Raw genomic sequence first — 57,671 nt, forward strand, 5'->3', positions numbered from 1 at the left:
CCGACACCGGGGTAGGCATGGATGAGGAAACACAGGCACGCGTATTTCTCCCTTATGAACAAGGGGCATACGGTATAAGCGACGGCAGAGGGATCGGACTTGGTCTTAGCATCTGCAAGCAGTTGGTCGAATTGCACGGCGGCACATTTACCGTACGCTCCGAACTTGGCAAAGGTTCTGTATTCCGTTTCGATCTGCCTTTAGCCGACGAGGCGGTTGTTCCTTCGTCGCAACCTCTCCGCCAGGCAGCGGATGGAGCGGAAGACTGGCCGACCGGATCGATCATGCCAGGCACCGCAGTCGGCGAACTGGCCGCCGCCGCCGTCGCTGAACTAGCCTTGCCGCTTCTGTACGACGGCAAGGTGAATATTATGGCCGTTGACGACGACCCCGTCAATCTGAAAGTGCTCACCGGCATTCTGTCGACGGAGCCGTACAATATCACAACCGCTCATTCCGCACGCGAAGCGTTGGAACTGCTCAACACCGGCGGGCAATGGGATCTGCTCATTGCCGACGTCATGATGCCGCATATGTCCGGTTATGAGTTGACACAAAAAGTGCGGGAGCGCTACTCCGTTTTCGAGCTTCCGGTCGTGTTGTTGACCGCGCGCAGCCAGCCCGTCGACATTTACGCCGGATTTTTGGCGGGTGCGAACGACTATGTGACCAAGCCTGTAGACGCGATGGAGCTGCGCTACCGAATCAGGGCATTAGTGACGTTGAAGCAATCAATCAATGAACGATTGCGTCTGGAAGCGGCCTATTTGCAGGCGCAAATCCATCCTCACTTTCTGTTAAACACGCTGAATTCGATTATGGCGTTAAGCGACATTGACACGGAGAAGATGCGCAAGCTGGGAGATGCGTTTGCGTCGTATTTGCGGATCAGCTTTCATTTTCTCAATACGGGGGAATTGGTCGAGCTTGCCCATGAATTAAAGCTTGTCGAAGCCTATTTGTATATTGAGAAGGAACGGTTCGGGGACAGGATTTCCGTCATATGGGAAGTAGGACCCGACATCCGCTTGCTGCTCCCTCCGCTATCCATACAACCGCTCATAGAGAATGCCGTCAAACACGGCCTTCTGAGTCGTAACAGCGGCGGCACGATTCATATTCGGATAGCGCGGCAACACAATTCCACGCTTATTGAAGTGAAAGATAACGGCAAAGGCATGGAACAAGAATCGGTTCGGCAACTGTTAAGCCCAACGAGGAAGGACAAGGGCGGAATCGGTCTGTCCAACACGAACCGGCGCTTGACCCAACTGTACGGCCGTGGCTTGTCGATCGCAAGCAAGCCCAATGAAGGAACGACCGTATCGTTCGTCATTCCGGACAGCTGAACTACGCAGGGTGCTCGTCAGCAAATGACTTAAGGGGCCAGCGCGGCTTTTTCCGCCTTCTGGCCCCTCTTCTTTCACAATAAACATGAAAACATCTCGCCCCAGAAAATTATATCATTTGAATAGAACTCATATAATTTTGGGAATATGGCCTATAAGTTTCTACCGGATAACCGTTATTTATCCGACTATGAGTGAGCGGGAAGGGACAATGCAACGCGATTTCTCGTTATGCATGTGCTAATCAGGATAGGATTTGAGTTTGAAACGGCTCAAGCAGAGGCTTATTTTTTTATTTTTTGACCGAGGAGCGAAGGACAACAATGAAGGTATTGGAAGAACGCATGCAAGCTGCCGGTGGTACTCGGCTGTACGTTTATGACTGTGGGACCGATCATTTCGATCGGGCTGGCTTCCAATTTGGTGACCGTATATGGGGCCATCATAATATCCGGGATATTCGTCATGCTGGCCGCGCCTCTATACGGCAAGATTTTGCGCTTCTTTCCTAAAGTCGTTACTGGCTCTGTCGTTACGATTATCGGCTTGTCGCTAATTCCGGTTGCCATGACCAATGTGGGCGGCGGCGATACAACTGTTCCGGAATTCGGATCTTCAACCAATTTGCTGCTGGCGCTTACCACGTTCGTTGTTATTTTGCTGATTAATCGGGTGGCCAAAGGCTTCATGCGGTCGATTTCCGTACTCATTGGCCTTGTTGTCGGCACAGTTATCGGCTACTTCATGGGTGTTGTGGATTTCTCCCGTGTAGGCGAGGCTTCCTGGTTTAATATCGTACAGCCCTTCTACTTCGGTACGCCGCAAATCAGTCTGGTTGCGGTCGTTACGATGATTCTAGTCAACATCGTCAGTATGGTGAAGTCTACAGGGGAAGGTTTGATTTTTGTCTTATTATAGCTCACGACTTTTCAAATGATTCCACAATTTTCCCCTGCTAATTCAAACTGCTTCTCCTTTCTCCTAATTACGGAACCAATGTCACTCCGATTTTAGGCGTGCCAGATTCGCGGCATCGGCATCGATTCCTTGCCGAGCTCGGCCCAGATGTACTTCATGAGCAGGCTCATCTTCAATTCCCGATGGGCAGGATCGTCCCACAAATTGCGAAGCTCCCGCGGATCTTCCTGCAAATCGAACATTTCACCGTATGTTCGGTTGAAGTATACGGTTATTTTATAGCGGCGGTCTACGTACGTTTTCTGATGAATGGTCGTCGCTTCGTGCCGGAATTCGCAGATCGCGTGGTCCCTGGCCGAATCGGAGGTTCCCCGCCAGACGTTGCTCTGGTCCACGCCGGTCATGGCGTGAGGAACGGGAAGTCCGCATAGCGATAACAAGGTGGGAGCCAGATCGACCAATGATTGAAGCGCGTCGGATGTTTTGCCGGCAGGCACCTGACCCGGATAGCGAACGATAAACGGCAGCCTGATCAGGTCTTCGTAATGGAAGCCGCCTTTGGCCTGAAGGCCGTGCTGCCCGAAGAAATGCCCATGGTCCGTCGTGAAGACGACGATCGTGTTTTCCGCCAGCCCCAGCTCGTCGAGCTTGTCCAGGATTTTCCCGATATACCGGTCCATCATGCTGATCATGCCGTAATAGGTGGCGACTAGCTTTTTCCTATCGTATTCCGTGAGCTTGAATTTCTCGCCATACTCATAGTAGAGATGGGAGCGGTAACCGTGAATGCCGTATCCGCTTTCGATCAGGTTGGAGAAGTCAGGGTCTTCCTCCTGCGTCTTGCCGAAATGCGGAGGATTGGCATCGTGCTCTCCCGGCACGAGCGACGGAACGGTCAACGCGTTCGGATCGTACATCGTGTCCCACGGTTCGGGAACGAGGTACTCGGGATGCGGGTCGAAGAAGCTGGCCCACAAGAAGAAAGGGGCATCATCGGCTCGATAGCTTTCCAGAAGGACGTTCGCACGTTCCGCTATCCAGGCATTATAATGGTACTGTTCGGGGATCGGCCATTTATAAGTAACGGACGGATCCATTGTACCGGTCGGAGGGAGGAAGTAATTCCGCCAATCGGCGCAGCCTTTCTCCTCCAGCCATAACGCATAATGCTGGCCGACGTGCGCTTCATTCGTATGATTGCGCGCAAGCTCGATGTGATCGAAGCCGTAGAACGGCTGGTTGTAACGTCGCCAGAAGTCCAAATCCTGCAGGATCGGGTAAGCTTCCAAGGAAGGATACTCTTCAGTCGAATGCAGAGGTTGAAAATGGGCTTTTCCGATCAACGCTGTCCGATAACCGGCTTTTCCGAAATCCTCTCCGACGCAATGACGGTCTTCCGCCAGCTTCGTTCCGAGTGTCCAAGCGCCATGCTGGCTCGGGTACATTCCGGTGACGATGGACGCGCGGCTGGGCGTGCATGTCGGATTCGGGCAATACGCCCGTCTGAAAGCGGTTCCCTCGCGGGCTAAACGGTCGAGATTCGGCGTCCGGATCTCCTGATTAAAGGCGCCGATCGTATTCCAGTGCTGCTGGTCGCTCGTAATCAGCAAAATATTCGGTTTGTTTTTCATCGCGATACCGCCTCCTGCTTCGCATTGTACGGAAACCTCTATCGAAGGAGAATAGCCGGGTGTTCGTTTTATTTATCATTTTGTCAGGCGTATTGCCGATTTCGCTTGGCAAGGAAGGGGCCGACATGAGAGACTACGGCAATGAAATTGCGGAATTTTTGTATTACACGCCCGGAAAATGGGATAAATCGTCCGGTTTCTGGCCCGTCAGAGCGGGGAGAACGATCACCAAGACCGGCTACAGGGCAGGGCCTAAGAAAATCGAAAGCTATAGTATGCATTTCGTTAGAGCGGGCACGGTTATTCTGGAATATGGCGAACGGCGGGCGACGTTAGTTCCGGGCGATATTTTCTGCATTTTTCCTATGCGCACTTACGTTTATCAACCGGCAGACGGCAAGGAAGAGCTTCGGATGAGCTGGCTGGCGATTGACGGGCTGGAAGCGGAACGTATGCTGGGTGTGGCCGGCCTGACACCGGAAGAGCCATATGTTAGCGGCGGAAAAGAAGGAAAGGTGCGGGGTACGCTGGACAGGATTATGAGTCTGATGCGCAATTGTCCCCAGGTCGGCGTCTCGACGTCGCTCAGCATGCAAAGTCTGTTGTACCGGCTTTTCGCTCGGTTGGCTGAAGAGAAAGCGGAAACCCGGGGGCCGGACGACATTGCCTGGATCAAGCGCAGCAGGGACTATATCGACCTTCACGCGACGGAAGGTATCACCGTTCGTCAGGCGGCCGAAGTCGCAGGCGTTAACCGAACGTACTTCTCCTCCGTCTTCGCGGAGCAAACCGGAATGACGCCCAAAATGTACATCGACAAGGTACGGATGGACAAGGCGAAACGCAGGCTTGCGGATACGCGGGATTCCGTCACCGAAATCGCCTACTCCCTCGGCTACTCTTCTTTGTTCGCCTTTACGAGAGCATTTAAAAGCCGGTTTTCCCTGACGCCCACGGAGTATCGCGCCGCCGCGCGGGGGACAGTCGCGGAAGGAGCGCCGACACGGGAGGGGGCTGTAACAACCCGGCTTTAATTCCGTTGGGCACAGCAAAAAGAGAACCTTGCAGGGGCCTTGCAGGGTTCCCTTTTTGCTGCTTTCTGGTTGAAAGCGTATTACTCGCTCTTAGGAGAAACGATAATTTTAATTTGGCTTTTCTCTTTGATGAGCGTTTCGAAGCCTTCTTCCACAATATCCTTAAGGGCAATACGTTTGGTCACAAGCTTCTCTGCCGGGAAGAAGCCGCGCTCCATCAAACTGATGACAGCAGGGAACACATCGCGGTAACCGATAATGCCGGCAATATTGCGCTCCTTCAGCACAACCTGATTAGGATGGATGCTGGCTTCCCGTTCAAAAATGCTGACAATCATAATTTGTCCGCCAATTTTCGTTGAGGCGATTGCCTGATTAAGTACGACTGGCACGCCAGTAACTTCGTAACAGACATCTGCTCCGCCATTAGTGAGGCGGGTAATTTCCGCGACGACATCGGTGTCGGCCGGGTTCAGGCCGATGGCTCCGAGTTCGATCGCTTTGTTGCGGCGCTCTGCCGAGAGCTCGACGGCATAGATTTCCGCGGCGCCGGATGCTTTCAAAGCTTCAATCAGCAGCAGTCCGATTGGGCCTGTACCAAATACAACTGCACGGTCGCCTACCTTCAATTGGCTGGAACGCACGGCATGCAGGACGACAGCCGACGGTTCAACCAGTGCGCCCTGTTCATAAGAGATGCTGTCCGGAATTTTGTGAACCATATGCTCATCTGCAGCTACATACTCCGAGAATCCGCCGCCGCCGGCAAGGCCAAGGAAGCCCATTTTGTCGCAGAGATTGTATTTGCCTTGCTTGCATGCCGCACATGTTCCGCAGGAATAGATAGGCTCGACAACGACACGATCGCCAACCTGGAATCGTGTAACTGCTTCGCCGATCTCAACAATTTGTCCGGAAAATTCATGGCCCATGACGATTGGCGCTTTTTCATTCGTTAGCGGATGGGGCGTTCCTTCCGGAATAAAGATAGGGCCGGCTGCATACTCATGCAGATCGCTGCCGCAAATGCCGCATGCTTCGATTCGGATTTTGACCTGCCCTTTGCCAGGCGTTGGTTCCGCAATCGTTTCCACACGCAAATCCTTCTGCCCATGCCATCTTAATGCTTGCATATTAGTCATCTCCCTGTAGGAATTAAGAAATAATAATTGATTGTTCCTATGAAAAATAGGAAACGTTTCCGGTAACTATCATGTCATAGTTTGATCCGCCTGTCAAACATCGAGCAACTGCTTTAACGGGCTTATGTACTGTGAAAAGTAGCCGTTGCGCTCGTTTAACAACGTTTTGCGCGGCATTCCGTTATATTGCGTACAGGCTATGCTATAATAAAGAGTATCAACAGTAAAAAACGGTTAAATAGGAAACGATTCCGATTTGCGAAGGGAATGTTCTCATATGGGCAATAATAAAAAAGTAACGATTGAGGATGTGGCGAAAAAAGCGGGTGTTGGCATTGCTACGGTTTCCAGGGCGCTCAACAATAGCGAGGGCATCAGCGCCAGGACGAAGGCCAAAATATTGCAGGTTATTGAGGAGATGGGGTTTGTTCCGAATACTTCTGCCCAAAGCCTTAAAATACGCCAAACGCGCCAGATTGCGCTGGCCGTTCCGGATATTCGCAACGCGATTATTCCTGATATCGCTTGGTCGGTCGAGCAGGCAGCCAAGCAGCATGGATACAGGGTGGTGCAAATCAATACGCTCGGCAATGCGATGCTTGAGCTGGAAACGCTGCGGGAGCTGAAGAAGCTGCATGTGGACGGACTGGTTATTATGCCGCTCGCGTACCCCAAGCAGCTGGAACATATGATTAATCAGGCCGGCATTCCGGTTTCCGTCATTAATTACGGGAAAAAGATGAGTGCGGATGTAAAAGCAGATATCGTCGGAATGGCGCGGCAGGAAGGCAGGCTGGTGATGGAGCATCTGCTGCAGATCGGGCGGACAAGAATTGCATATGCGGGAGCGCCCAAAGATAAAATTGAGGAGCGTTATTTCGCGTATGAGCAATCGCTTGAGCATGTGGACCCGTCTCTTGTCTATTTCGGTGAAGATTTCTCATTTGAGACGGGACGGCAGGCTGCGAACTATTTCTTTAGCTTGAAAAATATGCCGGATGCGATCTATGCGGTCAATGACATGGTGGCTATCGGCATCGTAAACCGGTTGAAGGAGCTTGGTGTACGCGTGCCTGAGGATGTCGCGATTGTCGGGATTGACAATAATCTGTGGGCCACGGTGACGACACCGCAAATTTCCTCTGTCTCTATTATGGGCAGCGAAGTAGGGCGGCTGGCCGCCGAGCTGCTGCTCAAGCGCATCCAGTATCCGGGTACGACAACCGGTTATGAACGCGTGGAATTTGAGCCCCGGCTCATCGTCAGAGAGTCGAGTGTGAAGATGAATCTCTATTCCAATCATTAAGCCAGCCGCCGCGCGGCTAAAAAATAAAGAGAGCGGCTTTTGGGCCGCTCTCTGGTATTCTTTCTACGCATCTCGGCGATTATACGCGGACCTACGATCCGTTATTTTGCCTGAAAACAGTCCAAATCGAGGAGTCGCGGACACACGATCCGTTATTTGCCGATTTAGCCTGGTTTTTGCGGCGATTTGCGGCCAATAACGGATCTACGGTCCGCGAGCCAGCCGTTTTTGCTGTTTTGTTCACAGATAACGGAACCACGGTCCGCTACGGCCCAGTTCGACCGCATAGGTTAGTGCCCATCGCCGCCTGTGAAACTGTCCACTGCATCTTTAAGCAGCAGGTACGTTTCGCCGTCCGTCAATTTCTCCCGATCCTTGATCAGCTCCAGCGTAGCAGAGGTGAGGACGTGCTGGTCAACAAGCGTATTGACGGCATTGTCCCGATCGGCACTTATACCGAGCGAGCAGGCGATCGTGAGCGCTGCTTGATCCAGGCTAAGCGGCGTCTTTGCCGGTTCGGTGATGCCGGTCAAGGCCGTTGACGGATTGCCCGGCAACTGCGCGGCATACCGCCTTCCCGTCAATATCATGATGTTTGCCATGCGCTGTGCGTTGGAGGCATTATCCAGTGTGAAGGCGGAATTTCCGTACCCTCCGTTGGCAATTCCCAAGGATACGGCTGTGCGCAGTCCCGGATAAGTTTTATGTTTCATGTAAGACTCCGGCTTCAATTCATAAGGAGCCAACTCCATACCTTGCTTATTTAACCGCTCCTGCAGCTTGGCGATCAATGGCTTGGACTCAGCCAGCTGCCGGAAGGTCAGGCCTTGCTCGGCTGCCAATACCGCGGCTGCTCCGGCCGCTTGTCCAGCGGCCATCCCGACCGGAATGACGCGTGCGCTGCCGTGAGCCAGCGTATCGAAGCTGGCCGAACGGCCGACAACGAGCAAGCCGTCGATGTCTTTCGGTACGATGGCGCGGAAAGGCACAGCATATTTCTCCGGGTGTACGGCGATATTGCCGGAATCGTGAGGCGATGTCCGCTGGAGATCTGAAGAATACGAGCCGAATGCGATGCGGTCCCATTGATCGCGGTTTTCCAGCAGATCAATGACGCTGAGACGATAAAGCCCGATCAAATGCCGCGTCTCGCGAACATACAGCTCGGGGGCGATGTCATCCAGCTCCACTTGGGCGAATTCATCGTATTGCTTCAAATAATCGACTACATGCGGTACTTCGCGGCGGGCGATAGCAAGCCCTTCCTGGCGGGAGGCTTCATCCAGCCCGTCGACGCCAAAAATTTGCAGCGCATTGACTAGCGCGGTTCCATCCCGCTGGCGGCCAAGATTGAGGCCCCGCATCTTGGTACGCTCAGGATCGACCGGCTTGTACCCCTGCATCTCCTGGTCATAGCCCCAGGCCGTCCAATTGTTAAATCCGCTGACAGCATTGTTATCAGAGGCGTCCACCCGTTTAATAATTTTCTCCCACACGCTGTCGTTGACATTGCGCAGACGAAATACCGCCGTTACGGCCATCCGGGAATTCGGGTCGCCCAAATCTTCGCGGCCGATCGTAAACGCCGCTCCAGCCGCCGCGGCGAAATCTGCGTCTTGTGTCGCATCAATTACAGCATGGGCCTGTATATTTTGCGTCTCGCCATCCGGGAGCGTTACTTTGATGCCTGTTACGGCAACCGTCCCGTCGCCGGCAGATTTTATCGGCTCGACTGTCTTTACAGACATTTGCAGATCGATATTAGGCTCGGCCTGCACCAGCTTGTAGAAAGCGTTAGCCGCTGTCGTCACGTCAAAGGAGTGGCCTTCAGTTTGCTCATACCATTCTTTAAAGATGCCTTTGTTTAAATAGGCGCCCTTTCCTTTGCCGTGGTTTTTGACGGTCTTGTCCCAGTTCATATCGATACTGTTCAGCCAGCCTTCCGTCATCAGTCCGCCTAGCACTGTGCGCCCGGGGCGGGGTTCGATCAGCAATGTTTTCGCCCCGTTCCGGGAAGCGGATACCGCAGCGGCAATCCCTTCTGGGTCTGTCCCGACCACAATTACGTCATACTGATCTTGAATTCCGTTGACCGATAATACCGTAAGCTGTTCTTGCTTCTTCATGCCGTCGGTTCTGACCCATTCCTTCTCCGGCCATAACCAGGCTATGGCTCCTCCCGCACATATGACTACGAAAAAAGCCGCTAACCCGACAAATATTTTATTTTTCTTCAGCATGTTTTTCTCCTTCATATCCAATCCACTATGTATTTGTAAGGTTCTATCTATAAATAAGCAAAAAATACGCATTTTACCACATAACAAGTTACTCATCTAATAATAAGAAATTATTGGCTGAGATTCAACGTACAAAAGAAAGAAAAAAACCAGACCGCCGGGATAGTCCCGTACAGTCTGGCCCTTCAGCTGTTTTAATTCATGGCGAACATCGGCGCCAGCAGCGGATACAGCTGTTTGTATTTCTGGAATTGCTTGTCATAATATTCGGCAAGACTGGCATCTGGCTTGAAGCTCTCGACTTTCTGAGCGGCTTTTAGCTTGGCGCATAATGCCGCGTAATCGCTCCCCCAGCCAAGCGTGGAAAATCCGAGAATGGCCGCTCCAATAGAAGGGAGAAATTGGGAATCCTCCGGAACGACAAGCTCGCATTGCAGCACATCCGCAATAATCCTGCACCATGCTGCGCTCTTGGCGCCGCCGCCGATCAGCGTCACCCGCAGCTCTGTTCCCGGTTCCACGATCAGTTCCATGACCTGGCGGATGGCCATGGCTACGCCTTCAAGTACGGCAGCCCCCATTCGTGCTCGCGTCGTCGTTGCGGTCAGGCCGATGAAGCAGCCGCTAGCATTCAAATCCTGGATCGGGCAGCGCTCGCCGTTCAAATAAGGCAGGAACAGGACGCTGTCGGACGAGCCCCGGACCACCTTGTCCAAAGCTTGCTCGAACTCCTTGAAGGCAATGGAAGGGCTTAGCTGCCCGGCGGCAGCGGGACCGAAAACTTCGACCGCCCATTTATGGGCATTGCCCGCATTCGTCAAAGGCGCAATGGCGATCTGCCTGTCCGCTTCCACATAAGACAGATTGAACGCTCCGTTCTGAACGTCCATAAACCCGCCCGAGGCTGCTGCTACCCAGCCCGTAGTCCCGATATAGGCGTAAATCTCCCCATCGCGGTAGACGCCCGCTCCAAGCGTGGCCGAACCGGCATCGCCAATGCCGCACAGCACCGGCGTGCCGGCGGCAAATCCGCTTTCTGCTTGCCCTTTGTCATGGACAACGCCGGCAACCTGATCGGAAGGGATAATGGCCGGCAGCTTTGTGGGATCGAGGCCGAACTGTTCGAACCAGCCGTTCATCCAGGTTCTGCTCCGGATATTCATGCCGCCCGATGTTGCCGCCGAAGTCGGGTCGGTCACGAACGCCCCGGTCAGCTTGGCAATGACATAATCTTTGGAGCTGATCAGGAAGCTGCGGGTCTTGTTGTAATGCTCGCGCTCGTGCTCCTGCATCCACAATATTTTTGGAAAGGTCAGCGTGCCGTCCATATGATTTTCGGTCTCGCGGGTAATCGTCTCTTCCCCAAGCTCCTGTCGCAGCCGTTTTGCCTGCTCGTCTCCCCGGCCATCGGAGTACAGAATTGCCGGACGTACAGCGGCCCCGTCTTCGCCGACGGCGATGCAATCCTGCATTTGGCCGCTGAAGGAGATCAGTGCTATATGCTGCGGCTTGATGCCGGACCGGAACCAGTCTTCCGCAATCCGGACGACCGCCTTGTACCATGTTTCGGGATCCTGTTCCACGAGGCCGCCGGTATAGTCGATCTCGATCGGAACATTCTTTTCGAAGAAAATTGCAGCTTCTTCATTCACCAGTACGCCCTTCACATTCGTTGAACCGATGTCGAAAGCAGCGATATATTTCATTCTGTCATCCCCTCGCCTGAGGAGCGCAAAGTCTCCATCTTCATTTCGGCTATTAAGCGGTACAAATAATCATTCTCCCGATTCTCGCAGCGGGCGACCAGGGCGGAGCCCACCACCGCTCCATCGAATCCTCCTTCAATTGCCTTGCTTACCAGCAGCGGTGAACGAAGGCCGAAGCCGGCCACGAGCAGCCCGTCCGGCAAATATTTGCGAATGCGCGTGCACAGCCCGGAGAGATCGCTCATATTCGCGAGCGGATCGCCCGTCGTCCCGGCATAGGATTGCGCGTAGATCACAGTAGCTCCGCTGCAGGCCGCCTGAATGGCTGCGTCATCCATCGCGCTGTTGATGAACCGGACCACGTCAATGCCATGCGGCGCGATCTCCTCCTGAAGGGCGATTTGTTCTTCGAGCGAACAATCGGGAAGGACGAAAGCGTCCACCATATTCTCCCGGATAAGCTGCCGGTAGAACCCCGAATCCAGCACATCCCGCTTGTAGCCCATCGCCCAGATTGGCGCAGATAACTGCTGGCGGATACTGCGCCAGTAGGCCAGCAATGCCTCTTCCGCGTCCATGCCGCCGCTTAATGCCCGCTGATGCGCCCGCTGAATGATAGGGCCGTCCATCTCGGGATTCGGGCTGGGCACGCCCATTTCTACAACATCGATGCCGGCCTCGACGGATTCCTTGAGCATCTGCAGCGATTCGCCCGCCGTCGGATCGCCGGCCACCAAATAACCGATTAGCAGCGATTCTTCCCGTTTTTTCGCAGCCAGCCAAGTCTCGCGATTACGGCCGTTTAACATTTGCGTCTTCATGCCCGATCCCGCCCCAGCTTCTGCATGAGCACGGCTGCGATGACGATACAGCCGGTAATGACGTCCTGCATGAACGTCGGTACCTGCAGAATGGTCATGCCGTTAGCTAATATGCCAATAATAGCCGCCCCGACGAAGGTTCCCCAAACGTTTGGAACGCCTTCCTTGAAGGAGGTCATCCCGAGAAAAGCGGCCGCATAAGCGGACAGGAACAGTCCATCCCCGCCGTTCGGATGGGCCGAACCGAGACGCGAAGCCATCAGGATGCCTGTCAACGTCGCCAGCATGGCGCACAGGGCGAAGGCTGCGTTTTTGTTCATCGCGACGCGGACGCCGGCTACGCGAGAGGCCGATTCGTTGCCGCCGATGGCGTACAGCTTCCGGCCGAAGGCGGTATGGGACATAATAAACCAGAACAAAATCGTCATGAGCAGCATAATGAAGGACAGCAGCGGGATTTCGCCCCACTCGGTCTGGCCGAGGTAGAGGAACGATTCCGGAATGTTTTCGAATACGGTTGCTCCTCCGGTCAGTTTGAAGTTGATGCCGCCGATAATCGTGCCCATGGCGAGTGTCGTAATAAATGAGAGCACGCGAAACTTCGTGACGATCCATCCGTTTACATAGCCGATGACGAGAGCTGTCAGGAGCGGCAGCAAAATCGCCAGGGCAATCGGAAAGCCGGCTACGGCAAGCTTGGCTGCAAAAACGCCGCCAAGGCTGGCCAACGCGCCGACGGACAAGTCGAATTCTCCGACCGCCATGACCAGTGTAGCCCCAAGTGCTATGATAACTAGAAAAGAAATTTGACGGCTGATATTGATCGCATTATCAATCGTAGCGAACGAATCCGGACTAAGAATAGAGAAGGCCAGAATGATCAGCACTCCTGCCAGCACAGTGCCGTAAGTGCGGATCAGACGAATAAAGGAAATATTGCTTCGAGCTTCAACCATGACTGTGATCACTTCCCTTTCCCTGACCGAAACAATAGGCCAGTATGTTCTCCGGGGTTACATCCCGGTTAATCAGATCTGCAACAATTCGGCCTTGATGAAGCACATAGAGCCGGTCGGATATATCAAGCACTTCCTGTAAGTCAGAAGAAACGAACAGTATGCCGCAACCATCGTCAGCCTGCTGCTTCAATAAACGGTGAATTTCTTCGCGGGTCATAATATCGACGGCCTGAGTCGGCTCATCGCACAGGTATAAGACCGGCGAGGACATTAGCGCCTTGGCGAACACGACCTTCTGCTGATTGCCGCCGCTTAATTGCCCGACGGCCTGCTCCGTGCCGGACGCCTTAACTTTCATATCAGCCATCCAGCGCTCGGCTTCACTGAGCTCCGCTCTTTTCCTGATCTTCCATCCGTTCGAAAATTTGCGCAGCACGGGCAGCGTTATATTTTCTCTAATGGTCAGTCCCATAACGAGCGCATCCCGCTTTCGTTCCTCCGGAATAAGAACAACGCCGTTGTCGAGCGACTGGCGCGGGCTAACTACCGATTGCCGTTCTCCGCGCACGATTACCTCGCCGCCGGATTTGCGCCGCAAGCCGTATATCGTTTCGAGCAATTCGGTTCTGCCGGCTCCGGCGAGTCCGAATATGCCGACAATTTCCCTTTGCCGGACATGCAGGCTGACGCCATCTACCTTACGGTCTTCCGTCGACAAGTTCGACACTTCCAGCACCGGTTCACCCGCCGGGACGGACCGCTCTTCCCGGTTCGCCCGCTTGTATTCATTGTTGTTCATCAGCGAAATTAGCTGATCCTTATCAGTCTCGCTGCGGTTCACTGTGGCAACATGCTTTCCATTGCGAAATACGGTAATCCGATCGGACAAACGGAATATTTCATCCATCCGGTGCGAAACATATAGAATGGCCGTGCCCTGCTCCGTCAGCCTGTGAATAAGGGCAAAAAGCTGCTCCGACTCCTGGTCGGTTAGCGATGCGGTCGGTTCATCCAGAATAAGCAGCTTGCAGTCCAGCATCATAGCGCGGAGTATTTCCAGCATCGTCTTTTCTGGAGGCGACATCCGCTCCGCTGTTTTGTTCATATCAAGCTTGACGCCGAATTCTTCCATTAAACGTTTGGCGCGCATGCGCATCTCTTTCCAGTGAACGCCGATTTTAATTTTTCCTTTCGGATAAGGCAAGCCGAGATACAGATTCTCATAGCCGCTAAAGGAAGGAATCAAATGTCTGTCCTGATGAACGACATTGATGCCAAGCTGTCTGGCATCGCCAGGATTGGTAATTGTGACCGGATTGCCTTTCCAGAAAATCGTACCGCCATCAGGGGAGTAGACCCCGGTTACGATTTTAATAAACGTAGATTTGCCGGCGCCGTTTTCACCTACCAGGGCATGGATCTCGCCTGGCGCAATCTCAAGCTGCACCTGGGATAAAGCATAATGCTGGCCAAATATTTTATTTAAACCTTCGACTTTCAGAAGAGACAACGCTAACCCCTCCTTATGCAGGGAGAGAAGGCGGCTTTGGCGCCGCTCATCTCCTGGTCCGTGCATGGATTTACTTTGTAATCAAGGTAGCCGGCGCGTATAGCTCCGTGCCTTCTACAGGCTTGCCTTGAAATACAAGATCGATTTGTTTGACGACGATTTCGGTCATGCCGGTAAAATTCTGCTTCACTGTGGCGACAAGCGGAGAGCCTTTCTTGATCATTTCGACCGCTTGGCTGTTGCCGTCGATGCCGGTTACAATAATATCTTTGCGTCCGGCCGCTTCAATCGCTTGCGCCGCCCCGATGGCCGGCTCGTCCCAGCCTGCCCATACCGCCGTGATAGCGCCTTCCTGTTTGTTGGATAACAGCAGGCTTTCCATTTGTTTGCGCGAGTTTTCGATTGGACCAGGCACTTCAACTTGCTGCTCCGTCACTTTGGTGATGCCGGAGTTTTCCTTCAACATTTCATCAAGCTGAACGGTCCGGGCAAGTACGCCAGGGTGCGGTCGGTGGGTGAGCACGACAAGATTTCCTTTGGCGCCCATCGTTTTGAACAAATATTCGCTAATCATTTTCGACATTTCTTTATTGTCGCTCGTTGCATTCATCGTCATGCCTTCAATGAAGCCTGAGTCGCAGCCGAACACTGGAATGTCTTTCTTTTTCGCTTTTTGAATCTGGCTTTTCAGCTGGTTCGGATCGGTACTGACCAGCACGATCGCCCCCGTTTTCGATGAAATGACGTCCTCCATCCGGCTGGCAAGCTGGCCGACGTCTCCTTTTGTATCGATGACGCTCGTTTTCCAGCCTTTTTCTTCCGCTTGTTTTTTCAGCGATTCGACCATTTCGTTTGTCGTTACCGAAGAGAGATAAGGAGTCAGGATCGAAATGGTTTTACTGCCGCCCGCTGCGCCTTCGCCTTCTTTGGATGATCCGCATGCAGCCAGTGAAAGTACCAATAAAAGCGCTACCATAATAAGCAATGTTTTTTTCATCTGTATAGCCTCCCTTTATCTGATGTTTCTATGCGCAGAATCGCAGTTTGCCACAGCCCGCCCGCATTACGGGGCAGGGTGTGAACGGTGCCAATCCAGTACGCGCTTGGCCGTAGCCATGTCTGTGACCAGTACATTCATGCAGCGTCCTCTGAGGGCTGCGCCAATCGCTTCGACTTTGTCGCTGCCGCTGGCGATAGCCACTACATTGGGAATACGGCGCAGCTCGTCAATATCGATGCCGATCATTCTGGATTGGGGCTCGTATTCGACACATTCGCCGGCAGCATTCAAAAACGAACTGCAAATGTTGGATACAGCGCCTGCCGAGCGGGCGGCTTCGATCTCATTGCGGTTAAAATAGCCCGATTGCACAATAGCCGCTTTTTCCGATATTTGCCCGATGCCGACGAGGGCTACAGTGGCTTTTCTAGCCGTTTCCAGTACATCTGCAATCTCCAGCTCCTTCAGAAAAACTTCTCTTGCTTCCCTGGACGCGACAATAGCTGGAGCATTCAACAATAAATAGCGCGATTTCAGCTTCTCGGCAAAAACTCTTGTGTTGGAATTGGCATGCCATGCCGCTCCTTCCGAGCCCCAGCCGCCGATCATCGGTACGAATTTGACATCCTTCTTGCCGATATAATTCATTTCCCTGCCTACGGAGGCAATTGTTCTGCCGGCCATAATACCGACTACATCCCGGTCACGGATAACGTTCTCCAGCAAAGCAGAAGCTGCGCGGGCAAGCTGCAAGTCGATGACCTGGCCATCCGCCTCCGGCGTCTGCACGACAAAGACGTCTTTAATGCCGAACGTTTCCGAAATGGCACGTTCATACGTCTGTTCTTCCGAGAACGGATTCCGAATATTGATTTGCACAATGCCATCCGACTTTGCAGCAGCCAGCATACGGCTGATCTGCGGTCTGGAGATGCCGAGACGTGCGGAGATTTCCTGTTGGTTCATTCCGTCTATATAATAAAGGGTACTAATTTTCACCAACAGTCTTGTTTTCTCCTGGCTCGCTTCCATAGAAGGCTCACTCCTCCCCCTGTGAACATTTGTTCAACCTAGAATTATTATTCGCACACTCATTATAGCTCGTTGTGAAAGCGTTAGCAAGAACAAATTTTCAGGCTTGAGTATATGTGCAGAAATTGGATGCAATGGTAAGGAGCCGCTTTGATCAAAAACGATTATAGTCGAATATTATCAAAACAACTGGTAAGCAAATGGTAAAATAAAGTAATGCGATATAAGGGTGATAGAAGGGGAGGCTGCGAGAATGGAAATGAAGCTTGAAAAGGAGCTAACAGCACTATTCGATCATTACTATGAGGAACACCATTTTTCCGGTGCCGGCCTTGTTAAACAAGGTGAAAACAATGTATTTTCCGGTGCATATGGTTTGGCTCATAGAGGATTCAAAGTGCCTAATCGGCTTGACACGTTGTTCGATACCGCTTCTGTCACGAAACTTTTTACAGCAGTAGCTGTCCTGCAGCTCGTGGATCGGGGAATGATCAAATTAGACGACCGGATAACGGATATCATCGATCTGACTGGCACGAAAATACCTGCTGACGTTACAATAGCCCATCTACTAACGCATACTTCGGGAATTGCAGATGATGCCGATGAAGAAGAAGGAGAAAGCTATGAAGATTTATTTATAAGCAAGCCCAATTATTCCATCAGAAATTGTATCGATTTTATTCCGCAATTTGCATACAAGGAACCGAAATTCAAGGCGGGAACAAGCGTCAGTTATAATAATTGCGCATTTGTACTGCTGGGACTTGCAATCGAAAAGACAACCAGTATAAGTTATCGGGATTATGTCCGGCAAAACATATTTAGCGCTTGCGGGATGAAGAACACGTCATTCAGCTCAAAAGATGAGGCCGATGCTCCGGTCGCAGAAGGATACGCCGCTGTCAATAAGGAGAACAATGAAGTTGTATGGCGAAAAAATATTTACTCCTTTCCTCCAATCGGCACTTCCGATGGAGGAGCATTTGCCACAGTGGGCGACCTTGATTTATTTATGCGCGCCCTGACCCATGGCAAGCTGTTATCCAGTGAGATGACGCGAGAAATTATGAAGCCGCAAGCAGCTATTGAACAGAAATTTGAATGGGGGAAAATCGTCAACGGATATGGCTTCCACTTTGTTTTCAATCATGAAGGCAGCCTTATCCGCATGTCCAAAGAGGGCTCGAATCCTGGGGTAGCAGCAATGCTCGCCTACTATCCTTCACTAAATGCAACCAGTATTATATTGGCCAATCAGACCTGCAACGTGTGGGAATTGCATTGGAAAGCAGAACAGCTCTTATTAGCCGCACAGGTGGCGGGAGGGAGTGCATCTTGTAATTGAGAAAGGGGAATCACAGCCAAAGCTGATACGAAGCGTAAAGGGATGACCTCTTTTACTGGAGATCATCCTTTTATGTTTAGTTTTGCTTGTGTCATTATGGCAGGATAACAAACGAATTCGCAGCATTGTTGCCTTTCGGGCAGATGATAAAGGAGGTTAATATTACACTCTGTAAGTGCTTTACTTCATGAATGATTTAGCCATGTCACAGAATATTTGCTGTTTTATGCGGGAACCGGATTGTATAGGCGAGAAGGCTGTGCCAAGGGAAACCTTGGCCGGTCTTTTATTGTGCATGTAGGAGAAATGTTGCACGGAACGCACAATTTGAACCCGAATGCAGCTGTATTGGCCGAAAATGATGTACATTCTGCAATAATCATCGCCGTCTAAGCCCCTTGGAGTAGCAGATTGTTGCATTTCGCAGTGCAACAATACCCTTTTGCCACACCGTAGATCCGTTATCTGTGAGCAAACGTGCCAAAACAGCAGGGCGGCGGACCCTCATTCCACCCTATGTTCCAGTAATGGCAGGTAATTACTTACATTTGCCGAATAAGGTCAATGAGGTGATTAGAGTGTCCAACAAATTAATAGGAGCCGCGGCAATTATCATCGATTCCGCAGGAAAGATACTTTTGGTCAAGCATAGCTATGGCAAGTGCAACTGGGAAATACCCGGAGGGAAGTCGGAGCCGGGTGAGTCGGCAGAAGAAACAGCGCAGAGAGAAGTATTTGAGGAGACGGGACTGACGATTCAGATTGAGAAGTTAACTGGCGTCTATTATGAGCCCCAATATGACATGCATCATTTTGTATTTTTATGTAGAATGACAACTGAACAGCAGCCGCAGCCTGCTTCAGCTGAAATACTGGAATGCGGCTACTTCTCGCTTGATGACCTTCCGAGACCGATGAGCGATTTTACTTATCGGCGCATTCAGGAGGCGCTGGATTCGCATAACAAGGATTTGTTTCATACGATCGGTCCGAGGGCGTGGATGGAATAATTATTGTTTCTAAAGGATCGTCCGGATGCCAGTAGCAGCAGCCGGGCGATCAAAACTACCCCTCCTGATCGAAGGCAATCCAGTACTACAAATTGGCTTGTTTAACATTTAAGACGAATTTTTTTTCTAAGCCGAAAATCTCCGTATCGCTCTGTTCACCCTCCGCCGTCACTCTCGTAAGGATGTCGGTGGCAGCAGCTTTGGCGTCCATTGAGCTCAATTCCGGGAAAAAGCTGTTCCTTACCTCCGCTTTGCCTTCGTCTATTAACAGCTTGCTTTTGCTGTACAGGGCAAGGTAGTTGATGGCACTGTGCAGCTACTATTTGATCATATTATTATAGCTGTTAATGACTTCGCCAAGTCTGCTTTCGAATTGTGCAATAAGGCCGTACGGAGTGCCGGCATTCTTCTGCGTGCCGCCCGGGGATTTCTCCAGGAACTGCAAAATGTCGGTAGCGCTCGTTTTGAGGCGCGGCAGCATTTGATCGAACATCCAGAAGTCCATGATGCCCTCCTTTTTCTTCCGCTCTTTATCTTTCGCACAATCCAGGAAGCTGGTAATGTCCTCAGTCAAGGCTTCGTAGCTTGCTTTATATTTCACCGCATCGTATTCGCCTAAATTGCTGTCGTCGATTGCTGCAGCAATGAAGTCTTGCTGAATGCCTTTGGCTTTCATCACAATGCTCTTGGCATAATAGCGAAGCAGGTAGTCGTTGTCTTTTAGCTCCTGCAGTCCCTCTTGTTCCTTTTTCTCCGTAATTTCCCTCATATCCTTGAATAAGGTGATTGTTGCGCCTATATACGCGTTGTACTGGGCAGAGAAGTTTTTGTGCAGCTCCTTTCCTTTGGCGAAGTCATCTTCTGCATAGCTTTTGGCACGGTAGTAGGTGTCCATTTCATTCATCGTATTATAGAAATCTCTTACTTTGGAGGCGAGCGTCTTCATCGTTTCGTCAGCCGCGCCAAAGGAAGGCTCGCTTGAAGCATAGCTTTCCAGCTTGTCTAATTGATCGAAGAATCCTTTAACAATAGGGGAAGTTGGTGCACCTTTAAATTTTGCTTTATCAAAATCTTTTTTGAACGTCATCTCTTCTTCCAAGCCGAACATGTTGGCATAGGCATTGACATTGGCTTGCAGCCATCCTGCGAGATGATTTTCAAAGTCGATATAGGCATTGTATTTGTTTATTTCGGCTGTTGAACTGCTTGTCGTGTCTGTACCTTTGTCCTTGTTCGATGATTCGCCGCATGCGCTGAGAAATGCAGCAAAGACCATACAAACTGCGATTAGTGCGATCCATTGTTTCTTCAAAATGTCGTACACTCCTATTCATTTCCATAATATTTCTATTATTGTATCGGTAGCGGCCTGTGTTTTATTAAGGTTTTGCTGGTTTTGGCCCAACAAGGAGTGATATGGAAAAATAAGCGGTTGGGTGGCTTGTCATGGAAAAAAGACCTGCTCGACTACAAAAACACACCCACCAATGCGCCAACGGCATTCTTGAGGCACGGCTGTTTCGGATATTTTTGGGATCAGGTGGACCTCCAGTGGGCACATGGAATAAGAACGAACTGGTTGATCCTGATACGGGATTTGTCGGGGCGGCATGAACCGGATTGGGGACGTTTTTTGCAAATAAAGAGGAGAGGCTGCTGGTGCAGCCTCTTTTTTGAAGCTATTTTAACTTAAAATGAACGACAGCCGTGTAAAGCATTTTTTCGCGCTGAGGATCGAACATGCTTTGATGCTGTATGGCATGAACATCAAGCAGCAGTGCTTTGTTATTTTGAATTTGCCGGTCGATTTGCTCCTCCAGCGCTTTTAGACTGTATGCTTCGAAAAATTCAACTTTGGTCTCGATTTTATCCAGTGTGAACTCCACAGCGGATCCCTTCCCTTCTATTATGTACATGTCATTATATCATGTTCTTGACTGGGATTTTGCAAAGATACGACTACTGCCTGCCCCTGCAACATATATTGGAATAGCTCGTGATGATAGGTCTGCAGATGTGACTCGGGATATGTAAGGATTTACGCAGCCGGGAGACGACGCTGCTAGCAGGGTGGACGTCTTGTGGCTGCAACTTTATACACGCTGCCCCCGTTTTGTTATTTGAAAGAAGGAGGGGGTATGAATGAGCGGAAAGATGATTGGCATTTTTGCAGTGTTCGTTCTTTTACTGGTTGGCTGTCAGGCCTCAGGAGGATCAGAGCAGCTTTCTGACCAAGCTGTGGTAGCCAAGCAATATATTGAGCAGGCAGGATACAAGGTGCTTTCTTATGAGGGGAAGGTTTCTACGTACAAGCTTACGAAGGATTTGGTCGGCCAGCTACCTCACGCGATGTATTGGAGTCTCCCCGGTAATGATCCCGAGAAAGCCTATGGCAAAACAGTGGAAGTAGAAAAGTTTATTGTGAGCAATCACCCTTTGGATAACTACCAGTCGGGAAGTGTGAAGGCAAAAGGAAAGACTGAGGTATACGTGCATCTTGCGGAAGGACGGGTGGTCGCAGGGACGTCATTTCCGGTTACGGATACGCCACCGGATGGCGGCTACTGGAATATCCACGGTATATCGCATGAATGACCCGGGCAGCTCGCGCGAGGAGAGTTATGGCGCTCAGATGTTGCATGATGGAGAGGGCTCCATTAGCAGCATTGGAGCATCTTTTCCTTTTGCAGGATGGTAGCGGTGTCGGGGTCATACGCCACTTGATAGATGGCAAGATATTTGTCCCAATCGCTCAGCGGACTGGCGCCTAGGGTGGAGTGGATGAAGTGGGCGAAAATTGTGTACGTTGTGCAACATCTCTCCAGTAGAAAAACGAAAGAGGCCAGATTGTTGCAGGTTATGCAACAATCTGGCCTCCTTCCACCTCTACACCATGCAATTTGTTGTATTTCGTACAACAATTCACTGAAAATCGATATAACAATCTGAAAATGTTGCACAACGTACATCATTCTGCGTCGTAAAAGGGAACTGATCGGATTAGAGCCACCTTTCTGCGAAGTTTTCCGCCAATTCGTAGTGGCAGATGTACTGGTTTTTGGTGATTGGGCGCAATAGCCCTTTGCCGACTAGCTGCTGCAGCCACTTTTGGGCAGTGCGGAAGTTTACCCTGTAGTGGTTAATAACATCTCTCGTGCGAAGGGGTTTTCCCTTGCTCCAGACAAAGCGTAGCAAATCCTTCTCATGAGGAGAAAGGACGGGCGAGGCTGTGTTGCGCACAAGATACGGACTGATGATCATCTGCAGTAGCATTTGGCATATTTCCGGCCGATACAGCACATCGTCGTATGAAAAATGAATCATCGTCCAGCCCATAGCCGTCAAAAAGTTTTCCCGGTTCAAGGCGTAACTGAATCTTTCGCGGTCCATATCCTTGATATGGCTTTGAAAGCCGTCGCACTCGATGCCAAAACGCCCATAAGGCGGAAGGTAAGCAAAGTCCAGATATTGCGATTTGCGGTTCCAGTCCAAAATTTCGTACTCCGGGTGCAAATCATCCAAATTTCCGAATACGGGCCACCATACGTGCTGGAGCAGGAGCTTCTCGGCATGGTTATGGCCGCGCTTGAGCCGGCCTTTTCTTTCACCTGAACGATGCTCCAGATGACGCTGCAAAAATTGCTGATGAGACGCCTCGAAATCCATCCAAATCCCTCCCAAATAAATAAAAAAAGAACGCCCCTGCCTAATGGCATAAAAGGACGTTCTTCGTCTATTTCGATTATAGCATTGAACTGGAAAAAACGGCACAGCTAAAAAAACATTAAAAAAGCGTGACAAATTATCGACAAGATTAGCAAATGTAGCTATAATTATGTCGAATGTGTGAAGATGTTAAAATATGGAGGTCATTTGGATGCATGTACAATTGGTAAGTACTATGGGGGCCATAAAGGATGTCAAAGTCGGCTTTAGCTGGACAACCTTATTCTTCGGATTTTTTCCGGCGCTCTTTCGGGGCGATTTAAAGTGGGCCGTCATTATGTTCATCGCTTCAACCGTTTTTGCCATTTTCACTCTCGGTTTAGGGGCATGGATTCCGGGTATTATTTTTTCCTTTATTTACAACAAGATGTACATAAGAGAGCTGATGGAGAAGGGCTACCGGCCAGCAAATGCAGAAGCGGAAGCAGCGCTGCAGCAGCAAGGAATTATGGCTCAGGTGCCAAGAATGTAGTACCAGCTAGTCTGCCCTGTAACAAAAAGCCGCGATTACGCGGTTTTTTTCGTTTCACGGCGGGAGCTTGCCTCTTCATTAGGATTTCATGTGCAAAATGAGGTAGAATAAGAAGAAGACCATGTGAAGGAGCAGAATGATGGGAAAAGAGACGATTTTGACCGCTGAAGGCTTGGCAAAACTGGAGGAAGAGCTAGCGGAGCTGAAGGGGCCGAAGCGCAAGGAGCTGGCAGAACGGCTTAAGGTGGCGATCAGCTACGGCGATCTGAAGGAAAATAGCGAATATCACTCTGCTAAAGACGATCAGGCATTTATGGAGACCCGGATTTTGACATTGGAGCGAATGATCCGCACTGCGCGTGTCGTTGAGAATGCGAACCCTGACGAAGTTAGTGTAGGTTCTGTTGTCGTACTGCATGACATCGAGTTTGACGAAAAGATTGAGTATCAGCTGGTCGGCCCGGCGGAAGCGGACGTCTCCAACAATAAAATTTCGTATGAAAGCCCGCTTGGCCGGGAGCTGACAGGCAAAAAAGTCGGTAATATTATTGAAGTCAGCGCGCCGGTCGGTGTAATCAAGTATGAACTGCTGGAAATTAAATAAGGCAAGCTGGGAAAGGGGGCTATCGCTTGAAGGTGCAAGCGGCGGCCTCCTTTTGAAATATAACTATCTCGCCGGCTCGCAGAGCTCCCGCATAACGGTATCCAGCGATTTGGGGCGGGCCAGCGATGCTGCTATACTTGGCAATCAGGAAACAGGTATAATGTACATAGCGATCAAGTTTGGGAGGGGTTAAACGAAAATGGAAGCAATCGTATCGATAAAATGGACCTTAGCACGTATGTATGAGCCGGATATCGTTATCGTCGACTGCCGATTTCTGCTGGGACAGCCTGATGCGGGACGGGAAGCCTATGAAGCATCTCATATTCCCGGCGCAGTCTATTTGGATTTGGAGCGGGATCTGTCCGGAGCCCTCGATGAGCATGGCGGACGTCATCCGCTGCCGGACCCGGCAACGCTGGCACACCGATTGTCGCAAGCCGGCATTAGCAACGAAAGCCGCGTCATAGCATACGACAGCCAAGGGGGCGCGATGGCATCGCGGCTGTGGTGGCTGATGCGCTATCTAGGACACGAGCAAGTATACGTGATGGATGGCGGGTTTCCGGCATGGCAGGAAGCCGGTTTCCCGGTAACGGCCGAGCAGCGGATCGTTGTTCCGGCATCCTTCTACGCAGTTGTGCAGCATGGGATGCTGGCTGAAGTTTACGATGTGCAGGCAAAACTCAGACAGCCTGGCGTTGCGCTGGTCGATTCGCGCGAGGCGCCGCGCTATCGCGGCGAGGTGGAGCCGATCGATCCGGTGGCTGGACATATCCCGGGCGCAATCAATCGTTTTTGGAAGGACGGACTTGATGAGCAAGGCCTGTTCAAAAGCCCCGAAGCGCAGAAGGAGCGCTTCGCCGATTTGGAAGAGGCGGAAGAGATCATCGTCTACTGCGGCTCAGGCGTAACGGCATGTCCGAATGTGCTGGCGCTGCAGCAGGCAGGGTTTTATAATGTGAAGTTGTATGCGGGAAGCTGGAGCGATTGGATTTCTTACAGTGAGAATCCGGTGGCGACGGGAGAAGAATAAGAGCCGAGATACTGCATCGGACGCGGGTTGGGCTGTGACAGGTTGCCGGTGAGCAGGCTGTTGCGGCCCTCTTTGGGCTTTTCTGTCAACAGCAGCTTGCAAACAAGAAGTCGGGGAAGGCAGTTGCAGGAACCCCGGAGCCAACCACAATTGAACTGTCGGGTTAGTCCGTAGTTTAACGGTCGGCAGTCTTGTTGCCGATCCATCCACCGTGAGACTTAATCACTTGATTTTTGTCAGTTCGTCTATCAGGGAGAATGCTATAATTGGACAAGCATATAGAACGGCTTGCAAGGGCGGTCGGCTACCTCTCGCAGAAGGGAGGGATGCCCGTGACAGTGTACGAAGCACTTATGATCATGCTAACTTTCGGTTTGCTGATCGTTGCGATACTGTCTACACAACGGAAATAGACCGCCCCCGTAGCAAGGAATGCGGTCTATTTCTATGACTTAGATTTCGTTTCCCAAGCCGACCGCCTTTGAAGCGGCTACTATGCTAGGGAGGAGTCGTGTTGACGCACGGCTCCTTCTTTAGTTTTATTATAACTGCGTAATTTTATGCATGCAATAGTATTCACTCGGCCCTTCATTTGGTGAATACGACTGACCTTGCATTTTTGTGCACCTAATGCACGGATACGAGTTTCTCATTGATATATATTCAATTTGGAGAGGATGATCGTGAATGGATTGGGTTGAAAAAATGAATAAAGCAATCAGTTATATCGAAGATCATATCACAGGAGATATGGATTACGAGGTGGCTTCGAAAATCGCTTGTTGCTCAGTGTACCATTTTCAGCGTATGTTCTCATTTATTGCGGATGTTTCATTATCGGAATATGTGAGACGCAGACGGCTAACGTTAGCGGCTTTTGAACTCCAAAACAGCCCTATTAAAGTCATTGATCTTGCACTCAAGTATGGGTATGAGTCACCGGAAGCATTCACTCGCGCGTTCCAAAACTTGCACGGTACTACTCCAACTGCAGCGCGTAACATTGGAACAAAACTCAAAGCTTATCCACGAATCTCCTTCCAAATTTCTATTAAAGGGGTTGCGGAAATGAATTACAGAATCGAGGAATTAAAAGGATTTTCCATCGTGGGACTACAAGAACGCGTCAATACAAACAATGCCTTCAATATCATTCCTAACTTGTGGGCTAATGCCGCGAAAGAAGGACTCTTCGAAAGGTTGTGGAAAATACGGACAGCTGATCATCAAATGAGGGGGATACTTGGAGTATGCGCCGATGGTGACTTCGGTAAAAATGAAGAGTTTCATTACATCATGTCCATTGTATCGGAAAAAGTACCGCCAGAACGGATGATAAAAAGAGACTTCCCATTAGCAACTTGGGCTGTGTTCGAGGCGGAAGGCGGGCCAGAAGGTATCGGGGAGATATGGAAACGCCTGTATACAGAGTGGGTCCCAACCTCTGGCTATGACCTTGCTTATCTGCCTGCTATTGAGTGTTATTTGCCCCCTGAAGAAAATAAAAATGAGCTATGGGTGGCGGTTGTCAAAAAATAACGACAGCTGAATTTGCAAACAACCGAACAGGCTGAAAACAACAGCATTGTAACCTCTCCTAGCTCATCGATCCTTCCGGGTTGAGGAAAATCCGGTGGCTGCCGAAGAGGAATAATTAATCCAAAGCCCGCGTATCTCGCGGGCTTTTTTTGATTTTATAGAATTTATAAGTTTCAGTCGGCAAATTCTATAAAATTTCAGGGGAAGAAACTTGCCTCGCGCCAAGGACGGCGTCAGCCGTTTCTTCTTATATGCGAAGTTATGGAGCCACCGCTAATAAAAATTTCTGAAACATGGAAACTTGATCTACTATCTATGCATAGTTTACCTGTTCTCTTTCAGATCAAGAACCTCAAGCCCTCTGGCGGTCGCCTAACGTTACCAAACCTATTTGCGGTGCATCTTGAACTCCAGGAACAGCTCATTATAATGAGACAGCATTCTTGGGCCAAGATTTTCATACACTTCAAGCCTGGAGGTCTTTTCCGGGTCCGGATAGAACCGCTCATCGCCGGAAATATCCTCAGGAAGCAGTTCCAGCGCCTGCGCATTCGGCGTGGAGTAGCCGACATATTCAGTATTCTGGGCGTTGACCTCCGGGTCCAGCATGAAATTGATGAACTTGTGGGCGCCTTCGATATTGGTCGCTGATTTAGGAATGACCATATTGTCGAACCACAGATTGGTCCCTTCCTCCGGCACCACATAATCCAGCTTATCATTTTCACTCATAATTTCAGAGGCGTCGCCGGACCATACAACGCCGATTGCCGCTTCTTCTCCGGCCAGCAGCATCTTGATCTCATCCCCGACGATCGCTTTCACGTTAGGTGTGAGCTGATTCAGCTTGCGGAGCGCTTCCTGCAAATGCCCTTCATCCGTATCATTCAGCGAGTAGCCCAGAGAATTCAAGCTCATGCCGATCACCTCACGAGCCCCGTCTACGAGCAGAATCTGGTTGCGCAGGCTCTCATCCCACAAATCGGTCCATTTGTGAATCTCCCGGCCGCCAAGCAGCTCCGGGTTGTATACAATCCCTACCGTCCCCCAGAAATACGGGATCGAGTATTGATTGCCCTGATCAAAGGAAAGATCCATGAAACGCTTGTCCACGTATTTCAGATTCGGAATCTTGGAATGGTCGATCGGCAGCAGCAGTCCTTCCTGCTTCATCTTGCTGATAGCATACTCCGAAGGAATGCTGACGTCAAAGGAAGTCCCGCCTTGGGCAATCTTCGTCATCATCGCTTCATTGGAGTCGAAGGTCTGGTAGATGACCTTAATACCTGATTCCTTCTCAAAGCGCGCAATCAGCGCGGGGTCGATATAATCCCCCCAGTTGTAGATCGTCAGTGTATTGTTCCCCCGGTAGCCCTGCGATGTATTGAGCCAATTGGTCAAATACAGCAGCGCGGCTGTTAAAATGATAACGGCTGCCGTCATACGTACGAGCTGTTTCATGGTCCCACCTCCGCAGGTGAAGGCTTGCCGTTCGTTCTCCGGTTAATGAAATAGTAGCCCACGACGAGCAGCGCCGTGAACAGGAATAGCAGGGTAGACAGCGCGTTGATGGACAGTGATACGCCGTGCCGCGCTCTTGAATAAATCTCTACCGACAGCGTAGAGAAGCCGTTGCCCGTTACAAAGAACGTCACTGCAAAATCATCGAGTGAATAGGTTAACGCCATGAAGAATCCGGCGAAGATGCCCGGCTTGATAAATGGCAATGTCACCTTCGTCAGTACCTCCCAGCGGCTTGCGCCAAGATCGCGGGCCGCATCAATCAGCGTTGGACTCATTTCTTCCAGCTTGGGCAGTACCATCAGCACCACAATCGGCACGCTAAATGCAATGTGCGAGATCAGCACGGAGCTGAATCCAAGCTTCAAGCCAACCATCGTGAACAGGATCAGGAAGGACGCCCCGATAATGACGTCCGGGCTGACGATAAGCACATTGTTCAGCGACAACAGCGTATGCTTGGACCGCAGCCGTCTGACCTGCCGGATGGCCAGTGCGCCGATCACGCCCAGGATGGTAGAAATCAGCGATGACAGCAGCGCAATTACAAGTGTATTTAGTACAATAATGAGCAATCGGGTGTCTGAGAACACCTCGCCGTACCATTCCAATGTGAAGCTCTCGAATTCCCTCATCGAGCCGCCGCTGTTGAAGGAATAGAACGTCAGATAGAAGATCGGCGCGTACAAAATCAAAAACACAGCTGCCAGATAAAGGTTTGACCACTTAATGCCCCGTCTCATTTTGTCCCCCTTGCCTTGCGCCCGCCGGTCACAATCATAATCAGCGCCATCACCAGAACGAGGAATACCGCAATGGTTGCCCCCATGCCCCAGTCCTGCGTCACGAGGAAATGCTGCTCAATGGCCGTTCCGAGGGTAATGACCCTGTTGCCTGCGATCAGGCGCGTAATCATAAACAGCGAGAGCGCCGGGATGAAGACTGCCTGGCAGCCTGCCTTCACGCCGCTTAGCGTAAGCGGGAAAATGACCCGGCGGAAGGTTGTCCACGCAGATGCCCCCAAGTCGCGGGAGGCATAAATAAGCGAAGGCGGCAGCTCCTCCAGCGCATTAAAGATCGGCAGCACCATGAACGGAATAAAGATGTATACCGAAACGAAGATAAAGCTGAAATCCGTAAACAAGATCTGCTGCGTCCCGATGCCGATCAGCTCCAGCAGCCCGTTGGCGAAGCCGTAGGTGCCGAACAAGCCGATAAACGCGTACGCCTTAAGCAGCAGGTTAATCCAGCTTGGCAAAATAATAAGCAGCAGCCAAAGCTGCTTATGCTTCGTCTTGGTGATCAGATACGCCGTAGGATAGGCAATCAGCAGCGACCAGAACGTAATCAGAAACGCGTACCAGAACGAGCTGAGTGTCATTTTTAAATATACGGGCGTAAAAAATTTGACGTAATTGGACAGCGTAAACTGCCCTTCCACATCAAATAAGGAATAATATACAATAAGCGCAATCGGCGCAATGACGAACAATGCGATCCAGAGCAAATAAGGGACCAGATACAAATTACGCGCTCTGCTTGTCATTCCCTTGCCGCTCCTTCTTCACTATAGCCCTCCAGCCGTCTGTCGAACTCCTCCTCGGATTCGCCAAACCGCATGACATGGATGGCCTCGGGGTCAAAATCAAGGCCTGTTCTCGAGCCGACAGCCGCCTTCTTCGTAGAATGGACAAGCCATCTGTTGCCGGCATCATCATAGCCGATAATTTCATAATGAACACCGCGGAACAGCTGGGAATCGACTGTAATTTGCAGCTTGCCCTGATCAGGCAGTACCATTTCCAGATCCTCGGGACGGATCACAATCTCCACCGCCTCATCGGGACGCAGTCCCTTGTCCACACATTCAAATGGCTTGCCCGCGAATTCGACCAGATAGTCGCGCAGCATCCGTCCGGGAACGATATTCGATTCCCCGATAAAATCAGCGACAAACCGGTTGATCGGCTCGTCATAAATATCTGTCGGCGTCCCGCTCTGCTGGATGATCCCCTGATCGAGTACGAAAATCTCATCCGACATCGCCAGCGCTTCTTCCTGGTCATGCGTAACAAAGATAAAGGTAATGCCAAGACGGCGCTGCAGCTCACGCAGCTCATACTGCATCTCTGTACGCAGCTTCAGATCGAGTGCGGACAACGGCTCGTCCAGCAAAATAATTTCCGGCTCATTCACGATGGCGCGCGCAATCGCCACTCGCTGCCGCTGCCCTCCGGACATTTCCGTAATTTCCCGGTTCTCGTAGCTGGCAAGATTGACGAAGCGCAGCGCTTCCTTTACCTTTTCCGCAATTTGGTCCTTTTTCAGCTTCTTGATCCGCAGTCCGAACGCAACATTTTCAAACACATTCAGATGGGGAAACAGCGCATAGTCCTGGAATACGGTGTTCACCTGCCGCTTCTCAGCGGGTACCCGGTTAATCACCTTTCCATTGAAGTAAATTTTACCTTCCGACGGCTCCATAAAGCCTGCAATCAGCCGCAGAATTGTCGTCTTGCCGCAGCCCGACGGCCCAAGTAGCGTATAGAAGCGGCCTCTCTTAATTTCAAAACTGACCGCCTTGAGTACCGGAGGATCATTATCATAACGCTTCGTCACCTGTTCGAAACGAATGATGGTCTCATCAGACATCCGCAGCTCTCCTCCTTTCAACAGGGCAAAATTCTCATCTGTATTGATCTTATCAAAGCTTCATTATAACTTTTCTTGCCCAAACTGCAATGGTTCATCCCTAATTTTTTCTCGCAGCATTCGTTCCTGACAGACTGATGTCAACAAGGATCGCTTATGATGTCATCAGAAGCGGCGAATGACCGCTAATCGTTACTGAAGGGAAGGATCAATAACATGAATCAAACAAGCAAGGTGGGTTTTATAGTCGCCGGATTATTGCTCTCCATACTGCTCGCCTCGATGGATAATACGATCGTCGCCACCGCCATGGGGACGATTATTGGCGAAATGGGCGGATTCGACAAATTCGTCTGGGTCACCTCCGCCTACATGGTCGCGGAAATGGCCGGCATGCCGATCTTCGGCAAGCTGTCTGATATGTACGGGCGCAAACGGTTTTTCATATTCGGCATTATCGTCTTCATGGGCGGCTCCGCACTATGCGGCATGGCGGAATCGATTATTCAGCTCAGCCTGTTCAGAGCCATTCAGGGTGTTGGCGCAGGCGCAATGGTATCAATCGCATTTACGATTATGTTTGATGTCATTGCACCTAAGGACAGAGGGAAAATGACCGGCATGTTTGGTGCAACCTTCGGCTTGTCCAGCGTATTTGCCCCGATGTTGGGCGGCTTTATTACGGATAAGCTGCATTGGTCCTGGATTTTCTACATCAATCTGCCGCTTGGCCTGCTATCGTTCCTGCTGATTGTCTTCTGCTACAAGCAATCCAGGCAGCATGTCAGACAAAAGGTCGATCTGCTTGGCGCGAGCCTGCTCGTTGGAGCCATTGTATGCCTGATGTTCGGCCTGGAGCTTGGCGGCAAGGAGTACGCATGGGGCTCACCGCAAATATTGGGCTTGTTCGGCGGCTTTCTCTTGCTGAGTCTGATACTTATATATGTAGAAAAAAGAGCAGCAGAGCCTATTATTTCCTTCCGCATGTTCCGCAGCAGACTGTACGCAACAAGCAATCTCATCGCCATGCTGAGCGGCGCTGCTTTCATGACAGCATCGGTATTTATTCCAATCTTTATCCAGGGCGTTTTGGGCGGGACGGCTACTAACTCCGGCTTCGTACTGCTGCCAATGATGATGGGCTCTGTGGTGACGGCAACACTTGGCGGAATGCTCATGAACAAGCTGCCCTACCGGGCGATACTGATCCCCACGATGGTTATTCTATGCACCGGGATCGGGCTGCTCGGCACACTGACACCGGCGTCGCCGCGCTGGCTGATTACGCTGTATATGATTTTGATCGGTCTGGGTATCGGCGCTTCCTTTTCCGTGCTGAGCGGCGCGGCGCTTCATTCCTTTTCTGCCGCACAGCGGGGAGCGGCTACCTCGACACTTAATTTCAACCGCTCACTTGGGATGGTGCTGGGGATTACCATTTTCGGCCTGATTCAAAATCATGCCCTGACGAGCAAGCTTGCTGCCGTTCTTAAGACGGGGACTAACGGGAGTGCTGCAGGCCTTCCGCTGGATGATACGAATTCCCTGCTCCATCCGGCCGTTCGTCAAGCGATGGATGAGAATACGCTTGGCCTGATCACCGGGGGCTTGTCCTCTTCGATCGCAGCGACCTTCCTGTGGGGGCTTGTCCCGGCGGTCCTTGCCCTTGTGTCGGCATTCATGATGAGCAGGGAGAAGCTGGACCCTGTCGCTGAAGCGGCCAAGGAAGGCTACGCTGCCGCCCATTAACAACACGGGGAATGGCCGATTGGCAAACAGATGGCTCGTAACAGGAACAGATCAATCCGATCAGCATGTTCCGCCTTATCATCAAGCCGTCTGTTCGCCTGTATAAGGAGAAAAAATGATATGATGGATGTAACTACCCCGGCATAGGAGGAAATACCTTGAAGCTCGAACGGCTTATGGCCATCACCATCATTCTGCTGAACCGCAAACGTGTGCAAGCACAGGAGCTGGCCGAGCGTCTGGAGGTATCGCTGCGGACGATCTATCGTGATCTGGACTCCCTGTGCCATGCCGGAATTCCCATTGTATCGTATACCGGAACAGAGGGAGGGTACGAAATTATGGACAGCTTCAGATTGGACCGGCAAATGTTATCATTCGATGAGTTGATTGCATTAACGACGGCTCTGCGCGGCCTGCAATCCACTCAGGCCATGAACCGCTCGGACATTGACAATTTGCTGGATAAGGTGGGTGCGCTTGTCTCCCAGGCAGAGAAGGGCCGGCTGGCGGACCGTGATCAAATTCATATTGAATTTACCCCTTGGCGCAAAAGCGAGGCCGAACGCAGCAAATATGAAGCGCTGCACAAAGCTGTAAACGAAAATAGACTGGTTCATTTTCGATATACGGACGGTCAGGGGGAGGAGACAGAGCGCCTCATCGAGCCGATGGGACTGGCGCTCAAGGCTTACTCGTGGTATTTGCATGGCTATTGCTTAAATCGCCAGGATTACCGGACGTTCAGGCTGTCCCGGATTCGGGAGCTTGAGCCTCTCACAGAAACCTTCACCCGCAGGCCAATGCCTGTTGCGATCATGAATCAGGGCTGGGGAGAGCAGCAGCGGCAGCGGATTGAACTGACGCTTCGGTTCAAGGCTGCTGCCAAGGTTGCGGTAGCCGATCATTTTGAGGAGAAGGAGATTGAGCGCCTGCCCGACGGATCGCTGCTTGTAAGGACGTCGTTTCCGGATGAAAAGTGGCTGATCGGTTTTTTGCTTCATTTCAAATCCGACCTGCTTATCCTGGAACCTGCCTCGATTGCAGCCCAAGTACGGGAAGCCGCGCTGGCGGTATCTGCACAGTATGACGGGGAAGGCCAGGCAATAAACGGTGTCTAGATCTGATTCTGGACGACTGCTATAGTGAAGAGGGCAAGTTCTAAGCCGTCGATCATGAACTTGGCATTGAGTTGAGGATGCACTAACGCTTATAATCGTAGAAGATTACACAAAGAAAAGGTGTTAGTTATGAGTATATTAAATGTAGTACGACTGAGTCACGGCTTTGGAGACCGCGCTATCTTCAACGATGTATCCTTTCGCTTACTGAAGGGTGAGCATATCGGACTTATTGGCGCTAACGGCGAGGGCAAGTCTACTTTTATGAACATCATTACAGGCAAGCTTCAACCAGATGACGGCAAAGTAGAATGGTCCAAGCGTATGCGTGTAGGCTATCTAGATCAACATGCGGTGTTGAGTAAGGGGATGACGATCCGCGATGCGCTGAAGGGAGCCTTTCAGTACCTGTTCGATATGGAGCAGGAGATGAACGACATGTACGGCCGGATGGGCGATGTTTCGCCAGAGGAGTTGGAGCAGCTGCTTGAGGATGTGGGCACCATTCAAGATACGCTGACGAATCAGGATTTTTATCTGATCGACTCGAAAATTGAAGAAACTGCACGCGGGCTGGGCCTCACTGATATTGGCCTGGATAGGGATGTTACCGACCTGAGCGGCGGTCAACGTACGAAGGTATTGCTGGCGAAGCTCCTGCTTGAGAAACCAGAAGTTCTGTTGTTGGATGAGCCGACCAACTATTTGGACGAGCAGCATATCGAATGGCTAAAGCGGTATTTGCAGGAATACGAGAATGCGTTCATTCTGATCTCGCATGATATTCCTTTCCTTAACAGCGTTATTAACTTGATTTATCATATGGAAAATCAGGAGCTGACTCGTTACGTTGGCGACTATGACCATTTCCAGCAGGTTTATGAAATGAAGAAGCAGCAGCTGGAATCGGCATTTAAGCGGCAGCAGCAGGAAATCGCTGATTTGAAGGATTTCGTGGCGCGTAACAAAGCAAGCGTAGCGACGCGGAACATGGCGATGTCCCGGCAGAAGAAGCTGGACAAGATGGAAGTCATCGAGCTCGCCAAGGAGAAACCCAAACCGCAATTTACCTTCAAGGTGGGAAGAACGTCCGGCAAGCTTATTTTTGAGACCAAGGAGCTTGTAATCGGCTATGACAGCCCGTTGTCCCGTCCGCTAGATCTCCGTATGGAGCGCGGGCAGAAGATTGCGCTTGTAGGCGCGAACGGTATCGGGAAAACGACGCTGCTCCGCAGTATTCTGGGAGAAATTCCGGCCGTCTCGGGTTCGGTGCAGCGCGGCGAGCATCAACTGGTAGGCTATTTCGAGCAGGAGGTTAAGGACGGCAACTACAATACCTGCATAGAAGAAATTTGGCAAGAGTTCCCTTCCATGACCCAATTTGAGGTTCGTGCCGCATTGGCACGATGCGGTCTTACGACTAAGCACATTGAGAGCAAGATTGCAGTACTCAGTGGAGGAGAGAAGGCAAAGGTTCGCCTGTGCAAGCTGATTAACAGGGAAACGAATTTGCTAGTACTCGATGAGCCGACGAATCACTTGGACGTCGATGCAAAGGATGAGCTGAAGCGCGCACTTCAGGCGTACAAAGGCAGCATTTTACTTATTTCTCACGAACCGGAGTTTTACCACGATATCGTAACGGATACATGGAATTGTGAATCCTGGACGACGAAAGTATTCTAAGCACCGATTGATGGAAAGGGGGCTGTTGTGCCCCCTTCAGTTTTGGTTCCGTATCCGGAAGGAATGGTGAGATACCGGCCCATACATATGTTTTAGCCTTGGTCTGCTATCGCCAGCCAGACTTCCGCAACCGGAACAGGCGCTTTGCTGCTGGTTTCTCCGCTTCCTTCTTCCGACCACAACGGCGGATAATAGGCAAACACCTGACCAGGCTCAAGCTGCTTGATTTCCGCTTGCCAGCCTTCCCATCGGAATGTCTGATAGAAGAGCTCCAAGTCTCCGTTGGCCAGCCAGCTTAGAAAACCGGAATAGGCCAGCTCCGTAGATTCCCATTCAAGCGTATCTGGAGCAAAATAGTAAATATATCCCGTACGCCCAAACCGCCCCGTATCCAGCGCAAAAAAACCGCCTGCGGCATCATAGGCCACCACCAGCATCCCTTCGAGAGGATGAACACTTATGTCTTCTGCTAGTCCATTCCATGAAGTCAAGCTGCCGTAAACTCCGGATCCACCCGCTCCGAGGAGGGTAATCCAACCGTGGTCAATGATGATTCCTCCGGTTTCATAGGCAACTGCTCCCAAATACGATCGTGTACTCACCTGCAGGCGGTACAACGTATCCTCAGCTGTATCGGGCTCTCTGGAAGCGATGGTATATTGGTTTTTGCCTTTATTGAGGATATCCAATGCTTCCTCCCACGCATGGTTTTTCCGATCCACAAGTTCTTTTACAGATAACGGTTGCATTATTTCTCTCCTTTCGATCACCGAACACGAGACCATAGATGCGCTCAGCCTCAGGTCTTATCACCCTATTTTAACCAGAGTGTGTCTATTTCGCTATACAAGCGTGGTATACTTTTACGGATATTTAGCAGAAAGGAGCTTTCTACGTCCATGTTAAAAGAACGGATTGATTTCTTGTGCAAAAAGAAGGGAATGACCCGTAAGGAGCTCGTTGACGGATTAGTCACCCAAGCCCATTTGGCCAACATTCTTGCCGAAAGATATCCGCTGGCCGATGATTTAGCAGAGCATCTTGCAACCCGGCTGGGCGTGTCTCCCTCTTATTTGCAGCAGGCTGCTTCTACAGCTCTGGAGATACTGGATCGAGCGGAGGCCATCTTCGAGCTGATATCCCAATCTGCGGCAACCGTTGACGAGCAGCGGATCCATGATCTGCCTGACAGGGACGACGCACTGACCATCGAGCTGACCACCGCCTTGATGAAGGCCGTCTATTACCAGCAATTAAACGACGCTGTAGCTCATGAATATCTGCACCAGAACTATCTGAATTATTATCTGGACAAATACGGGCGTCCTGACGATAACAACTTACCGCTGCCTGCCAAAAAGGCGATGCTCTATTATAAAATCCAATTGTACCGATCTAAAAATCATTATCATGAAGCACTGAACCAATCGCGACTGCTGGCGGAACTACTGGAGCCCGGAAGTGAGGCCTGGCTGACAGTACAAAATTTCATGCTCGAAGCCTACATCTATTTAAAGCAGTTTGAAAAGGCTAAGCAGGTATTTGATCAGACGATGAGGCATGTTTATGAACAAAGGTTGTTTCACCGGCTCTCTGGACTCTATATCGCATACAGCGGCTACAATTTTTCAGTTGGGCTCGTTCAGGAAGCCCTGCTCGCCTTATCCATGGCCGAAGCGAATCTCGTTTATGCCGCCAACCAAGGAGAGATGGTTCCGACCATTATGAACAACCGGATCATCATGCAGACACTGCTTGGAGAATATGACAAGGCCGGACAAGAAATTGACCGCTTTGATGAAATGATTCAGCGCGAACCCGAAGAGATCAAGCAGAAATTCGATCCGCTAATCCGGATATATCGCTGCGAGCTAGCAGTTGGCCAAAAGCAATGGGCGCAACTGCCAGGCCTTATCGCAAATCTCGAAAACAGCATCCAGACGACTGACCAGCAAATGTCGCTGGTGTTTTACCAGAGCCAGTTATCGCTTGCACAAGGGCATCACGAGCAGTTTATGGAACAGGCTTCGGCCTGCCTCCCTTATTACGAATCCATTCACCAGGTTAACCGTCTGGAGCTGTTGTACGAATCCCTGGCGGTGGTTTCCGAGGAATTGCGCAAATATAAAGAAGCCGCGGCCTATTACAAGAAGCTAGTTTATCTGCTCCGGAGCAAATAATCATCCCTTTTCGGATAAGATTCCGCAAAACAAACCATTATTTTCATGCCTTAAAGCGGAAGTTTGCACTACTTTATTGCCAAAACAGCGTAAAATGCTCAAAAAATCGCCCAGCAAACATGATTAAACCTCTCTCCGCCGCGTAGGTTTTGTATTGTCCAAAACCCGTTGTAGCCCTCCTTCCCGCGGTTTACAATTGCATTAGAGACATCGATGAACTCAATAACACGGTCAGCGAGGTGCTTGAACATGGTATGGTTTGGCAAAAGAAAAAGTAAGCAGGATGCACTGGATCAAGCAGATCAATTATTAAATAAAGGATTCACCGGAATGATGCTGAAAGGTATTATCCCCAAAGAACACCGCGAAGCTATGAATCAGAGTCTGGAGCAGGCAAGGCAGGCGCAAATGGCCGCTGAAGGCTCAGTTCCTATCACGATGACCGCAGTAGTTCTATCCATACGTGATACCGGCAAGCTGATCAATTTTGACCCCGTTGTTGTTTTAGAGCTGGACGTTACCGAACAGGATGGCAGCCGATATCCGAAAACAATAGAAACGCTTGTGTCCAAAATGCAGATTCCACGGGTTGGGGATCGAATCGGTCTTGGCAAGCATCCATCCAATCCGGCGGAACTCGTCTATATGGGTCTTATTGGTTAAAAAGCTGGAGGATGAGTACGCAAGGGCTGCTAACTTTCATTAGCGTATTGATCATAGTAGGTGCAGGTGTTTCTGCGCCCCTGGCCTACTGGCTGTTATCGGGCCCAGCGGGGAGACGTTTACGGTTACGGTACACAAGGAGGTCCTGATTTCAAATCTGTCTAAAGTGCAGTAGGGTCAAATCATTAACGTCATTTATTCACCTCAGGACCTCGCCAAGTTGGTCATCACGTTTCCGGCCACGGAGGAGGATATCCGGCAAACATTTGGTGCATAAGCTTACATTCATCTAGTTGTTGAATCGGGTTGGTATATGTTACAATTACATCAGAAAGACCGAGTGCAGTGAACACTCGGCCTGTACAATTGGCTTGGATGGGGTGTCCCTTCAAGTTGATGAATAGCACAAAACCCACCTTCGGCGGTCAACCATTGGGTGGGTTTTTACTTTCTCTTGTAGTTAATTGCGATGTATGTTAATAGTGCAATAATAAAAGTCAATAAGTCGCAACGTCCAACTTCTTCTCAGACTTCTGCTCTTTCCGGGTCGATTGACGATTTGAAACGGCTTTCTACGGTAGAATTTGTTGGACAAAGTGCAAACTTGATTTATAAAGTTGTCGATTCACAAAAAAATTGTTACAGTCTCCGCTTCCATTTAACGAAAAGTAAGACTATGGAAAGTTTTTGGACTGAGCCAGAAGTGATCAACTCTGAAATGATATGGCTTCAGACCCTATCAGAAGAGACTGATCTAGTCGTACCTATGTCTTACAGAAATAGCAAGGGCGAATTTGTAACCGAGGTAAATGCCGTTAAATATACATTGATCGGATGGGTAGAAGGCGAACAAAAAACCGTTCGTTCCTACTGCGGAAGACGCTTTTAGAACCAAGGTCGCAATTGAACAAATTGAGAAGAGATGGGGATATTCTATCACCCTCGAGATTCCGACGCGCTGCTCTGAACCCTCATGAACCTTCCGAAGATGGGGGTTCGTGGGGAGATAAGGAACTGGATTCGATTGGAACAATTTGATCTAATTTGTAACTCATGTAAGCCATTACATGCTATAATAAAAATGCTGTTTGTAAGGTGGAACGTTTTAAACTTAAGCTTGGCAAATCCTATTTTGAAATGAGGTAGAGAGAGCCATGGAAGACAGCAAAATTAAACGTACTGCGTTAATGAGTGCGTACCTTCGGAGTCACCATTCACTTCATGCCGAACCGAAAATCTTCGACGATTTCATCTCACCTGAACTTCTTACAGAGGAGGATCATATTGCATTTGATCAGAGCATGGTGATGGCACTGGCTGCAATAGATCCAGCGCGAGCGGCGTCATACCCGAAACGTGAGGATGCCATAGCGTATATGGTTCAACATTATTTTCCTACATCGCTCTTCCTTAGCCGTGCGAGGTATGCTGAAGACAAGCTGAAAGAGGCAATAAATCAAGGGGTTAAACAATATATCATTCTTGGTGCAGGTATGGATACGTTTGCGCAAAGGAACCCTGGTCTGATTGAACAGTTACAGATATTCGAAATCGATCATCCGGCGACTCAACGCTTTAAACGAAACCGTCTGAAAGACTTAGGGTGGGCACAACCCGATAATTTGAATTTTGTCCCCATAGACTTCACGAAGGATCAATTAGAAAAAGCGTTACTGGATGCATCATATGATCCAGCGTTACCCAGTTTCTTTAGTTGGCTCGGTGTAATTCATTACTTGCCAAAGCAAGATGTGTTTTCCACTTTTAGAACTCTCACTAATATTGCACCCTCTGACAGCAACATAATTTTTGATTATTGGGATTTGGATGCATTTAATCCCGAAAAAGCGGCTAAACGTGTAAACAGTATGCAAGCTATGTTGCGACAAGCAGGTGAACCTATGTTAACTGGATTTGACCCGCAATCAGTAGCTGATGAGCTTCATAAAGTTGGTATCGTCATGCAAGAACATTTAAGTCCAATGGAAATTCAGTCAAAATATTTCGAAGGACGCAATGACGACTATTATGCCTATGAACATGCTTTCTTCGTGCATGGACGAGTTAAATAATTGTATCTTGTGGACAAGGAAGAAAGGCCGCGTCGGACGCGGGTTGGAGGGCTGTGACAGGTTGCCTTTGGGTGAGCTTGAAATTCTTTTGTTCAGGCACTGAACATCCGGTCGGACAAGGTGGAAGGAGGTATGTGAGATGGCTTCGCAAAAAAGTTTAAGAACTTGTAGCAAAGGGCACCAATACTATAAAAGCAGCGATTGTCCTACATGCCCATTCTGCAAGCAGGAACGAAAACCTGAGAGCGGATTTCTTTCGCTTCTTTCGGCGCCAGCAAGACGTGCATTGGAGCACAATGGAATAACGACTTTGCAGGAGCTCTCAAAATATAGAGAAAAAGAGATTTTGCAGCTTCATGGTATGGGACCGGCATCTTTGCCAAAACTGAGAACCGCTTTAGAGGAACACGGGTTATCATTCAAAAATTAAACATCGCTGGAACAGTACATAGGCAATTTAAATGTGTTTGTGTCCCTACCCGATTGCGACGGGAAAAGATTTGGAGGGCCGTGACAGGCTGGAAGCAAATAACCTGTGGCAGCCCTTTCAGTTTGCTAACAAGTCCCCGATATGAAAGTAGATGCAAATCCTCTCGGAACCACCACAATCGATCATTCTAGAGTGACTTTAAGCTCGTGGAGCCTTTCGGATGCTTCTTTCACTTCTTCAAGTTCTTGATCAGAGAGCGATATATGGTCTGCTTGCACAATAAAAGTTTTTGCCAGATTGATCTCGCCCATTGAGACAGCGATGTCGGCCCGTAATACATAAGCTTTGAAACCAAGTGTAACTGACGTTTCATCGGCTTTTGCTAGTACAAGATCCAGTACTCTGGCTGCACCTGCGGGTTCGTCTTTGGCATAAGCCAAGCGGTATGCAGTTTCATACGCATTTGAAAATTTTGACGGTGGTGCCGCGGCGTATTGACCATTCTGGACCGGATCGGATGTGGCATGCTTTTGCCCAATCAATAAACGATTCCCGGCAGGATCAATAAGGTTAAATCTACGGTCTTCGGCCAGATTGTTGAGTTTAGTGATTCTTGGGAATCCTTTGGCGGGAATCCTTTGATAAGTCTTCTTTAGATTTTCGCAAAACTCTTTATAGATATCATCCACATTAGGAACGCTCACATAGCACATGCTGTACGAGTTAGCAGGATCCAATTGTTTTAATACAAAAAAGTGTATTTCCGTTATACAGTGACGGACACATGCATATAAATTTGGCTTGGCTTGCCTGTAAGTTAATTCAAATCCTAATGCTTGGTAGAAATCCAACTGCTCGTCAATGGATCTGCAAGGGAAAATGGGAATTGCTTTGCCCTCTCGATTCGGTGATATGTTATTATCCTCCACGCCTAAGTTTACCGCCTTTCTTAATGAGATCAGCTTCTCCCTTATCGTACAACATTAGTGCAAATGGCAATGTTTTAAAAAATATGACCTTGTATTGCAATAAATAATAATTCAAAGCCGTCATATGGTTTAGAGCTGGAATAAAAATGTAGCGTTGTAAGTAGGGTGTATATTGTGATACAATCATTGCAGATTAAGGAACGGAGGGTTGTCCTAAGATGGTTGATTCTATGAGATTGCGTTTTGTCACTTTGTCACACTAATTAAATAGTGAACAAAGTCTCTGCCTGCGTGCGGAGTAAAAACGGAATCGGTCTGCCCATTTTAGGATATCCTAGTGCATAGATGGATGCAAAGGGACAGCGCGGCTGTCTCTTTTTTGATTTTATAGAATTTTATAAGTATCACTCGATAAATTCTATAAAAGTTCAGGGGAAGAGACTTGTCTCGCGCCAAGGACGGCGTCAGCCGGTTCTTCTCATGTTCTTCAAAATGCATAATATTTCATCTTTGCAACTAAAAATCCAGCCAACTCTTTGTTGAACTCATAAACAAAGGTTTATTTGAATGCGCATATCAGTTCATCCCTATTCCCGTTATTTACGCCGCAGGCAGACGCCTGTGGTTTTTTGTTTTACCCCAGGCAATAACGAATTTGGGAGGAATGGATCAATGCGCAGACAAAATAAAAAACATCGGACGATAAGAAAATGCAAGTCAGGACCAAACTTTACGGGGCAGCATCTGCTGCACAATCCGCAAACGATCAGGCAGCTTATTGAAGCGGCGCGTTTACAGCCGGCCGATACTGTGCTGGAAATTGGCGCAGGCAAGGGAGTTGTTACTTTCAGGGCTGCAGAGAAGGCTGGCAGAGTGATAGCGGTAGAAATCGATGCCAGTTTCGTTGAGGCGCTGCGCTCAAAAGCGAAGCACGATCCTAAAATAAAAATTATCCAAGGCGACATCAGGAAGATCCGGCTTCCTGAAAGGCCATTTTGCGTTGTGGCCAACATTCCGTTTTCTATAACGACTGTGATTCTTGAAAAGCTGCTAGGATATGAAGGCAAAGCCTTTCAAAGGGGAGTGTTAATTTTGGAAAAGGGAGCAGCTCAAAGGTTTACGGAACGCTCTACGCAGGATCCGCGTTTGCTTATGTGGAGAATGAATTTTTTGTTCGAAATGGCAGCGGTGGTGCCGCGCACTCATTTTGCTCCGCCTCCAAGTGTCGATGCGGCTATTGTAACAATCGCGCGCAGGGCTCGCCCTCTAGTGCCTGCCAAGGAAGGACGGAGATTTGCTGCCTTTGCAGCATATGTCTTAAGTGGACCGCGGCGGTCGGCGGCTGATGTGCTCAAGGGGATTTTTACACCTGCACAGCTTAAAGCAGCATTGAAGAAGGCGAAGGTTGATCGTGAACAAACGGCCGCTTCGTTATCGCTGGAGCAGTGGGCATCACTGTTTCAAACGATGATTCAACATGTCGTGCCTTGTCGCTGGCCGAAAGGGTAAATTCCCTCCTTGGCCAATATTAGCGCAGTGACAAGTTACCGAAGGGGGCTGCCTTGGCCCTCTTTAGGTTGCTGCAAAGCCAAATAAATAAAGGGAATTGTTGGGCATTGCAGAATATGAAATAAATCAGGTCATAATCAGGGGGGATTAATCTTTCACCAAAATTAAGGATCAACCTTGAAATCAGTGCTTGACTTCGTCTAACGCCAAACTAACTGGATTTTATGTAGGTAAATAAGCCGGATTAGCTGATTTTTGCAATCTACCTGGAAATGATGTAGCTAGTTCGGACCAAATCGCCCCCTTTCATCTCGTTCCCCAATTCTAACAGCAGTTTTTCCATTTAGATTGGCTTTCTAGCCAAACTATGCAAGAACGAACTGCAGAAATTACATTTAGTTAGCCAAGGCCAAGAACGATCTGTCATGGAAGCCTCTCAAAGTCAAGGACTGATTATGGTTTTGAGCCAGAATTAAAGCTATTAAAAATTTACGATAGTAATCTTCTTACCAATCGTCCAGCGTTGGCCTCGATCAGCAAAGCTTATTGTAAAATCAGTTTAGGCACTGACAAGGCGGCGACGCTAAGCGGATGCTTCACTCTTTTTTCGGTATAAACAAATGGGAGGGCACAATATGAAAGTTACCATTGAAGGCAAGGAATCCTTTACAGTGATTGGAAAGCTGGGACAAGGTCTTGCTGCCGAAGGCAAGGACTGGATTCCGGCTCTTTGGCAGGAGGCTAATCAAAACTTCGATGAAATTCGGACTTTGGCAAAGACCGACGATGAAGGCAATATAGCAGGCATTTGGGGAGCGATGAGCGATATTTCAGAAAGCTTTCAGCGCTGGACGGAACAAGGCAAATATTTGGCAGGCTGTGAAGTGTTAGATGACGCGGCTGCCCCGGCAGGATGGACAAAATGGGTCATCCCTTCGTATAAATATGCCATTATCGGGTGCAATATGGATACCTATCAAGAAAGATTTCATTATATGGTCAATGAATATCTGCCTAATAAGGGGCATTCGATTGTTGGGGCAGTTCATGAGTTTTACAATCCAAAGGAGACGGACGGAAATTTATACCTGTATTTTCCGATTGGGACCATAAAACATACTCAAATTCGGGCGCGTTATATATAGCCTGAAAAAATTTTAGTAAATTTAAAGTACACATGATAGATTTCTCCGGTTTTTGGTGTCTGACGATATAGGAGTCGAATGAAGAGGGTTCGGAGGAGTACGGCAATGGCGACTGAATGGGTGCAATCGGGATCCAAACTGACGGAGCATGAGTTAATCGAGCAAGCGAGGAACGGGAATCGCGAGGCGTTCGATGAGCTTATTCGGAAGCATCGGGCGGAGGCGCTTGGGATGGCGAACCGGATGGTTCGCGATGCCCATATGGCAGAGGATGTCGTACAGGATGCGCTTATTCGCGCGTTCCTTCATTTGGGTTCGCTTTTGGATGCTGGCAAATTTGCGCCTTGGTTTCACAGAATCGTACGCAATCAAGCGCTGCTGAAGCTCCGCCGCGGAGGCTGGTATGCCAAGGAAAAGCCATTCTCTGGTTTCGCTGGCAGCGGGAAGTTGCCACAACTGGGGAGCGCTGGAGGATATGCCTTCTCCGAGAACAACGAGACGGATTGGACGGACATCGACCGCATATTGTTCTGTCTTCAGTCGGCCGCATCCGAAGAAGCGCAGAACCGTTTTGATCCTGCAGAGTGCTTAATGCGAGAAGAAATGCTGAGTGGTCTGCGCGACCTGCTTCGTATTCTTTCCAAGCGTGAACGCAGCATTTTCGAGGCGCACTTCTTTGGCGAGTTTCCGCCCGCTGAGATCGCCAAGCTGTTCGGCACGACAGCGGCAAACGTCTACAACAGTCTGTCCCGCGCTAGAGTGAAGGTGCGTAAAGAGCGCATCCGTGTCTCTATCGAACTCTACGTTCGGAAGCGTTCGGAGCAAGGCTTGCCTTGCCGTAAAGTGCTTCTGCCCCCTCCATGATTCGGCCGACCCATAGAAGGAGGAACACCTATGACAGAAAGCAAACGAAAAGATAATTGGACCGAGACCTGGACAACGGCTGCTTATGCCATCTACGGAGCGGTAAGTTATACGGATAAGAAGCATCTGTCCCTCGTAGACGTAATGGGTCTCACCGGGCATGCTTTCCGCATGAACATCGAGTTGCAGAGGATCGGCATCGAAGGCCCGACTTCATTTCCCGGAGGATATATCTTGCGCCGCAATTTATGTAATCTGGGCTTCATCAGCAATATGGGGGAGGCACAAGCCCCGCCGACGCCGGAGCTGCTGGAGCGAACGATGGCTCTTGTCCACGAGACGATCGACAAAGGCGTGCCAGCAATCGCCGTGGATTTATTCGAACCTGAATTCGGGCTGATCTATGGTTATGATGACGAGAAGCAATTGTTTTATGCTAAGGATATGTCTCAGGACGGTACGATCCCATATACCCAGTTCGCGAATCCGAAGATTCACGTACTGTTTCTTATTACAATTAGCGAGAGTCTCCCGCATTCCAAATACGAAATGCTGCGGATGGCGCTCGACATGATCGTCGACCATGCGCGGGGGCGGGAGTGGAATGACGCCGGTTTCTTTAAAGACCGATTTGTGATGGGGCTTGCCGGATATGATGCTTGGATAAAGGTGATGGAGAATCGGGCGGCAGACGAATTGGGCAACGCTTATAACGTGGGGCTAGTGGGAGATGCGCGCGAGTTCGCGGCACAATTCCTGCGTGAGCTCGTTATCAAGTGGGATGGAACGAACTTTGTCGAACGCAAGGTTCGGGAATACGCCGCGGCTGCGGGTGCTCATTACGAAATCGTGGCCATTGCATTCGCCGAACTTCGTGCGATGTTCCCATTCCCGCAAGGCGGAACTCCGAAGGATCCCGAGACGGCCGACCGCGCCATTATGCTGCTGGAGCAAGCGAAACACGCCGAAACGAAGGGCTTATCCGTATTGGAAGGCTTTCTCGACTTCATGAAGGCCTACCACTCTGAAAAGTGGGTTCACTGATCGTATCCTGCGCGCTGCTTTTTGACAATTTGTCCGATTAGCAGTAGGATAATTTCAGCAGAATAAAAAGGGGAATGAAGTCACGTGAGTATTCGGAAAACATTAACAATAGCCGGCTCGGACACGAGCGGCGGAGCAGGCATTCAAGCCGATCTCAAAACATTCCAGGAGCTCGGCGTCTATGGCATGACGGTATTGACGACAATTGTAGCGATGGAGCCAGAGACCTGGAACCATCTCGTCTATCCGGTTGAGCTGCATATCGTTGAAGCGCAGCTGCGTACAGTGCTTGACGGAATTGGATTCGATGCATTGAAGACAGGCATGCTCGGCTCGACAGATATTATCGAGCTGGTCGCTTCTCATCTGAAGCGTGCAGGCAACAATCTGATCGTCATTGATCCGGTCATGGTATGCAAAGGCACTGACGAAGTGCTGCAGCCGGAAAATACCGATGCGATGCTGAAGTATTTAATTCCGGGGGCGGATCTCGTGACGCCGAATCTGTTTGAAGCTTCTCAGCTTGCCAAGACCGGACCGCTCCGGTCGCGGGAGCAAATGCAGCAGGCTGCCGCAATTATTCACGAGCATGGCGCCAAGCATGTATTGATCAAAGACCGCGGCGTCATTGAGCCGGGCAAGGCGATGGATCTGCTTTATGACGGCAAAAGCTTCGAATGGTATGAAGCGGCTGTCACCCAGACAAGCTATACGCATGGAGCCGGATGTACAACCTCTGCAGCTGTAACGGCAGGGCTGGCCAAAGGGCTGTCTGTCAAGGAGGCTGTCCGCGAAGGCAAAGCGTTTATTACGAAAGCAATCGCAGGCGGCTTCCCGCTGAACCGCTTTGTGGGACCGACCCTGCATGCCGCACACCGGCTGGAAGGCAATTGAAAATAGCAGTAATTAATGAGAAACAGGCTATATGCGAGGCGAACAGGTGTTTGTCCTCGCATATGGCCTGTTTTGCTATTGCGAATTATTAGCGTATTGACAACTGCGACAACTTGTCGTATATTAAATGTGCGACAAGTTGTCGCAGTTATTTCCAGAGGTGTACACTATGGAGAAGTTAGGAAGATTGTCGGAGACAGAAATGGAGATCATGGAGGTGATATGGAGAATCGCAGGACCGGTGACGGTTGCCCAACTGCTGGAGCTCCTTGAAAGCAAGGGTTGGAAAACGTCCACGATGTCGACCCTGCTGAAACGCTTGATTGAAAAAGGATTCTTGGCCAAAACCATGAGCGGCAAAACGAACTATTATGGACCCGTTCTGACTTGGCAGGAGTACCAGAAGCATGAAATTAAAAGCTTTTTGGATCGCTTGTACAAGGGAAAGGTGAAAAATTTCTTTGCTGCTTTGGTCGGTCAGGACGAATTGATTGCAGATGACATTGCGGAGTTGAAACAATGGTTTCAGCGCGAGGAGGGCAAGAAACGATGAACTTTGTCCTGTCTCTTCTCATTGCATCATGCGTCGGAACCATCATTTGGATAGTTCTGTGCAGCATAAGACCTCTAACACAAAGAGGATTTTCACAGACATGGCATTATTATACCAGCTTAATACCGATATTTTTTCTGCTTGGCGGTTCCGAGGTCGTAAATTGGCTTGTTGCTCTTTTACGCTCTGTTGGGGCGGAGTCAAGCATAAGTCAGACAACCGGTACTATAGCCGGGATCTATTCAGGCGTCCTTCCCTCCATACTGCCCACAGGGGACTTATCGTTTGCGAACGTTTTGGCTGATTATGTCGGACGGTTCGAGGAGCGGAAAGAATGGATCTTGTTCTCCATTGTCATTTGGGCTATTGGAGCTATGATCTTTCTTGCCATCAATATAAGGCAGTACCAGATATTCAAACGTACGATTCTGGAAGAGAGCCAGGTATGCAGTGACCTGCAGTGTCCTGTAAAGGTAATCGTAAGCGCCCAGGCGACGACGCCGATGCTGATCGGATTATGGAGACCCGTTATCGTTCTGCCGGACACCCCGCTTGGAGAAAAAGAGCTTTCCATGATCCTCTCGCACGAATTGGTACATTTCAAGCGTGGCGATCTGCTTGTGAAGCTTCTAGTGTTTGCTGCAAATGCCCTACATTGGTTTAATCCGGTTGCCTATGCGCTCAACAAGCAGATTTCAGTGTTCTGCGAGCTGTCCTGCGATGAAAAGGTCGTTCGGAACATGGATGCGGGGAGTCGAAGATGTTACGGCGAAATGCTGTTATCCATGCTAGAGTACGGCGTTATGCAGAAAAATGTGTTATGCACAACCAGTCTGTGCAATCCAAAAAGAAATATGAAAAGGAGACTTATTAATCTTATGAATACGAAGAAAATGAAAAAATCGATGTTCGCGTTGTCCCTTATTGCTGCAATTTCATTGGTCGGAAGTGGCGGGGCCGCTGCATATGCTGCCGGAACGGCTGTGCCGTCAAAAAACTCTTCATCTCAGCAAGCTGCGGGCGGGGGGAGTAATGTTACGGTTCAATATCCGGATGGAACACTAAAAGCCTTTGATAAGGATGGTAACGTAGTGCCAGCCAAACAAAAAGAGAGCAAGACGGCAAAGAAACTAACCAATGAGGAGATCATAGATCGTATTAACAAATATATTGAGAAGGGGCTTAATGTACCTCAAGGTTACATTGATGCTCTTCCGCAAAAAAATTTGGATGCTATCAACAAGACTCATGGCTTGAAACTTAAAAAGTCAAAATAATGCTGCTGCGACTTTCTCCCGGTGAGTAGACTGGGAACAAAACAGATGTCACGGACGGAAAAAATAATGCCTTAGTTCAGCTTTCTGGACTAAGGCATTATTATTTTCTGCAAAGGCATATTCCTCAACTGCTGTTGACAAATAAAGGATAAGAAGTTCTGGGATTGGTGCTAGCACTGCTCGTTTCGCGGAATAGGGCGCTGCTGCGGTCCGCATCCCTGTCAATTTGACACGTTTGTTCAGAGATAACGGATCTACAGTCCGCTTCACCCGCGCTTACAGATGTCCGCAATTAATCGACTCGCTCTGGCGGGCTGTTACGGACCTTTGCAGCTTGCAAGCCGACATTGTGATATTTTTCACTTTTTGCTTGCAATTTATTTTTATCTGTCATATTATATTACCAACAAGTAATTGTGAAATAAATCACAGCATTGAAGATTTGGTTGTGAATTAATTCACAATAACGATATCGAGGAGGCTGACATCTATGAAAGTTATCGTAATTGGCTGTACACATGCCGGAACCGCCGCAATTACTCAAATGGCCAGGCTGTACCCGCAAGCTGAGATTACCGTGTATGAAAGGAATGATAATATTTCTTTCCTGTCGTGCGGAATTGCTTTGCATGTCGGGGGTGTCGTCCAGCAAGCGGAATCGCTCTTTTACTCCTCGCCAGAGCAGTTGGCAGAGCTGGGTGTTCATACGAGGATGCTTCATAATGTACTGTCTGTAGATACGAAGGCTAAAACGATAACGGTGCGCGATATTATGAAGGATGAGATCTTTACGGATACGTATGACAAGCTTGTCGTCACGACCGGATCGTGGCCGGTTGTTCCGAAGCTTGAAGGTATTGATCTCGACAACATTATGCTTTGCAAAAACTACGCGCATGCCCAAGCGATCATCGAAAGAGCTAAGCAGGCAGAGCGGATCGTTGTTGTCGGCGCCGGCTATATCGGCATCGAGCTTGTCGAAGCCTTTGAACAGCTTGGCAAGCAAGTGACTGTCATTGATAATACGCCACGTGTGTTGTATAAATATTTGGACCGTGAATATACCGATCTTGTTGAGGAAGCGATGAAACAGCGTCATATTCGGCTTGCTCTTAACCAAAGTGTAACAGGCTTTACTGGTGAAAAAGGCAGGGTCAGCCGTGTAATTACAACAGTCGGCGAATATGAGGCTGATCTTGTTATCATGTGCATTGGCTTCCGCCCGAATACAGAGCTGCTGGCCGGACAGGTTGATCGGCTTGCCAATGGCGCAATTATCGTCGACGATTATATGCGCACCAGCTGCCCGGATGTCTACGCAGCAGGCGATAGCTGTGCGATTCGTTATAATCCGACAAGACAGCATGCGTATATTCCTTTGGCAACGAATGCGGTCCGAATGGGAACGCTTGTAGCGCGCAATCTAATCGAGCCCACTGTGAAATATATGGGAACGCAGGGGACGTCGGGCCTTAAAATATTTGACTTGAACATTGCTTCGACAGGCTTGACCGAGCAAGCGGCACTTGATGCGGGCTTGATTGTGAAATCTGTCACAATCAACGATAATTACCGTCCGGAGTTCATGCCGACGTATGAAAAAGCGCTGCTGAAGGTTGTTTATCAAGAGGCAAGCGGCCGTATTGTAGGAGCACAGGTACTGTCGAAGGCCGATTTGACGCAAGCGATCAACACGCTATCGGTTTGCATTCAAAATCGCATGACGATGGATGAGCTCGCATTTGTGGACTTTTTCTTCCAGCCGTATTATAACAAGCCTTGGAATCTGTTGAATCAGGCCGGTTTGCAAGCCTTCGCAATAGATCAACATGAGGCGAAGCTGTAGAGGCAATTTAAAAGACTCAAGATTGTTCTTACGGGACAATTTTGAGTCTTTTGTTTAGTGGTGGGAACACAATTGTGCACAGAATGCAACATTTTCACCGACAGTCCGCCTATATTCCCTGAAATGTTGTACGTTCTGCAACAATCATCCTCATTTGGCCCTCTGGGAGAGGCAGATTGTTGTATTTCGTACAACAATTCGGCGGATGTGCGCTTCTACCCATAGATTTGTTGCACAACCTGCAACATCTGGGCACCTTTTTCCATTCGGCGGATGGCGGCAGTTAGCGCTGAGGCTGTTTGGAAAGTTTGCCGGATCGTAGATCCTCTTTTTGTGCACAAAGACTGCACAAATGGGCTGTTCGCATGGCTGCCTTGTCCCGTCTGCTGCCGCGCCAAGCAAACAGGTAAATCCTTGCAATTGTCGAATGATAATTATAGAAGCTGCAGAATTAGGTAGAAAGGGCAGATGGCGCTTTTATGTACAAATATACCTTATGTTTTATTAAGCAAAACGATCATGTACTGTTATTGAATCGTGAGTATGCTCCAGCTAAAGGCTTGTGGAATGGAGTAGGAGGGAAAATAGAGGACAGTGAAACGCCGTTGCAATGTGTAGCGCGGGAAGCATACGAGGAAACGGGACTGACACTTACAAACATCAAGTATAAAGGTGTTGTGACTTGGATTGCGGATGAGGTGCACTCGGGCGGCATGTATGTTTTTCTCGTCGAGCTTCCGCAAGATAAACTCCTTCCGACTCCTGTCAAAACGGAGGAAGGGATTTTAGACTGGAAACCAATCGATTGGATTTTGGCTGAAGGCAACTTGGGTGTAGGGGAAATGATCCCACATTTTCTGCCCGCGGTTTTGAATAGTGAAGCCTGTTTAGAACATAGATGTACTTTATCCCATAATAAGCTGATTGATTATCAAACAAAGGTGAGGTGTCACGATGAGAATTAGGACGGCGGCAAGGGCAGTGAGGTTATCTCAGGCTGAGCACGCAGTATAGGCACGAGCGAATTTTTCCTTTCGCTGAATCTAGTTCATCATGTAAAATAAGTTCAGCAAAGGGGGCCAATCATGAAGATCAAAGTGCTGATTGCGGACGATAATTCTTTCATTCGTGAAGGAATGAAGATTATTCTTAATACATTCGGGGAATTCGAGGTGCTGGCTACAGTAGGGGACGGCCGGGAAGCTGTCGATTATTGCAAAGCGCATGAGGTTGATGTGGCCCTGCTGGATGTTCGCATGCCGAATATGAACGGCGTGGAGGCGACGAAGATTTTGTCTGAAGAGACGAAGACGAAGCCGCTAATATTTACGACATTCGACGATGATGAATATATATTGGATGCGATCCGTTTAGGGGCCAAAGGTTATTTGCTTAAAAACAACGAACCCGAGCGGATTCGCGACGCGATCAAAAGTGTGCACAGCGGCAATAATGTGCTGCAGGATGTCGTGCTGGACAAACTGAAATCTACGATGAGCGGGCTGACGCCGGCGAAGCCGCAGAAAGAAGAAGTCGCCAGTACAAGCGGCCTTAATCCGAAGGAAACAAAAAGCCCTTCCGGATATCCGTTTGACCCCAGCCCTTTCACAGAACGGGAGCTGGAAGTGATGGCGCGCATAGCGGAAGGGCTCTCCAACAAGGAAATATCCAAGGAGCTGTTCATTTCCGAAGGGACAACGGCTAATTACATTACTTCTATTTTGAACAAAACTGCGCTTGCTCACCGCACCCAAATCGCCATTTACTATCTGACGGGCAAAACCCGTTAGCCGAAAGGACAAGGAACGAACCATGGAATTGTGGACAGTCGGCAATAAAACGATTCTGCTGCTCTTTGTCCTGATCGCCTCCTATTTGTCAGCCGCGGTGTACGACCGTTGGATGGTGTTTTTCTTTCTTATCTATTTGGCGCTGAACCTAATTTTGCATATTGTAAAATCCAGCCGCATCAAGCAAGCAATGATCGTGCTCATAATTGTTTATTTGATCTGCTGTGCATTTTACATCCATCCCTACATTATGCTGCTGCTCCCGTTCAGCGCCTTTGAGCTGGCATCATTTTATGAGCGCAGCAGCCGCTTCTTGCTTCCCGGATTGATGATCCCCCTGTTGTGGTACCGTGACATTATGCTCGTTCTCTATACCTTCGTTACTGTGTTCAGCTTTTTTAATTTTGTGATGATCCGGAAATATATGAGCAGAGTAAACCGACAAGAAGACAAATTGGAGCAAATGCGGAAAGATCTGCAGCGGCTTGCGAAAAGCTTGCATGAAAACCGGGATTTTATTAAAGCAACCGAATATATGGTCAAGCTTGAAGAGCGCAATCGGCTGGCGCAGGAAATTCATGACGGCATCGGCCATGAGATGACAGGCGCGCTTATTCAGATGGAGGCGGCTAAGCGTCTCTTGAACAGCGATCCTGCAACGGCGGAGACGCTGCTGCAAAATGCGATCGGCATTTCCAAGGAGGGGATTGAAAAAATTCGCATCACGCTCAAAACGAACAAACCGCCTTTGGAGCAGCTCGGTTTAAACCGGCTGAAGGCGGCCGTCGAGTCATTCAGGGGGAAAACCGGCCTGATGACGACTGTAATGCACGAGGGAAACATGGAAATTATCACGCCGCTGCAGTGGAAAATCATTAATGAGAATGTGACCGAGGCGCTTACAAATGCCGCCAAGTACTCGGGCGCTTCAACGGTTCATGTAGAAATTAAGGTGTTAAACCGTTTTATCAGGGCGGCGGTGCGGGACAATGGAAAAGGTGCGCCCAAAATTGTAAAAGGGCTGGGGCTGATCGGGATGGAGGAGCGCGCGGCCTCTGTGAATGGGACGGTCGTGGCCGATGGCAGCCAAGGCTTCGTGGTTACGATGCTTATACCCTATAAAGCGGAGTGAGAAAATTAATCAAGTCCGCCCGCGGCCGCTCTATGTAACATATGAATATTCTCACATGCAAGGGATGAACTTATACACTGATATAAGGGCATCCTTTTTTCTTATAATGGGATTATCAAAGGATGACGAGATGGAGTGAGCAGAAGTGAACATATTGGATATCCAGGGGCTTACGAAGAAATTTGGCGATTTCGTCGCAGTCGACAACATGTCATTGACGATCCGGGAAGGAGAAATTTTCGGATTTCTGGGGGCCAACGGCGCCGGCAAAAGCACGACGATTAATATGGTTTCGTCGCTGCTGCGCCCGACGAGCGGCGTGATCCGGATTCTTGACAAGGACATAACGAAGCAAAGCCGGTTTGCCAAGCTCAATCTGGGCATCGTCCCGCAGGACCTGGCGATTTATGAGGATATGACAGCGATGGAAAATGTCAGTTTTTTCGCCGGACTATACGGATTGCGGGGAGCCGAGCTGAAGGAACGGGCAAACGAGGCGCTGGAATTTGTCGGATTAAGCGACAGGGCGAAGAACTTCCCGAAAAACTTCTCAGGGGGGATGAAGCGCCGGCTCAACATCGCTTGCGCCATTGCCCATAAACCGAAATTGATCATTATGGATGAGCCGACGGTGGGCATCGATCCGCAGTCCCGCAATTATATTTTGACCTCTGTACGAAAGCTCAACGAAGCAGGGTGCACGATTATTTATACAAGCCACTATATGGAAGAGGTAGAGGAGATTTGCTCGCGTGTCGCCATTGTTGATCATGGCAAAATCATCGCCGAAGGGACGAAGGAGCAGCTGAAAGCAACCATTACGGACGTGAAGGATCTCCGGATCGAAATGAAAACAGCGGCAGGAAAGGAAGGGGAACAATTGAAATCCATTCCGGGCGTTCGTGCGGTGCAGCAGGATGAGAACGTGATCCGCATCCAGAGCGACGTAGCTGTCGACAATTTGAACCGAATATTGAAAAAGTTAATGGATGACGGCAAGGAAATCCGGGCGATTGAGGAGCAGGAACCTAATCTTGAAACGGTGTTTTTGACGCTTACCGGCCGTAATTTGCGGGATTAAATATTTCTGGGGAAGAAGGTTAACGGGGTGAATATTCTAGCGATTGCGCTAAAGGAATTAAAGTCGGATTTTCGCGATCGGCGCACGGTACTGTTCTTGATGGCCTTTCCTATTGTGCTGATGCTTATTCTGGGGCTGGCGCTGACAAATGCATTCAGCGACAATTTGAGCCTAGGTGAGATTAAAGTGCTTATGAAGGATACGAGCAGTGGGCAGCTGTCTCAAGCATTCTCTGCATTTGCCGCTGAAATGGGCAAGTCGGGCGTAAAGTTTGAAGCTCTGCAGCCCGGGACGGATGGGCGGGAAGAAGTAGAGCAGAACCGGTATGTAGACTATGTAGAGATAAAGGATAGCGGCATTTCCCTCTATGGAAGCAGCAGAAACGTGATTGAGAGCAATATTGTGCAGGGGATGCTGGCCTCGTTTACGGATAAATATAATGCGGCGGCGGCGGTGGCCCAGATTGAACCGGCCAAAACGATGCTTGTGTTTGCGGACAGTTCCGGGGATTACATCAAGGAGACCGCGATAAATGCTGACCGGATGCCCGGGTCGTTCGATTATTACGCTGTGGTCATCACCGTTATGGTCGGCCTTTGGGGAGCAATGTCGGCAGGCCGCCTGATCCGCAGTGAAATCGTCCGCGGCACAGCGGTAAGATTCGTGGCTGCCCCGGTACGCAAAAGTGACATTTTTATCGGCAAGGTGCTGGGAAGCATTGTATTAAACCTGTTGTGCGTCATAATTGTCATGGTATTCAGTAAGTATGTGTTTAAGGCGTATTGGGGAGAGCATACGGGAGTGGTGCTGGCTGTTCTGTTCTCGCTGGTCATGATTTCCGTCAGCTTTGGATTGGCGGTCGGCTATGTGCTGAAGGGAGCGGCGTCAACCGGGGTGATCAACTTGATTGTCCAGCTGTGTTCCTTCTTCGGAGGCGCTTATTTTCCAATAGGCGAGGATGCGGGGCAAGGTATGATGGGCTTTCTTGTTCAGCTGTCGCCGATCAGGTGGGCAAACCGGGCTTTAACGGAGATTATATACGGCAATGAATTATCGGCAGCGTGGCATGTCATTGGGAAAAATCTTGGATTTGCCGCGTTGTTCCTTCTGGCATCGGCTATTTTTATGCATCGCAGGGAGGGACTATAGAATGGGAAAAGACATCTGGTTTCTAGTGAAAACAACGCTGCTTGTTACATTGCGCAAGCGTAAGAATTTGATTTTGTACATCGGGCTCCCGATTGCCGGCATACTGGTCTCTGCGCTGCTCTATGGCTCGCAAGGCTCAGCCATCCTGCATGTTGGGGTTGTGAATAGCGATGGGGAGCAGTTCATTGCGGCAGATACGATTCGCTTCCTGCAAAACTTGGACAATATTGAGCTTGTTGATGTTTCAAAAAGCGAATTGAAAGAGCAGCTTGCCGCGAACAGGCTCGACAGCGGCCTGATCCTTGATGCCGGATTTTCACAAAGTGTACAGAGCGGTCATCCGGACCATATCGGCATTGAATCGGTAAAGGGAGCGCAGGTGACGATGTATATGAAATCGATGCTGCGCGGATATATCGACAATGTCAGCGCGATCGGCAAAATTGCCGGAGCCGATGACACGAAGTTTCAAGAGCTGTATGACCGTTATCGCGGATCGGACTTTAAATTGGCCGTGCAGTCTGTCAATGACACAGCGACGACGAAAGAAATGTCCTATCAATCGATCGGCTTTTTGCTTATGTTTATGATGATGTCGGCAGTGAACTTGTCGGAGTTAATTCTAAAGAATCGCGAGAACCGGACATACTTGCGCATTTTATCCTCGCCTATTAGTGCAAGGACGTATGTGCTGTCCAACATTATCGTCAATCTCGTCATTATGATGATACAGATTTCGGTCGCTTTATTGTGCATGCGGTTTGTGTTCAATATTACTACGGGAATTCCGCTGAATGCGATGTTCGGGTTGCTGGGGCTGTTCGCACTCGTATCCGTCAGCGTATCGCTCGTAATCGTGGCTTTTGCCAAAAGCTCGGCCAGCGCGGGAGCACTGCAAAATCTGATTGTCATCCCGACATGTCTCCTCTCCGGCTGCTTCTTCCCGATCAGCATTATGCCTCAGACGCTCAGACATGTTTCCAGCTTCCTGCCGCAAAACTGGGTGCTTCAGTCGTTCAGCAAGCTGCAAGCCGGTGAAGGTTTAAGCAGTGTCGGGTTCAACATTATGATCTTGCTTGTCTTTGCCGCTGTTTTCTTTCTGATTGCGACCTACAAGTTCGGACGAAATAACGATACGAGAAACTTTGTCTGATGATTGGCCAGCCCCCATCTCGATAAGTGAATGGGGGCTGTTTCGTGCCTTTACTGCCATTAATGTGCTGACTGAGGGAGCGGGGAGAGGATCTTGGACGCGTACAACCGTAAACGGTATTCACCTTTGCAGGCTTCATTGTGATACTATAGTTTTCTGTGATAATAATTGATACTCACCTTCTTTTGAAGGTTTAATATAGAATTTTATTGTGTATATTCCGGAATGAATAAATTTCTGCTTAAACGCCAAAGCATATACGAAACTTCCGTTATCAACAATTTTTAGATCACTGTTTGATAATACATACTCATTCAACTTTTTGGTGTTTCCTTTTGGATCCTCCAATTCAATGTTTAATGAATGAATCTTTTTGACTAAGTTATCAACTTGGACCAGTAGATTTAATGGAAACTCTCCCCCTTGTTGTACCTTTCCAACTGCAAAGTTTTCTCCGCCTTTTGGATCCTGAAATAAAATCATGTGTATATTTGGTTTGACTATTTCGATTTTTTTATTGGTTTCATCCCAATTCACAATTCCATTTACTAAACTCCCTAACTCTTTAACTGGTATGTAGGTCTCTCCATCTATCGTATATCCAGTTATTTGATTCTTTTCTCCGCTAATGTACAATAATATTTTGTTTGAAACGGAGCTTGCAAATACGATGGATGTTCCTAAAACAAACAATAATGAGGCCATCAACATGACTTTCTTCACTCTCATAGTCCCCACCCTTCCAATGGATTTTTGTACCAACTGCCTGTATATACCCAAATGTAAGGAAAAGGTTTCGCTGTAAAAGAATTATTCTTTTCAGTCAAGCATGTGATGCTGAAAGGGGA

52 protein-coding genes, 1 pseudogene and 1 riboswitch (1 of these 54 running past the window's edge) are annotated in these 57,671 nt (G+C 49.5%); of the genes and pseudogenes, 34 read left to right on the plus strand and 19 right to left on the minus strand.

Annotated elements, in window-relative coordinates:
• A protein-coding gene (locus ACFQ0N_RS13910; protein ID WP_379326986.1) for a hybrid sensor histidine kinase/response regulator crosses the window boundary here: on the plus strand, nucleotides 1–1,349 show its final stretch. The gene continues 1,630 nt to the left of window position 1, outside the view; 1,349 of the gene's 2,979 nt are visible here — the last part of the coding sequence; its start codon lies beyond the left edge, outside the window; it ends in the stop codon at nucleotides 1,347–1,349.
• A gap of 109 nt (nucleotides 1,350–1,458) precedes the next feature.
• Nucleotides 1,459–1,560: riboswitch (purine riboswitch) on the plus strand.
• A 137-nt stretch (nucleotides 1,561–1,697) separates the two neighbouring features.
• A pseudogene (locus ACFQ0N_RS13915) lies at nucleotides 1,698–2,240 on the plus strand (solute carrier family 23 protein); the annotation flags it as partial.
• 119 nt (nucleotides 2,241–2,359) lie between these two features.
• Here the strand turns inward: ACFQ0N_RS13915 and ACFQ0N_RS13920 are convergent.
• Nucleotides 2,360–3,898 carry a sulfatase family protein gene (locus ACFQ0N_RS13920; protein ID WP_379326988.1) on the minus strand — a complete coding sequence of 513 codons (1,539 nt, stop codon included), beginning with the start codon at nucleotides 3,896–3,898 and terminating at the stop codon, nucleotides 2,360–2,362.
• A 59-nt stretch (nucleotides 3,899–3,957) separates the two neighbouring features.
• Here ACFQ0N_RS13920 and ACFQ0N_RS13925 point away from each other — a divergent pair, with 59 nt between their 5' ends.
• A complete protein-coding gene (locus ACFQ0N_RS13925) occupies nucleotides 3,958–4,932 on the plus strand; it encodes an AraC family transcriptional regulator (protein WP_379326991.1) in 975 nt (324 codons plus the stop codon).
• A gap of 80 nt (nucleotides 4,933–5,012) precedes the next feature.
• On the opposite strand, the gene ACFQ0N_RS13930 is transcribed toward ACFQ0N_RS13925, so the two are convergent.
• Complete coding sequence (locus tag ACFQ0N_RS13930; protein WP_379326993.1) at nucleotides 5,013–6,065, minus strand: 2,3-butanediol dehydrogenase; 1,053 nt, start codon at nucleotides 6,063–6,065, stop codon at nucleotides 5,013–5,015.
• Nucleotides 6,066–6,351: 286 nt separating this feature from the next.
• On the opposite strand from ACFQ0N_RS13930, the gene ACFQ0N_RS13935 reads away from it, so the two are divergent.
• Complete coding sequence (locus ACFQ0N_RS13935) at nucleotides 6,352–7,380, plus strand: LacI family DNA-binding transcriptional regulator (RefSeq protein WP_379326995.1); 1,029 nt, start codon at nucleotides 6,352–6,354, stop codon at nucleotides 7,378–7,380.
• 290 nt (nucleotides 7,381–7,670) lie between these two features.
• On the opposite strand, the gene ACFQ0N_RS13940 is transcribed toward ACFQ0N_RS13935, so the two are convergent.
• From ACFQ0N_RS13940 to ACFQ0N_RS13970, 7 genes are all read right to left on the minus strand, one after another.
• Nucleotides 7,671–9,620 (minus strand): FAD-dependent oxidoreductase, encoded by a 1,950-nt coding sequence (locus ACFQ0N_RS13940; protein WP_379326997.1) that lies wholly within the window; start codon nucleotides 9,618–9,620, stop codon nucleotides 7,671–7,673.
• A 194-nt stretch (nucleotides 9,621–9,814) separates the two neighbouring features.
• Nucleotides 9,815–11,326: a xylulokinase gene (locus ACFQ0N_RS13945; RefSeq protein ID WP_379326999.1), complete on the minus strand. Its 1,512-nt coding sequence runs from the start codon at nucleotides 11,324–11,326 to the stop codon at nucleotides 9,815–9,817.
• Nucleotides 11,323–12,147, minus strand: a complete 825-nt coding sequence (trpA, locus tag ACFQ0N_RS13950) for a tryptophan synthase subunit alpha (protein ID WP_379327001.1) — start codon at nucleotides 12,145–12,147, stop codon at nucleotides 11,323–11,325. Before trpA ends, ACFQ0N_RS13945 begins: the two co-directional genes overlap by 4 nt.
• Nucleotides 12,144–13,103, minus strand: a complete 960-nt coding sequence (locus tag ACFQ0N_RS13955; protein ID WP_379327003.1) for an ABC transporter permease — start codon at nucleotides 13,101–13,103, stop codon at nucleotides 12,144–12,146. The genes trpA and ACFQ0N_RS13955 overlap by 4 nt, the downstream gene beginning before the upstream one ends.
• Nucleotides 13,096–14,616 carry a sugar ABC transporter ATP-binding protein gene (locus ACFQ0N_RS13960; protein ID WP_379327005.1) on the minus strand — a complete coding sequence of 507 codons (1,521 nt, stop codon included), beginning with the start codon at nucleotides 14,614–14,616 and terminating at the stop codon, nucleotides 13,096–13,098. The genes ACFQ0N_RS13955 and ACFQ0N_RS13960 overlap by 8 nt, the downstream gene beginning before the upstream one ends.
• Before the next feature lie 70 nt (nucleotides 14,617–14,686).
• Nucleotides 14,687–15,613 carry a sugar ABC transporter substrate-binding protein gene (locus ACFQ0N_RS13965; protein WP_379327007.1) on the minus strand — a complete coding sequence of 309 codons (927 nt, stop codon included), beginning with the start codon at nucleotides 15,611–15,613 and terminating at the stop codon, nucleotides 14,687–14,689.
• A gap of 66 nt (nucleotides 15,614–15,679) precedes the next feature.
• Entirely contained in the window at nucleotides 15,680–16,648 is a 969-nt protein-coding gene (locus ACFQ0N_RS13970; RefSeq protein WP_379327009.1) for a sugar-binding transcriptional regulator, read from the minus strand.
• Between the two features lie 253 nt (nucleotides 16,649–16,901).
• Here ACFQ0N_RS13970 and ACFQ0N_RS13975 point away from each other — a divergent pair, with 253 nt between their 5' ends.
• A complete protein-coding gene (locus ACFQ0N_RS13975; RefSeq protein WP_379327011.1) occupies nucleotides 16,902–17,996 on the plus strand; it encodes a serine hydrolase domain-containing protein in 1,095 nt (364 codons plus the stop codon).
• A 578-nt stretch (nucleotides 17,997–18,574) separates the two neighbouring features.
• Nucleotides 18,575–19,006, plus strand: a complete 432-nt coding sequence (locus ACFQ0N_RS13980) for an NUDIX domain-containing protein (RefSeq protein ID WP_379327013.1) — start codon at nucleotides 18,575–18,577, stop codon at nucleotides 19,004–19,006.
• 319 nt (nucleotides 19,007–19,325) lie between these two features.
• Here ACFQ0N_RS13980 and ACFQ0N_RS13985 read toward each other — a convergent pair whose 3' ends face one another.
• Nucleotides 19,326–20,318 (minus strand): DUF3829 domain-containing protein, encoded by a 993-nt coding sequence (locus ACFQ0N_RS13985; protein ID WP_379327015.1) that lies wholly within the window; start codon nucleotides 20,316–20,318, stop codon nucleotides 19,326–19,328.
• Nucleotides 20,319–20,452: 134 nt separating this feature from the next.
• Here ACFQ0N_RS13985 and ACFQ0N_RS13990 point away from each other — a divergent pair, with 134 nt between their 5' ends.
• On the plus strand, nucleotides 20,453–20,620 hold the full coding sequence (locus ACFQ0N_RS13990) for a hypothetical protein (RefSeq protein WP_379327017.1): 168 nt from the start codon (nucleotides 20,453–20,455) through the stop codon (nucleotides 20,618–20,620).
• 65 nt (nucleotides 20,621–20,685) lie between these two features.
• Here ACFQ0N_RS13990 and ACFQ0N_RS13995 read toward each other — a convergent pair whose 3' ends face one another.
• A complete protein-coding gene (locus ACFQ0N_RS13995; RefSeq protein ID WP_379327019.1) occupies nucleotides 20,686–20,892 on the minus strand; it encodes a DUF2536 family protein in 207 nt (68 codons plus the stop codon).
• 256 nt (nucleotides 20,893–21,148) lie between these two features.
• Here ACFQ0N_RS13995 and ACFQ0N_RS14000 point away from each other — a divergent pair, with 256 nt between their 5' ends.
• Nucleotides 21,149–21,601 carry a hypothetical protein gene (locus ACFQ0N_RS14000; RefSeq protein WP_379327021.1) on the plus strand — a complete coding sequence of 151 codons (453 nt, stop codon included), beginning with the start codon at nucleotides 21,149–21,151 and terminating at the stop codon, nucleotides 21,599–21,601.
• Nucleotides 21,602–22,006: 405 nt separating this feature from the next.
• On the opposite strand, the gene ACFQ0N_RS14005 is transcribed toward ACFQ0N_RS14000, so the two are convergent.
• Complete coding sequence (locus tag ACFQ0N_RS14005; protein WP_379327023.1) at nucleotides 22,007–22,672, minus strand: hypothetical protein; 666 nt, start codon at nucleotides 22,670–22,672, stop codon at nucleotides 22,007–22,009.
• A 211-nt stretch (nucleotides 22,673–22,883) separates the two neighbouring features.
• Between ACFQ0N_RS14005 and ACFQ0N_RS14010 the strand changes: the two genes are divergently transcribed.
• The 5 genes from ACFQ0N_RS14010 (at nucleotide 22,884) to ACFQ0N_RS14030 (ending at nucleotide 26,383) form a co-directional block, all read left to right on the plus strand.
• Nucleotides 22,884–23,204, plus strand: a complete 321-nt coding sequence (locus ACFQ0N_RS14010) for a DUF2628 domain-containing protein (protein ID WP_379327025.1) — start codon at nucleotides 22,884–22,886, stop codon at nucleotides 23,202–23,204.
• A 136-nt stretch (nucleotides 23,205–23,340) separates the two neighbouring features.
• Nucleotides 23,341–23,808 carry a transcription elongation factor GreA gene (gene greA / locus ACFQ0N_RS14015; RefSeq protein WP_379327027.1) on the plus strand — a complete coding sequence of 156 codons (468 nt, stop codon included), beginning with the start codon at nucleotides 23,341–23,343 and terminating at the stop codon, nucleotides 23,806–23,808.
• 199 nt (nucleotides 23,809–24,007) lie between these two features.
• The gene (locus ACFQ0N_RS14020; protein WP_379327029.1) at nucleotides 24,008–24,844 is read left to right on the plus strand and encodes a sulfurtransferase; all 837 of its coding nucleotides are present in this window, start codon (nucleotides 24,008–24,010) and stop codon (nucleotides 24,842–24,844) included.
• A gap of 266 nt (nucleotides 24,845–25,110) precedes the next feature.
• On the plus strand, nucleotides 25,111–25,257 hold the full coding sequence (locus ACFQ0N_RS14025) for a putative holin-like toxin (protein WP_379327031.1): 147 nt from the start codon (nucleotides 25,111–25,113) through the stop codon (nucleotides 25,255–25,257).
• A 274-nt stretch (nucleotides 25,258–25,531) separates the two neighbouring features.
• A complete protein-coding gene (locus ACFQ0N_RS14030; RefSeq protein WP_379327033.1) occupies nucleotides 25,532–26,383 on the plus strand; it encodes an AraC family transcriptional regulator in 852 nt (283 codons plus the stop codon).
• A gap of 387 nt (nucleotides 26,384–26,770) precedes the next feature.
• On the opposite strand, the gene ACFQ0N_RS14035 is transcribed toward ACFQ0N_RS14030, so the two are convergent.
• The 4 genes from ACFQ0N_RS14035 to ACFQ0N_RS14050 are packed head-to-tail and all read right to left on the minus strand — an operon-like array spanning nucleotide 26,771 to nucleotide 30,556.
• Nucleotides 26,771–27,844 carry an ABC transporter substrate-binding protein gene (locus ACFQ0N_RS14035; protein WP_379327035.1) on the minus strand — a complete coding sequence of 358 codons (1,074 nt, stop codon included), beginning with the start codon at nucleotides 27,842–27,844 and terminating at the stop codon, nucleotides 26,771–26,773.
• Nucleotides 27,841–28,647, minus strand: coding sequence for an ABC transporter permease (locus ACFQ0N_RS14040; protein WP_379327037.1), 807 nt, complete (start codon nucleotides 28,645–28,647; stop codon nucleotides 27,841–27,843). The genes ACFQ0N_RS14035 and ACFQ0N_RS14040 overlap by 4 nt, the downstream gene beginning before the upstream one ends.
• Nucleotides 28,644–29,450 (minus strand): ABC transporter permease, encoded by an 807-nt coding sequence (locus tag ACFQ0N_RS14045; protein WP_379327039.1) that lies wholly within the window; start codon nucleotides 29,448–29,450, stop codon nucleotides 28,644–28,646. Before ACFQ0N_RS14045 ends, ACFQ0N_RS14040 begins: the two co-directional genes overlap by 4 nt.
• On the minus strand, nucleotides 29,447–30,556 hold the full coding sequence (locus ACFQ0N_RS14050; RefSeq protein ID WP_379327041.1) for an ABC transporter ATP-binding protein: 1,110 nt from the start codon (nucleotides 30,554–30,556) through the stop codon (nucleotides 29,447–29,449). Before ACFQ0N_RS14050 ends, ACFQ0N_RS14045 begins: the two co-directional genes overlap by 4 nt.
• Before the next feature lie 216 nt (nucleotides 30,557–30,772).
• Between ACFQ0N_RS14050 and ACFQ0N_RS14055 the strand changes: the two genes are divergently transcribed.
• The 3 genes from ACFQ0N_RS14055 to ACFQ0N_RS14065 all read left to right on the plus strand — a co-directional run bounded on the left by ACFQ0N_RS14055 (nucleotide 30,773) and on the right by ACFQ0N_RS14065 (nucleotide 35,112).
• On the plus strand, nucleotides 30,773–32,305 hold the full coding sequence (locus tag ACFQ0N_RS14055; RefSeq protein ID WP_379327043.1) for an MDR family MFS transporter: 1,533 nt from the start codon (nucleotides 30,773–30,775) through the stop codon (nucleotides 32,303–32,305).
• A gap of 158 nt (nucleotides 32,306–32,463) precedes the next feature.
• On the plus strand, nucleotides 32,464–33,426 hold the full coding sequence (locus tag ACFQ0N_RS14060) for a helix-turn-helix transcriptional regulator (protein ID WP_379327045.1): 963 nt from the start codon (nucleotides 32,464–32,466) through the stop codon (nucleotides 33,424–33,426).
• Between the two features lie 129 nt (nucleotides 33,427–33,555).
• On the plus strand, nucleotides 33,556–35,112 hold the full coding sequence (locus ACFQ0N_RS14065; RefSeq protein WP_379327047.1) for an ABC-F family ATP-binding cassette domain-containing protein: 1,557 nt from the start codon (nucleotides 33,556–33,558) through the stop codon (nucleotides 35,110–35,112).
• Between the two features lie 92 nt (nucleotides 35,113–35,204).
• Here ACFQ0N_RS14065 and ACFQ0N_RS14070 read toward each other — a convergent pair whose 3' ends face one another.
• Nucleotides 35,205–35,861, minus strand: coding sequence for a DUF2625 domain-containing protein (locus tag ACFQ0N_RS14070; RefSeq protein ID WP_379327049.1), 657 nt, complete (start codon nucleotides 35,859–35,861; stop codon nucleotides 35,205–35,207).
• 150 nt (nucleotides 35,862–36,011) lie between these two features.
• On the opposite strand from ACFQ0N_RS14070, the gene ACFQ0N_RS14075 reads away from it, so the two are divergent.
• The 4 genes from ACFQ0N_RS14075 to ACFQ0N_RS14090 all read left to right on the plus strand — a co-directional run bounded on the left by ACFQ0N_RS14075 (nucleotide 36,012) and on the right by ACFQ0N_RS14090 (nucleotide 40,457).
• On the plus strand, nucleotides 36,012–37,292 hold the full coding sequence (locus ACFQ0N_RS14075) for a helix-turn-helix domain-containing protein (protein ID WP_379327051.1): 1,281 nt from the start codon (nucleotides 36,012–36,014) through the stop codon (nucleotides 37,290–37,292).
• Nucleotides 37,293–37,541: 249 nt separating this feature from the next.
• Nucleotides 37,542–37,955, plus strand: coding sequence for a hypothetical protein (locus ACFQ0N_RS14080; RefSeq protein ID WP_379327053.1), 414 nt, complete (start codon nucleotides 37,542–37,544; stop codon nucleotides 37,953–37,955).
• Nucleotides 37,956–39,109: 1,154 nt separating this feature from the next.
• A complete protein-coding gene (locus tag ACFQ0N_RS14085; RefSeq protein ID WP_379327055.1) occupies nucleotides 39,110–40,027 on the plus strand; it encodes a class I SAM-dependent methyltransferase in 918 nt (305 codons plus the stop codon).
• 139 nt (nucleotides 40,028–40,166) lie between these two features.
• Nucleotides 40,167–40,457, plus strand: coding sequence for an RNA polymerase alpha subunit C-terminal domain-containing protein (locus ACFQ0N_RS14090; protein WP_379327057.1), 291 nt, complete (start codon nucleotides 40,167–40,169; stop codon nucleotides 40,455–40,457).
• A gap of 182 nt (nucleotides 40,458–40,639) precedes the next feature.
• Here ACFQ0N_RS14090 and ACFQ0N_RS14095 read toward each other — a convergent pair whose 3' ends face one another.
• Nucleotides 40,640–41,386, minus strand: a complete 747-nt coding sequence (locus ACFQ0N_RS14095; protein ID WP_379327059.1) for a bleomycin resistance protein — start codon at nucleotides 41,384–41,386, stop codon at nucleotides 40,640–40,642.
• A 672-nt stretch (nucleotides 41,387–42,058) separates the two neighbouring features.
• Between ACFQ0N_RS14095 and erm the strand changes: the two genes are divergently transcribed.
• The 14 genes from erm (at nucleotide 42,059) to ACFQ0N_RS14165 (ending at nucleotide 56,823) form a co-directional block, all read left to right on the plus strand.
• Complete coding sequence (erm, locus tag ACFQ0N_RS14100; protein ID WP_379327061.1) at nucleotides 42,059–42,895, plus strand: 23S ribosomal RNA methyltransferase Erm; 837 nt, start codon at nucleotides 42,059–42,061, stop codon at nucleotides 42,893–42,895.
• Nucleotides 42,896–43,530: 635 nt separating this feature from the next.
• Nucleotides 43,531–44,040: a GyrI-like domain-containing protein gene (locus ACFQ0N_RS14105; RefSeq protein ID WP_379327063.1), complete on the plus strand. Its 510-nt coding sequence runs from the start codon at nucleotides 43,531–43,533 to the stop codon at nucleotides 44,038–44,040.
• 105 nt (nucleotides 44,041–44,145) lie between these two features.
• Nucleotides 44,146–44,904 carry an RNA polymerase sigma factor gene (locus ACFQ0N_RS14110; protein WP_379327065.1) on the plus strand — a complete coding sequence of 253 codons (759 nt, stop codon included), beginning with the start codon at nucleotides 44,146–44,148 and terminating at the stop codon, nucleotides 44,902–44,904.
• A gap of 30 nt (nucleotides 44,905–44,934) precedes the next feature.
• A complete protein-coding gene (locus ACFQ0N_RS14115; RefSeq protein WP_379327067.1) occupies nucleotides 44,935–45,948 on the plus strand; it encodes a hypothetical protein in 1,014 nt (337 codons plus the stop codon).
• An 84-nt stretch (nucleotides 45,949–46,032) separates the two neighbouring features.
• Nucleotides 46,033–46,842, plus strand: coding sequence for a bifunctional hydroxymethylpyrimidine kinase/phosphomethylpyrimidine kinase (gene thiD / locus ACFQ0N_RS14120; protein ID WP_379327069.1), 810 nt, complete (start codon nucleotides 46,033–46,035; stop codon nucleotides 46,840–46,842).
• A gap of 169 nt (nucleotides 46,843–47,011) precedes the next feature.
• A complete protein-coding gene (locus tag ACFQ0N_RS14125; RefSeq protein WP_379327071.1) occupies nucleotides 47,012–47,395 on the plus strand; it encodes a BlaI/MecI/CopY family transcriptional regulator in 384 nt (127 codons plus the stop codon).
• On the plus strand, nucleotides 47,392–48,672 hold the full coding sequence (locus tag ACFQ0N_RS14130) for a M56 family metallopeptidase (protein ID WP_379327073.1): 1,281 nt from the start codon (nucleotides 47,392–47,394) through the stop codon (nucleotides 48,670–48,672). Before ACFQ0N_RS14125 ends, ACFQ0N_RS14130 begins: the two co-directional genes overlap by 4 nt.
• 490 nt (nucleotides 48,673–49,162) lie before the next feature.
• Nucleotides 49,163–50,518 (plus strand): FAD-dependent oxidoreductase, encoded by a 1,356-nt coding sequence (locus ACFQ0N_RS14135; RefSeq protein WP_379327075.1) that lies wholly within the window; start codon nucleotides 49,163–49,165, stop codon nucleotides 50,516–50,518.
• A 479-nt stretch (nucleotides 50,519–50,997) separates the two neighbouring features.
• Nucleotides 50,998–51,483, plus strand: a complete 486-nt coding sequence (locus ACFQ0N_RS14140) for an NUDIX hydrolase (RefSeq protein WP_379327077.1) — start codon at nucleotides 50,998–51,000, stop codon at nucleotides 51,481–51,483.
• 120 nt (nucleotides 51,484–51,603) lie between these two features.
• Nucleotides 51,604–52,308 (plus strand): response regulator, encoded by a 705-nt coding sequence (locus tag ACFQ0N_RS14145; protein ID WP_379327080.1) that lies wholly within the window; start codon nucleotides 51,604–51,606, stop codon nucleotides 52,306–52,308.
• Nucleotides 52,309–52,330: 22 nt separating this feature from the next.
• Nucleotides 52,331–53,440, plus strand: coding sequence for a sensor histidine kinase (locus ACFQ0N_RS14150; protein WP_379327082.1), 1,110 nt, complete (start codon nucleotides 52,331–52,333; stop codon nucleotides 53,438–53,440).
• Between the two features lie 145 nt (nucleotides 53,441–53,585).
• Complete coding sequence (locus ACFQ0N_RS14155; RefSeq protein ID WP_379327084.1) at nucleotides 53,586–54,521, plus strand: ABC transporter ATP-binding protein; 936 nt, start codon at nucleotides 53,586–53,588, stop codon at nucleotides 54,519–54,521.
• A gap of 27 nt (nucleotides 54,522–54,548) precedes the next feature.
• Nucleotides 54,549–55,670 carry an ABC transporter permease gene (locus ACFQ0N_RS14160; protein ID WP_379327086.1) on the plus strand — a complete coding sequence of 374 codons (1,122 nt, stop codon included), beginning with the start codon at nucleotides 54,549–54,551 and terminating at the stop codon, nucleotides 55,668–55,670.
• 1 nt (nucleotide 55,671) lies between these two features.
• The gene (locus ACFQ0N_RS14165; protein ID WP_379327088.1) at nucleotides 55,672–56,823 is read left to right on the plus strand and encodes an ABC transporter permease; all 1,152 of its coding nucleotides are present in this window, start codon (nucleotides 55,672–55,674) and stop codon (nucleotides 56,821–56,823) included.
• Nucleotides 56,824–56,958: 135 nt separating this feature from the next.
• On the opposite strand, the gene ACFQ0N_RS14170 is transcribed toward ACFQ0N_RS14165, so the two are convergent.
• Nucleotides 56,959–57,552, minus strand: coding sequence for a stalk domain-containing protein (locus ACFQ0N_RS14170; protein WP_379327090.1), 594 nt, complete (start codon nucleotides 57,550–57,552; stop codon nucleotides 56,959–56,961).
• Between the last annotated feature and the right edge of the window lie 119 nt (nucleotides 57,553–57,671).

Origin of the sequence: Paenibacillus sp. GCM10027626 (genome assembly GCF_042676285.1) — a bacterium.
Lineage (GTDB): Bacteria > Bacillota > Bacilli > Paenibacillales > Paenibacillaceae > Paenibacillus_Z.

Bases quoted from the DNA above. Each gene is read 5' to 3' on its own strand.
- ACFQ0N_RS13920 (WP_379326988.1), bottom strand. From the start codon at position 3,898: ATGAAAAACAAACCGAATATTTTGCTGATTACGAGCGACCAGCAGCAC.
- ACFQ0N_RS13930 (WP_379326993.1), bottom strand. From the start codon at position 6,065: ATGCAAGCATTAAGATGGCATGGGCAGAAGGATTTGCGTGTGGAAACG.
- ACFQ0N_RS13935 (WP_379326995.1), top strand. From the start codon at position 6,352: ATGGGCAATAATAAAAAAGTAACGATTGAGGATGTGGCGAAAAAAGCG.
- ACFQ0N_RS13940 (WP_379326997.1), bottom strand. From the start codon at position 9,620: ATGCTGAAGAAAAATAAAATATTTGTCGGGTTAGCGGCTTTTTTCGTA.
- ACFQ0N_RS13945 (WP_379326999.1), bottom strand. From the start codon at position 11,326: ATGAAATATATCGCTGCTTTCGACATCGGTTCAACGAATGTGAAGGGC.
- trpA (WP_379327001.1), bottom strand. From the start codon at position 12,147: ATGAAGACGCAAATGTTAAACGGCCGTAATCGCGAGACTTGGCTGGCT.
- ACFQ0N_RS13955 (WP_379327003.1), bottom strand. From the start codon at position 13,103: ATGGTTGAAGCTCGAAGCAATATTTCCTTTATTCGTCTGATCCGCACT.
- ACFQ0N_RS13965 (WP_379327007.1), bottom strand. From the start codon at position 15,613: ATGAAAAAAACATTGCTTATTATGGTAGCGCTTTTATTGGTACTTTCA.
- ACFQ0N_RS13970 (WP_379327009.1), bottom strand. From the start codon at position 16,648: ATGGAAGCGAGCCAGGAGAAAACAAGACTGTTGGTGAAAATTAGTACC.
- ACFQ0N_RS13975 (WP_379327011.1), top strand. From the start codon at position 16,902: ATGGAAATGAAGCTTGAAAAGGAGCTAACAGCACTATTCGATCATTAC.
- ACFQ0N_RS13990 (WP_379327017.1), top strand. From the start codon at position 20,453: ATGGAAAAAAGACCTGCTCGACTACAAAAACACACCCACCAATGCGCC.
- ACFQ0N_RS14000 (WP_379327021.1), top strand. From the start codon at position 21,149: ATGAGCGGAAAGATGATTGGCATTTTTGCAGTGTTCGTTCTTTTACTG.
- ACFQ0N_RS14005 (WP_379327023.1), bottom strand. From the start codon at position 22,672: ATGGATTTCGAGGCGTCTCATCAGCAATTTTTGCAGCGTCATCTGGAG.
- ACFQ0N_RS14010 (WP_379327025.1), top strand. From the start codon at position 22,884: ATGCATGTACAATTGGTAAGTACTATGGGGGCCATAAAGGATGTCAAA.
- greA (WP_379327027.1), top strand. From the start codon at position 23,341: ATGATGGGAAAAGAGACGATTTTGACCGCTGAAGGCTTGGCAAAACTG.
- ACFQ0N_RS14020 (WP_379327029.1), top strand. From the start codon at position 24,008: ATGGAAGCAATCGTATCGATAAAATGGACCTTAGCACGTATGTATGAG.
- ACFQ0N_RS14030 (WP_379327033.1), top strand. From the start codon at position 25,532: ATGGATTGGGTTGAAAAAATGAATAAAGCAATCAGTTATATCGAAGAT.
- ACFQ0N_RS14035 (WP_379327035.1), bottom strand. From the start codon at position 27,844: ATGAAACAGCTCGTACGTATGACGGCAGCCGTTATCATTTTAACAGCC.
- ACFQ0N_RS14040 (WP_379327037.1), bottom strand. From the start codon at position 28,647: ATGAGACGGGGCATTAAGTGGTCAAACCTTTATCTGGCAGCTGTGTTT.
- ACFQ0N_RS14045 (WP_379327039.1), bottom strand. From the start codon at position 29,450: ATGACAAGCAGAGCGCGTAATTTGTATCTGGTCCCTTATTTGCTCTGG.
- ACFQ0N_RS14050 (WP_379327041.1), bottom strand. From the start codon at position 30,556: ATGTCTGATGAGACCATCATTCGTTTCGAACAGGTGACGAAGCGTTAT.
- ACFQ0N_RS14055 (WP_379327043.1), top strand. From the start codon at position 30,773: ATGAATCAAACAAGCAAGGTGGGTTTTATAGTCGCCGGATTATTGCTC.
- ACFQ0N_RS14065 (WP_379327047.1), top strand. From the start codon at position 33,556: ATGAGTATATTAAATGTAGTACGACTGAGTCACGGCTTTGGAGACCGC.
- ACFQ0N_RS14070 (WP_379327049.1), bottom strand. From the start codon at position 35,861: ATGCAACCGTTATCTGTAAAAGAACTTGTGGATCGGAAAAACCATGCG.
- ACFQ0N_RS14075 (WP_379327051.1), top strand. From the start codon at position 36,012: ATGTTAAAAGAACGGATTGATTTCTTGTGCAAAAAGAAGGGAATGACC.
- ACFQ0N_RS14080 (WP_379327053.1), top strand. From the start codon at position 37,542: ATGGTATGGTTTGGCAAAAGAAAAAGTAAGCAGGATGCACTGGATCAA.
- ACFQ0N_RS14085 (WP_379327055.1), top strand. From the start codon at position 39,110: ATGGAAGACAGCAAAATTAAACGTACTGCGTTAATGAGTGCGTACCTT.
- ACFQ0N_RS14090 (WP_379327057.1), top strand. From the start codon at position 40,167: ATGGCTTCGCAAAAAAGTTTAAGAACTTGTAGCAAAGGGCACCAATAC.
- erm (WP_379327061.1), top strand. From the start codon at position 42,059: ATGCGCAGACAAAATAAAAAACATCGGACGATAAGAAAATGCAAGTCA.
- ACFQ0N_RS14105 (WP_379327063.1), top strand. From the start codon at position 43,531: ATGAAAGTTACCATTGAAGGCAAGGAATCCTTTACAGTGATTGGAAAG.
- ACFQ0N_RS14110 (WP_379327065.1), top strand. From the start codon at position 44,146: ATGGCGACTGAATGGGTGCAATCGGGATCCAAACTGACGGAGCATGAG.
- ACFQ0N_RS14115 (WP_379327067.1), top strand. From the start codon at position 44,935: ATGACAGAAAGCAAACGAAAAGATAATTGGACCGAGACCTGGACAACG.
- ACFQ0N_RS14125 (WP_379327071.1), top strand. From the start codon at position 47,012: ATGGAGAAGTTAGGAAGATTGTCGGAGACAGAAATGGAGATCATGGAG.
- ACFQ0N_RS14130 (WP_379327073.1), top strand. From the start codon at position 47,392: ATGAACTTTGTCCTGTCTCTTCTCATTGCATCATGCGTCGGAACCATC.
- ACFQ0N_RS14135 (WP_379327075.1), top strand. From the start codon at position 49,163: ATGAAAGTTATCGTAATTGGCTGTACACATGCCGGAACCGCCGCAATT.
- ACFQ0N_RS14140 (WP_379327077.1), top strand. From the start codon at position 50,998: ATGTACAAATATACCTTATGTTTTATTAAGCAAAACGATCATGTACTG.
- ACFQ0N_RS14145 (WP_379327080.1), top strand. From the start codon at position 51,604: ATGAAGATCAAAGTGCTGATTGCGGACGATAATTCTTTCATTCGTGAA.
- ACFQ0N_RS14150 (WP_379327082.1), top strand. From the start codon at position 52,331: ATGGAATTGTGGACAGTCGGCAATAAAACGATTCTGCTGCTCTTTGTC.
- ACFQ0N_RS14165 (WP_379327088.1), top strand. From the start codon at position 55,672: ATGGGAAAAGACATCTGGTTTCTAGTGAAAACAACGCTGCTTGTTACA.
- ACFQ0N_RS14170 (WP_379327090.1), bottom strand. From the start codon at position 57,552: ATGAGAGTGAAGAAAGTCATGTTGATGGCCTCATTATTGTTTGTTTTA.